General features: G+C 65.4%; 50 protein-coding genes and 3 pseudogenes (1 of these 53 running past the window's edge). 41 read left to right on the plus strand and 12 right to left on the minus strand.

What is annotated here, in order from left to right; translation table 11 throughout:
• Positions 1–403: 403 nt before the first annotated feature.
• Complete coding sequence (brnQ, locus tag ACODS5_RS14390; protein WP_134693147.1) at positions 404–1,717, plus strand: branched-chain amino acid transport system II carrier protein; 1,314 nt, start codon at positions 404–406, stop codon at positions 1,715–1,717.
• Positions 1,718–1,926: 209 nt separating this feature from the next.
• Complete coding sequence (locus ACODS5_RS14395; RefSeq protein WP_134693146.1) at positions 1,927–2,670, plus strand: DUF599 domain-containing protein; 744 nt, start codon at positions 1,927–1,929, stop codon at positions 2,668–2,670.
• 67 nt (positions 2,671–2,737) lie between these two features.
• Here the strand turns inward: ACODS5_RS14395 and ACODS5_RS14400 are convergent, their stop codons facing one another.
• Positions 2,738–3,022, minus strand: a complete 285-nt coding sequence (locus ACODS5_RS14400) for a hypothetical protein (RefSeq protein WP_134693145.1) — start codon at positions 3,020–3,022, stop codon at positions 2,738–2,740.
• Positions 3,023–3,158: 136 nt separating this feature from the next.
• Here ACODS5_RS14400 and ACODS5_RS14405 point away from each other — a divergent pair, with 136 nt between their 5' ends.
• The 4 genes from ACODS5_RS14405 (at position 3,159) to ACODS5_RS14420 (ending at position 6,920) form a co-directional block, all read left to right on the plus strand.
• A complete protein-coding gene (locus tag ACODS5_RS14405) occupies positions 3,159–3,635 on the plus strand; it encodes a PaaI family thioesterase (protein ID WP_134693144.1) in 477 nt (158 codons plus the stop codon).
• The gene (locus tag ACODS5_RS14410; RefSeq protein WP_134693143.1) at positions 3,632–4,090 is read left to right on the plus strand and encodes a PaaI family thioesterase; all 459 of its coding nucleotides are present in this window, start codon (positions 3,632–3,634) and stop codon (positions 4,088–4,090) included. The genes ACODS5_RS14405 and ACODS5_RS14410 overlap by 4 nt, the downstream gene beginning before the upstream one ends.
• A gap of 95 nt (positions 4,091–4,185) precedes the next feature.
• Positions 4,186–6,093 (plus strand): molecular chaperone HtpG, encoded by a 1,908-nt coding sequence (htpG, locus tag ACODS5_RS14415; RefSeq protein ID WP_489108985.1) that lies wholly within the window; start codon positions 4,186–4,188, stop codon positions 6,091–6,093.
• 101 nt (positions 6,094–6,194) lie between these two features.
• Positions 6,195–6,920, plus strand: coding sequence for a dienelactone hydrolase family protein (locus tag ACODS5_RS14420; RefSeq protein WP_489108986.1), 726 nt, complete (start codon positions 6,195–6,197; stop codon positions 6,918–6,920).
• A 31-nt stretch (positions 6,921–6,951) separates the two neighbouring features.
• Here the strand turns inward: ACODS5_RS14420 and ACODS5_RS14425 are convergent, their stop codons facing one another.
• Positions 6,952–7,815: a pirin family protein gene (locus ACODS5_RS14425; protein WP_489108987.1), complete on the minus strand. Its 864-nt coding sequence runs from the start codon at positions 7,813–7,815 to the stop codon at positions 6,952–6,954.
• Between the two features lie 109 nt (positions 7,816–7,924).
• On the opposite strand from ACODS5_RS14425, the gene ACODS5_RS14430 reads away from it, so the two are divergent.
• The 3 genes and pseudogenes from ACODS5_RS14430 (at position 7,925) to ACODS5_RS14440 (ending at position 10,673) form a co-directional block, all read left to right on the plus strand.
• Positions 7,925–8,932 (plus strand): amidohydrolase family protein, encoded by a 1,008-nt coding sequence (locus ACODS5_RS14430; RefSeq protein WP_134693139.1) that lies wholly within the window; start codon positions 7,925–7,927, stop codon positions 8,930–8,932.
• 115 nt (positions 8,933–9,047) lie between these two features.
• Positions 9,048–9,818: pseudogene (locus tag ACODS5_RS14435) on the plus strand (MCP four helix bundle domain-containing protein); the annotation flags it as partial.
• Positions 9,819–9,932: 114 nt separating this feature from the next.
• Positions 9,933–10,673 (plus strand): methyl-accepting chemotaxis protein, encoded by a 741-nt coding sequence (locus ACODS5_RS14440; protein WP_489109021.1) that lies wholly within the window; start codon positions 9,933–9,935, stop codon positions 10,671–10,673.
• A 210-nt stretch (positions 10,674–10,883) separates the two neighbouring features.
• Here the strand turns inward: ACODS5_RS14440 and fabB are convergent, their stop codons facing one another.
• The 5 genes from fabB to ACODS5_RS14465 all read right to left on the minus strand — a co-directional run bounded on the left by fabB (position 10,884) and on the right by ACODS5_RS14465 (position 17,752).
• Positions 10,884–12,101 carry a beta-ketoacyl-ACP synthase I gene (gene fabB / locus ACODS5_RS14445; RefSeq protein ID WP_134693137.1) on the minus strand — a complete coding sequence of 406 codons (1,218 nt, stop codon included), beginning with the start codon at positions 12,099–12,101 and terminating at the stop codon, positions 10,884–10,886.
• 11 nt (positions 12,102–12,112) lie between these two features.
• The gene (gene fabA / locus ACODS5_RS14450) at positions 12,113–12,628 is read right to left on the minus strand and encodes a 3-hydroxyacyl-[acyl-carrier-protein] dehydratase FabA (protein WP_011534736.1); all 516 of its coding nucleotides are present in this window, start codon (positions 12,626–12,628) and stop codon (positions 12,113–12,115) included.
• A gap of 206 nt (positions 12,629–12,834) precedes the next feature.
• Positions 12,835–14,754 (minus strand): ATP-binding protein, encoded by a 1,920-nt coding sequence (locus tag ACODS5_RS14455; RefSeq protein WP_489108988.1) that lies wholly within the window; start codon positions 14,752–14,754, stop codon positions 12,835–12,837.
• Positions 14,751–15,638 carry an ABC transporter substrate-binding protein gene (locus tag ACODS5_RS14460; RefSeq protein ID WP_134693135.1) on the minus strand — a complete coding sequence of 296 codons (888 nt, stop codon included), beginning with the start codon at positions 15,636–15,638 and terminating at the stop codon, positions 14,751–14,753. Before ACODS5_RS14460 ends, ACODS5_RS14455 begins: the two co-directional genes overlap by 4 nt.
• The gene (locus ACODS5_RS14465; protein WP_489108989.1) at positions 15,638–17,752 is read right to left on the minus strand and encodes a TonB-dependent receptor plug domain-containing protein; all 2,115 of its coding nucleotides are present in this window, start codon (positions 17,750–17,752) and stop codon (positions 15,638–15,640) included. Before ACODS5_RS14465 ends, ACODS5_RS14460 begins: the two co-directional genes overlap by 1 nt.
• A gap of 169 nt (positions 17,753–17,921) precedes the next feature.
• Between ACODS5_RS14465 and ACODS5_RS14470 the strand changes: the two genes are divergently transcribed.
• The 13 genes from ACODS5_RS14470 (at position 17,922) to ACODS5_RS14530 (ending at position 31,706) form a co-directional block, all read left to right on the plus strand.
• On the plus strand, positions 17,922–18,947 hold the full coding sequence (locus tag ACODS5_RS14470; protein WP_489108990.1) for an NAD(P)H-dependent glycerol-3-phosphate dehydrogenase: 1,026 nt from the start codon (positions 17,922–17,924) through the stop codon (positions 18,945–18,947).
• Positions 18,948–18,959: 12 nt separating this feature from the next.
• On the plus strand, positions 18,960–19,307 hold the full coding sequence (locus ACODS5_RS14475; RefSeq protein WP_134693132.1) for a DUF4389 domain-containing protein: 348 nt from the start codon (positions 18,960–18,962) through the stop codon (positions 19,305–19,307).
• Positions 19,304–19,762, plus strand: a complete 459-nt coding sequence (sixA, locus tag ACODS5_RS14480) for a phosphohistidine phosphatase SixA (protein WP_134693131.1) — start codon at positions 19,304–19,306, stop codon at positions 19,760–19,762. Before ACODS5_RS14475 ends, sixA begins: the two co-directional genes overlap by 4 nt.
• Before the next feature lie 205 nt (positions 19,763–19,967).
• Entirely contained in the window at positions 19,968–20,756 is a 789-nt protein-coding gene (locus ACODS5_RS14485) for an alpha/beta fold hydrolase (protein WP_489108991.1), read from the plus strand.
• Entirely contained in the window at positions 20,753–21,607 is an 855-nt protein-coding gene (locus tag ACODS5_RS14490) for an alpha/beta hydrolase (RefSeq protein ID WP_134693129.1), read from the plus strand. Before ACODS5_RS14485 ends, ACODS5_RS14490 begins: the two co-directional genes overlap by 4 nt.
• Positions 21,608–21,709: 102 nt before the next feature.
• Positions 21,710–22,504, plus strand: a complete 795-nt coding sequence (locus ACODS5_RS14495) for a DUF4892 domain-containing protein (RefSeq protein WP_134693128.1) — start codon at positions 21,710–21,712, stop codon at positions 22,502–22,504.
• 12 nt (positions 22,505–22,516) lie between these two features.
• Positions 22,517–23,569, plus strand: a complete 1,053-nt coding sequence (locus tag ACODS5_RS14500) for an AI-2E family transporter (RefSeq protein WP_134693127.1) — start codon at positions 22,517–22,519, stop codon at positions 23,567–23,569.
• A 206-nt stretch (positions 23,570–23,775) separates the two neighbouring features.
• Positions 23,776–23,865 carry a K(+)-transporting ATPase subunit F gene (gene kdpF, locus ACODS5_RS14505; RefSeq protein WP_011534724.1) on the plus strand — a complete coding sequence of 30 codons (90 nt, stop codon included), beginning with the start codon at positions 23,776–23,778 and terminating at the stop codon, positions 23,863–23,865.
• A gap of 9 nt (positions 23,866–23,874) precedes the next feature.
• A complete protein-coding gene (gene kdpA / locus ACODS5_RS14510) occupies positions 23,875–25,569 on the plus strand; it encodes a potassium-transporting ATPase subunit KdpA (protein WP_489108992.1) in 1,695 nt (564 codons plus the stop codon).
• 10 nt (positions 25,570–25,579) lie between these two features.
• Positions 25,580–27,634: a potassium-transporting ATPase subunit KdpB gene (gene kdpB, locus ACODS5_RS14515; RefSeq protein WP_489108993.1), complete on the plus strand. Its 2,055-nt coding sequence runs from the start codon at positions 25,580–25,582 to the stop codon at positions 27,632–27,634.
• A 13-nt stretch (positions 27,635–27,647) separates the two neighbouring features.
• Positions 27,648–28,205 (plus strand): potassium-transporting ATPase subunit KdpC, encoded by a 558-nt coding sequence (gene kdpC, locus ACODS5_RS14520; RefSeq protein WP_489108994.1) that lies wholly within the window; start codon positions 27,648–27,650, stop codon positions 28,203–28,205.
• A gap of 157 nt (positions 28,206–28,362) precedes the next feature.
• The gene (locus tag ACODS5_RS14525) at positions 28,363–31,017 is read left to right on the plus strand and encodes a sensor histidine kinase (protein WP_134690100.1); all 2,655 of its coding nucleotides are present in this window, start codon (positions 28,363–28,365) and stop codon (positions 31,015–31,017) included.
• Positions 31,014–31,706, plus strand: coding sequence for a response regulator (locus ACODS5_RS14530; RefSeq protein WP_134690101.1), 693 nt, complete (start codon positions 31,014–31,016; stop codon positions 31,704–31,706). The genes ACODS5_RS14525 and ACODS5_RS14530 overlap by 4 nt, the downstream gene beginning before the upstream one ends.
• A gap of 160 nt (positions 31,707–31,866) precedes the next feature.
• On the opposite strand, the gene lysA is transcribed toward ACODS5_RS14530, so the two are convergent.
• Entirely contained in the window at positions 31,867–33,102 is a 1,236-nt protein-coding gene (lysA, locus tag ACODS5_RS14535; RefSeq protein WP_134690102.1) for a diaminopimelate decarboxylase, read from the minus strand.
• A 170-nt stretch (positions 33,103–33,272) separates the two neighbouring features.
• On the opposite strand from lysA, the gene ACODS5_RS14540 reads away from it, so the two are divergent.
• Complete coding sequence (locus ACODS5_RS14540; protein ID WP_134690103.1) at positions 33,273–34,184, plus strand: LysR family transcriptional regulator; 912 nt, start codon at positions 33,273–33,275, stop codon at positions 34,182–34,184.
• Positions 34,185–34,222: 38 nt separating this feature from the next.
• On the opposite strand, the gene ACODS5_RS14545 is transcribed toward ACODS5_RS14540, so the two are convergent.
• From ACODS5_RS14545 to ACODS5_RS14555, 3 genes are read right to left on the minus strand one after another with little or no spacing between them, the layout of a single operon-like run.
• Complete coding sequence (locus ACODS5_RS14545; protein ID WP_134690104.1) at positions 34,223–34,699, minus strand: OsmC family protein; 477 nt, start codon at positions 34,697–34,699, stop codon at positions 34,223–34,225.
• Positions 34,686–35,024: an antibiotic biosynthesis monooxygenase gene (locus tag ACODS5_RS14550; RefSeq protein ID WP_134690105.1), complete on the minus strand. Its 339-nt coding sequence runs from the start codon at positions 35,022–35,024 to the stop codon at positions 34,686–34,688. The genes ACODS5_RS14545 and ACODS5_RS14550 overlap by 14 nt, the downstream gene beginning before the upstream one ends.
• A 19-nt stretch (positions 35,025–35,043) precedes the next feature.
• A complete protein-coding gene (locus ACODS5_RS14555) occupies positions 35,044–35,430 on the minus strand; it encodes a hypothetical protein (protein WP_489108995.1) in 387 nt (128 codons plus the stop codon).
• 123 nt (positions 35,431–35,553) lie between these two features.
• On the opposite strand from ACODS5_RS14555, the gene ACODS5_RS14560 reads away from it, so the two are divergent.
• The 16 genes and pseudogenes from ACODS5_RS14560 (at position 35,554) to ACODS5_RS14635 (ending at position 52,951) form a co-directional block, all read left to right on the plus strand.
• Positions 35,554–36,390 (plus strand): AraC family transcriptional regulator, encoded by an 837-nt coding sequence (locus tag ACODS5_RS14560; protein WP_372239485.1) that lies wholly within the window; start codon positions 35,554–35,556, stop codon positions 36,388–36,390.
• A 145-nt stretch (positions 36,391–36,535) separates the two neighbouring features.
• Positions 36,536–38,728 (plus strand): TonB-dependent receptor, encoded by a 2,193-nt coding sequence (locus tag ACODS5_RS14565; protein ID WP_489108996.1) that lies wholly within the window; start codon positions 36,536–36,538, stop codon positions 38,726–38,728.
• A gap of 187 nt (positions 38,729–38,915) precedes the next feature.
• Positions 38,916–39,530: a YjfI family protein gene (locus ACODS5_RS14570; protein WP_134690108.1), complete on the plus strand. Its 615-nt coding sequence runs from the start codon at positions 38,916–38,918 to the stop codon at positions 39,528–39,530.
• Positions 39,531–39,547: 17 nt separating this feature from the next.
• A complete protein-coding gene (locus ACODS5_RS14575) occupies positions 39,548–40,249 on the plus strand; it encodes a PspA/IM30 family protein (RefSeq protein ID WP_489108997.1) in 702 nt (233 codons plus the stop codon).
• A gap of 237 nt (positions 40,250–40,486) precedes the next feature.
• Entirely contained in the window at positions 40,487–41,146 is a 660-nt protein-coding gene (locus tag ACODS5_RS14580) for a DUF2491 family protein (RefSeq protein WP_167659441.1), read from the plus strand.
• Positions 41,147–41,158: 12 nt separating this feature from the next.
• Positions 41,159–41,584 carry a DUF350 domain-containing protein gene (locus ACODS5_RS14585; RefSeq protein WP_134690110.1) on the plus strand — a complete coding sequence of 142 codons (426 nt, stop codon included), beginning with the start codon at positions 41,159–41,161 and terminating at the stop codon, positions 41,582–41,584.
• 25 nt (positions 41,585–41,609) lie between these two features.
• Positions 41,610–42,362, plus strand: a complete 753-nt coding sequence (locus tag ACODS5_RS14590) for a DUF1190 domain-containing protein (RefSeq protein WP_489108998.1) — start codon at positions 41,610–41,612, stop codon at positions 42,360–42,362.
• Positions 42,363–42,364: 2 nt separating this feature from the next.
• Entirely contained in the window at positions 42,365–43,522 is a 1,158-nt protein-coding gene (locus ACODS5_RS14595; protein ID WP_489108999.1) for a glutathionylspermidine synthase family protein, read from the plus strand.
• 98 nt (positions 43,523–43,620) lie between these two features.
• A complete protein-coding gene (locus ACODS5_RS14600) occupies positions 43,621–44,316 on the plus strand; it encodes a B3/B4 domain-containing protein (RefSeq protein WP_134690113.1) in 696 nt (231 codons plus the stop codon).
• A gap of 303 nt (positions 44,317–44,619) precedes the next feature.
• Positions 44,620–44,733: pseudogene (locus ACODS5_RS14605) on the plus strand (hypothetical protein); the annotation flags it as partial.
• Positions 44,734–44,758: 25 nt separating this feature from the next.
• Positions 44,759–45,184: a DUF1289 domain-containing protein gene (locus tag ACODS5_RS14610; RefSeq protein WP_489109000.1), complete on the plus strand. Its 426-nt coding sequence runs from the start codon at positions 44,759–44,761 to the stop codon at positions 45,182–45,184.
• Between the two features lie 357 nt (positions 45,185–45,541).
• The gene (locus ACODS5_RS14615) at positions 45,542–46,027 is read left to right on the plus strand and encodes a formate dehydrogenase subunit gamma (RefSeq protein WP_134690115.1); all 486 of its coding nucleotides are present in this window, start codon (positions 45,542–45,544) and stop codon (positions 46,025–46,027) included.
• Entirely contained in the window at positions 46,021–47,565 is a 1,545-nt protein-coding gene (locus ACODS5_RS14620; RefSeq protein ID WP_489109001.1) for a formate dehydrogenase beta subunit, read from the plus strand. The genes ACODS5_RS14615 and ACODS5_RS14620 overlap by 7 nt, the downstream gene beginning before the upstream one ends.
• Positions 47,562–50,438, plus strand: coding sequence for a formate dehydrogenase subunit alpha (fdhF, locus tag ACODS5_RS14625; protein ID WP_489109002.1), 2,877 nt, complete (start codon positions 47,562–47,564; stop codon positions 50,436–50,438). The genes ACODS5_RS14620 and fdhF overlap by 4 nt, the downstream gene beginning before the upstream one ends.
• Positions 50,435–50,635: a formate dehydrogenase subunit delta gene (locus ACODS5_RS14630; RefSeq protein ID WP_134690118.1), complete on the plus strand. Its 201-nt coding sequence runs from the start codon at positions 50,435–50,437 to the stop codon at positions 50,633–50,635. Before fdhF ends, ACODS5_RS14630 begins: the two co-directional genes overlap by 4 nt.
• 501 nt (positions 50,636–51,136) lie before the next feature.
• Positions 51,137–52,951: an ABC transporter ATP-binding protein/permease gene (locus tag ACODS5_RS14635; protein ID WP_489109003.1), complete on the plus strand. Its 1,815-nt coding sequence runs from the start codon at positions 51,137–51,139 to the stop codon at positions 52,949–52,951.
• A 121-nt stretch (positions 52,952–53,072) separates the two neighbouring features.
• Here the strand turns inward: ACODS5_RS14635 and ACODS5_RS14640 are convergent.
• A pseudogene (locus ACODS5_RS14640) lies at positions 53,073–53,642 on the minus strand (MFS transporter); the annotation flags it as partial.
• Between the two features lie 362 nt (positions 53,643–54,004).
• Here ACODS5_RS14640 and ACODS5_RS14645 point away from each other — a divergent pair.
• Together ACODS5_RS14645 and ACODS5_RS14650 are read left to right on the plus strand one after the other, a co-directional pair.
• A complete protein-coding gene (locus ACODS5_RS14645; RefSeq protein ID WP_489109004.1) occupies positions 54,005–55,735 on the plus strand; it encodes a ShlB/FhaC/HecB family hemolysin secretion/activation protein in 1,731 nt (576 codons plus the stop codon).
• A 27-nt stretch (positions 55,736–55,762) separates the two neighbouring features.
• On the plus strand, positions 55,763–56,873 hold the 5' end (the start) of the coding sequence (locus ACODS5_RS14650) for a hemagglutinin repeat-containing protein (RefSeq protein ID WP_489109005.1). The gene runs 12,008 nt beyond the window's last position; 1,111 of the gene's 13,119 nt are visible here — the first part of the coding sequence; its start codon is at positions 55,763–55,765; the stop codon falls past the right edge of the window.

The following is a 56,873-nucleotide window of genomic DNA, read 5'->3' on the forward strand; positions in this document are numbered from 1 at the left end:
GGCCGCAGAGCGGCCCCAGGATTTCAGCTTCGATGCAAGTACCGCTGGGGCCGCTACGCGGCCCTTTCGCGACACAAGGCCGCTCCTACACCTGCTCAGTAAGGATTAGGAAAGCTCGATCACCCCAATCAGGTTTTTCAACCAGACATCTACCCAAATGAGCAATAAATTGTCGCCTAACACGTTCAACCAGACGACAAACACATACGCACATCGGACAAGCAGCACTGTGCCAGTGCGTTTGTCAGGCAAAACAGGTACCCTACGCGTTCACTCTGTGCCCGTACCCCAAAAGGGAACGACACGCTAAACGGGTCTGGCTCACCAAGCCGGGCAGCATTTCCCTTAATCCTGTGGGAAATCCCCTCCGACTCCCGATTTCAGCAGTGTGGTATTTCCTTAAATGAAAGTTTTAAAAGGCCAGGATATCCTGGCGCTTGGCTTTATGACGTTCGCGCTGTTCGTCGGCGCCGGCAACATCATCTTCCCGCCTATCGTCGGCCTGCAATCTGGCCCGAACGTATGGATGGCGGCACTCGGCTTCCTGGTCACCGCCGTGGGCCTGCCGGTCATCACCGTGGTCGCCCTGGCCAAGGTCGGTGGTGGCATGGACGCCCTGAGCAGCCCGATCGGCAAGTTCTTCGGCGGCCTGCTGGCGGCCGTCTGCTACCTTTCGGTCGGCCCGCTGTTCGCCACCCCACGCACCGCGACCGTGTCGTTCGAAGTGGGCGTTGCGCCGTTGACCGGCGAGAGTCCGACGGCGCTGCTCATCTACAGCGTGGTGTATTTCGCCGTGGTACTGGCCGTGTCCATGTACCCAGGCAAGCTGCTCGACACCGTGGGGCGGTTCCTGGCGCCCTTGAAGATCATCGCCCTGGCGGTGCTGGGTATCGCAGCCTTCGCCTTGCCCGCCGGCACGATCGGCGAGGCCCAGCCGGCCTATGCCGCAGCGGCGTTCTCCAAAGGGTTCTCCGATGGTTACCTGACCATGGACACCCTGGGCGCCCTGGTCTTCGGTATCGTCATCGTCAACGCCATCCGTTCGCGCGGGGTCGAGTCGCCGAAGCTGATCACCCGCTATGCCATCATCGCCGGGCTGATTGCCGGTGTCGGCCTGGTGCTGGTGTATGTCAGCCTGTTCCGCCTCGGCGCCGGCAGCCATGACATCGCCGCTGACGCCACCAACGGGGCGATGGTCCTGCACGCGTATGTGCAGCACACCTTCGGCTCGCTGGGCAGTGGCTTCCTCGCTGTGCTGATCGCACTGGCCTGCCTGGTGACCGCCGTCGGTCTTACCTGCGCCTGCGCCGAGTACTTCAGCCAGATACTGCCGTTGTCGTACCGTACCCTGGTGGTGATCCTGGCGGGCTTCTCGCTGGTGATTTCCAACCTGGGTCTGACCAAGCTGATCATGTTCTCGATTCCCGTGCTCACGGCGATCTACCCACCATGCATCGTGGTGGTGGGCCTGAGCTTCGTGAAGGACCTGTGGAATTCGCCAACCCGTATCCTGGCGCCGGTCATGCTGGTATCGCTGGTGTTCGGTATTGTCGACGCGGTCAAGGGCAGCAGCTTGGCCCACGTGCTGCCAGACTTCATGGCTCACCTGCCGTTCAGCGACGAAGGCATGGCCTGGCTGGTGCCTTCGGTAGTCACCCTGGCCGCCGCCGTGGCCTGCGATCGCCTGCTGGGCAAGCCGCGCGAGGCGCTGGCCTGATGGATTGAAGCCTGAAGGGCAGGGCGCCGGCCACAAGCCGAAGGGCGCCTGCCAAAGGTGGATATCAAACCCCGCGTCCGAAAGGCGCGGGGTTTTTTGTTGCCTGTGCTGGCCTCTTCGCGGGTGCAGGAAAATCAATACGGCGCATGTGTCTTATGGCGAGTCCGGGCGTCGAAAACCGGTCTGTTTCTCTTTGACGGGATTCCTGCATGAGCTTCATTCAAAACAACCTTGGCAACCTCGTGGCAGCCTGCTGGTTCGCCATCTGTTGGGGCGGCTACACCCGTTATGCGCTCTGGAAGGGTCGTGACACCGCCTGCCTGGCCAGCGTGCTGCACCTGTACCGCGAAGACTGGATGCGCCGCATGCTGCTGCGTGACAACCGCATCGCCGACGCTAGCGTGATCGGCAATCTGGAGCGCAATGCTTCGTTCTTCGCCTCCAGCACCCTGATCATCCTCGCCGGCATCCTCACCGTGCTGGGCGCCTCGGACCGTGCCTTGTCGTTGCTGGCCGACCTGCCGCTGGTGCAACAGGCGTCCCAGGGCATGTCGGAAATCAAGCTGCTGTGCCTGGCGACAGTGTTCGTCTATGCCTTCTTCACCTTCAGTTGGTGCATGCGCCAATACAACTTCGCGGCTGTCCTGGTGGGTTCGGCGCCGATGATCGGTGAACGCGAGGTCAACGAACTGGAGCGCAAGGCCTTCGCCTCCCGGGCGGCGAGGGTGCTGTCGCTGGCCGCCAACCAGTTCAACCTGGGTTTGCGTTCTTATTATTTCGGCATGGCCATGTTGAGTTGGTTCATCAGCCCGTGGCTGTTCATGGTCATGAGTGTTGGCGTGGTATTCATTCTGTATCGACGGGAGTTTCATTCCCATGTATTGGAGGTGATGGTATTTACTCCCACTGCAACGTCTGCCGTAGACAGAGACAGTTCCAATAGTGTCGGCTGAAGCCTTTCAGCTATAAGTACCAGGCATAAAAAAACCCGACAGCGTCGGGTTTTTTTATGCTGCGCGATTACTGCTTGGCAGGTTCGGCAGGGGTCGCTGGCGCGGTTTCTGGCGCTGGGGTAGCAGGTGCGGCTTCCTCGGCGGCCTTCTGCTGCGCTTCGGCCTGATCTTTGGCGGCTTCGGCGTTTTCCTTGGCGGCGTCGTTCAATTTATCCTGAGCTTCGCCCATCTTTTCCTGGGCCTGCTCGGCGTGTTGCTGTGCGTCCTGGGCCTTGTCTTCGCTCGCTTTATCGCAAGCAGCCAGGCCCATGGCAGCGGCCAGCATCAGAGCAAAAGCAAAAGGTTTACGCATGGGGGTGTCTCTCCTTGGTGGAATAACTTTACTTGTTCCTTCGAGTTCGCCGGGGGCGAATAAGTTCCACCCAGGTTACAGATATATAACTGCCCGAGCTATATGGACTTTTCAGTGATTTCATGCGGGGTTGATAATGAACGACACTGCCTTGCAGGGCATGGCCGAACGTTTCCTGTCGGCGCTTAAACATTGCCAGGTGTTGAACATGCGTGTGCATCACGTCGATGCCCAGGGCATGACCCTGGTGTTGCCCTGGTCGCCGGCCATCGTCGGCAATCCGCAGAGCGGTGCGGTGCATGGCGGGGTCCTGACCACCCTGATGGACACCACCTGCGGCATGGCCACTTTGTGTGCCTTGCCACGCTTCGAGGTGTGCCCGACCCTGGATTTGCGTATCGACTACATGCACCCGGCCGAGGCGGGCAAGGACATCTACGGCCACGCCCTGTGCTACCGGGTGACCCGCGATGTGATCTTCACCCGTGGCTCGGCCTATCAGGACGATCCGGCGCAGCCGATCTGCCAGGTGGTCGGCACTTTCATGCGCCTGGGCCAGGACATCAAGGGTGGCATCCGCTTCGGCAACAGCCTCAAGGAGCAGCGCGCATGATCCCGGCCGATATTCGCCAGCAACTGAACCAGGCCCATGCCCGTGGCGATTACCAGCCGTTGCTGGCGTTGATTCCCTACGCCGGCTTGATTGGCATCCGCTGCGAGCGCCAGGGCGACGATCTGCTGTTCCACCTGCCGGCCAACCCCGACAACATCGGCAACCCGCTGTTGCCGGCGATCCATGGCGGGGTGATCGCCGGTTTCATGGAGCTGTCGGCGGCGCTGTACCTGCTGATCTACAGCGAAAGCGCGAGCATCCCGAAAATCATCGACTTTTCCATCGACTACCTGCGCGCCGGGCACTACCGCGACACCTTCGCCCAGTGCCAGCTGTGGCGCCAGGGCCGGCGGGTGACCAATGTCGCCATTACCGCCTGGCAGGGTGATCGCGACGCGCCGATCGCCACGGCGCGGGCGCATTTCAAGATCGAACCGGAAAAGCCCTTGAAATAGTCAGGGCTGCCCCCATCTGCTGGACATCCGCCATAAAACGCAGGCCATGACGGCCGTCGGGCGCCACCAACCAACAGATTGGAGTTTTGAAGACCATGAGTGTGGAGACTCAAAAAGAAACCCTGGGCTTCCAGACCGAGGTGAAGCAACTGCTGCACCTCATGATCCATTCCCTGTACTCGAACAAGGAGATCTTCCTGCGCGAACTGATCTCCAACGCCTCCGACGCCGCCGACAAGCTGCGCTTCGAGGCCCTGGCCAAGCCTGAGCTGCTCGAAGGCGACGCCGACCTGAAGATCCGCGTCAGCTTCGACAAGGCCGCCAACACCGTGACCCTCGAGGACAACGGTATCGGCATGAGCCGCGAGGATGTCATCGCGCATTTGGGCACCATCGCCAAGTCCGGCACCGCCGACTTCATGAAGAACCTCACCGGTGACCAGAAGAAGGATTCGCACCTGATCGGTCAGTTCGGCGTGGGTTTCTACTCGGCCTTCATCGTTGCCGACCAGGTCGACGTGTTCAGCCGCCGTGCCGGTCTGCCGGCCGCCGAGGGCGTGCACTGGTCATCCAAGGGCGAGGGTGAGTTCGAGGTCGCCACCGTCGACAAGCCGCAGCGCGGCACCCGCATCGTCCTGCACCTGAAGGCCGGTGAAGACGAGTTCGCCGATGGCTGGCGCCTGCGCAACATCGTCAAGAAGTACTCCGACCACATCGCCTTGCCGATCGAGTTGCCCAAGGAGCAGGCCGCTGCCGCCGAAGGCGAAGAGCAGCCGGCGCAGGAGTGGGAAACCGTCAACCGTGCCAGCGCCCTGTGGACCCGTCCGCGTACCGAGGTCAAGGACGAGGAGTACCAGGAGTTCTACAAGCACATCAGCCACGACTTCGAGAACCCGCTGGCCTGGAGCCACAACAAGGTCGAAGGCAAGCTCGAATACAGCTCGCTGCTGTACGTGCCGGCCCGCGCGCCGTTCGACCTGTACCAGCGCGAAGCGCCACGCGGCCTCAAGCTGTACGTGCAGCGTGTGTTCATCATGGATCAGGCCGAGTCGTTCCTGCCGCTGTACCTGCGCTTCATCAAGGGCGTGGTCGATTCCAACGACCTGTCGCTGAACGTCTCCCGCGAGATCCTGCAGAAGGATCCGATTATCGAGTCGATGAAGACCGCACTGACCAAGCGTGTGCTGGACATGCTGGAGAAGCTGGCGAAGAACGAGCCTGAACAGTACAAGGGCTTCTGGAAGAACTTCGGCCAGGTGATGAAGGAAGGCCCGGCGGAAGACTTCGCCAACAAGGAGAAGATCGCAGGCCTGCTGCGCTTTGCCTCCACCCATGACGACAGCGGCGAGCAGAGCGTTGCCCTGGCCGATTACCTGGCACGCGCCAAGGAAGGCCAGGACAAGATCTACTTCCTGACCGGCGAGTCCCACGCCCAGGTCAAGAACAGCCCGCACCTGGAGGTCTTCCGCAAGAAAGGCATCGAGGTGCTGCTGCTGACCGACCGCATCGACGAGTGGCTGATGAGCTACCTCAACGAGTTCGATGGCAAGGCGTTCGTCGATGTCGCCCGTGGCGACCTGGACCTGGGCAAGCTGGACTCCGAAGAGGACAAGAAGGCCCAGGAAGAAGTCGCCAAGGACAAGGAAGGCCTGGTCGAGCGCCTTAAGGGCGCGCTGGGTGACAGCGTGGCCGAGGTACGTGTCTCGCACCGCCTGACCGACTCGCCGGCGATCCTCGCCATCGGCGAACAGGACCTGGGCCTGCAGATGCGCCAGATTCTCGAAGCCAGCGGGCAGAAGGTGCCAGAGTCCAAGCCGATCTTCGAGTTCAACCCAAGCCACCCGCTGATCGAGAAGCTCGATGGCGAGCAGAGCGAAGACCGCTTCGCCGAGCTGTCGCACATCCTGTTCGACCAGGCGGCGCTGGCGGCGGGCGACAGCTTGAAGGACCCGGCGGCCTACGTGCGTCGCCTCAACAAGCTGTTGGTCGAGCTGTCGGCTTGACCTGAGGCAAGAAAAGCCCGCTTCGGCGGGCTTTTTCATGTCTGCCGCTTTTACGATTACATCTATCCTGTCTTGACCCGTGAACGCCCAAGGAGAGCTGAATGAGCAAGGTCATCGTCGAGTCGCTGGTCTATCACCTGTCAGGCAAGGCTTACGAAAGCCGCCTGGTCTATGCCCCGGGCGCGCTGCCGCAGCCGGGCCTGGTGATGGCGCCGAACTGGATGGGTATCGGCGAGGGCGCCGAACGTATCGCCAAGGAAGTGGCCGAGCAAGGCTATGTGGTGCTGATTGCCGACTTGTATGGCCAGTCGGTGCGGCCGTCCAATGCTGATGAAGCCGGTACGGCAATGATGCCGCTGAAGAACGATCGCGCCGAGCTGCGCAAGCGCATGCAGGAAGCACTGGCGCAACTGGTGGGGCAGTCGAAGGCGCTGCTCGAGCCAGGCAAGGTCGCGACGTTCGGTTTCTGCTTCGGCGGCTGCTGCGCCCTGGAGCTTGCCCGCACCGGTGCCGATCTGAGGGCGGCGGTGTCGTTCCACGGCACGCTGGATACCCCGAACCCCGAGGATGCCAAGCGCATCAAGGGTTCGGTGCTGGTGCTGCATGGCGCGTCCGACCCATTGGTGCCAAGGGAGCAGTTGCCAGCCTTCGAAGAAGAGATGAATGCTGCCAAGGTTGACTGGCAGTTGCTTAGCTATGGCGGGGCAGTGCACTCGTTCACCGATCCGAACGCGAATGTGCCGGGCAAGATGCAGTATGACCGGCGTACCTCCGAGCGGGCATTCCGCTCGATGCACAACCTGCTGAGCGAAGTGTTCCAGCGCTGAGTTTGCATGGGGCTGCAAAGCAGCCCCAAAATCAGCGCGGCAATTCGATTCTTGAGGTTTCCCCCGGCACCACCGGCCAATCCCCCGCAGCCCACCTGGCCCGGGCCTGTTCGATCAGCTCCGCATCACTGGCCACAAAATTCCAGTTCATCCGCCGCGGCCCATCCAGCGGCGCGCCGCCGATCAGCACCAGCTGGCACGTTTGCTCGGCATACAACACCACCTCTTCGCCCTCGGGCAGCACGATCAGGCTGCATGGCTCGACTTCCTCGTCATCCAGCATCAACTCGCCTTCGAGCAGATACAGCGCGCGCTGTGCGTGTTCCGTCGGCACGATCAGGGTGGTGGCCGCCTGCATGTGCACATGAGCGTAGAGGGTGGGGGAGAGCACCGGTACCGGTGAGGCCAGGCAAAAACCGGTGCCGGCGATCATGCGGATCTGCACGCCGAGGCTGTCACTGGCCGGCAGGCTGGCCGCCGGGTGATGGCTGTAGCTTGCCGGGCCCTGCTCGTCGGACGTCGGCGAGGCCAGCCAGACCTGCAGCCCATGCAGCCGCGAGCCGCGCTCGAGCACCTCGGCCGGCGTGCGCTCGACATGCGCCACGCCCGCTCCGGCGGTCATCCAGCTGACGTCTCCCGGGCGCACGCGTTGGTCCGAGCCAAGGCTGTCCTTGTGCTGGATTTCCCCCTCGAACAGGTAGGTGAGGGTGGACAGGCCAATATGCGGGTGCTGGCGAATGTCCATGCCATGACCCGGCGCGTAGTCGGTTTCCAGCATATGGTCGAAGAACACGAAAGGGCCTACGCTGCGACACTGCGCCGAGGGCAGCGGGCGCAGGATCGGCTGGCCCTCGACCGATTCGGCGCGTGGGCGGATGACCAGGGGGCTGCTCATGGCGACACTCCTTGAGGGATGCCTGCAAGCATAGCGTTTTGCTGGCCGTGGCTGAACCGTCGCGGGCGCTGCCCGGTCTACTCTTGCGGTACCGGCAAAGGAGCCTGAGATGATTGCCCGCACATTGGCCTGCCTGCTGTTGAGCGCAAGCCTGTTCGACACTGCGCAAGCCCGCGGCTACCGCTACAGCGACGCCCATCTGCACTACGTGGATTTCTTCCAGGAAACCGAAGGCATGCCGGCCTTGCTCAAGGCCATGGACGAGGCCGGGGTCGAGCAGTCGATGATCTCCGGCATCCCGGTGGCCAAGAAATGGCACGAGGACGAACCCAAGCGCCCGCGCTACTACGCCGGCGACGATGCCGATGCCTACTGGTACAGCGCCACCGATCTGTACGTCGCCGCCGCGCTGGAAAAGCTGCCTGTCGAGCAGCGCAGGCGCTTCCACCCGTTTCTCACCGGCTTCAACCCGGTGGACAAGAATGCCGTCAGCCATATCGAGCGCATGCTCGAACTTTATCCGGGGTTGTGGCAAGGCATCGGCGAGGTGTTCACTCGCCATGACGACCTCACCGCACTGACCAGCGGCGATACCCCGCGGGCCAACAACGAAGCCATGACTCGCATTTACCACCTGGCCGCCGAGCGCGACCTGCCGGTGTTGCTGCATTCGAACATCACCTCCAAGCGCGAGCGCAACCCGCTGTACCTGGCGGAAATCGAAGAGCCGTTGCGTAACCACCCGCATACCCGCTTCATCTGGGCCCATGCCGGCAGCAGCATGGAAATTCACCGGCACCAGGAACGCATGGACTTTCTCCTGCCGGTGCTCAGCCGATTGCTCGAAGACTATCCAAACCTGTACGTGGACTTGTCCTGGAGCGTGCTCGAGCCCTACCTGCTGGATGAGCAGGGCGTGCCACGCAAGGCCTGGGTCGACCTGGTCGTGCGCTTCCCCGAACGCTTCATGCTAGGGTCCGATGTGGTGGGGCGCTTCGCCAGCATCGGCGAGCAGATGCACGCTTTCAATCCATTCCTCGATGCTTTGCCCGCAGCGGTGGCAGAGCAGGTGAGTCGGCGGAATTTTCTCGATCTGCTGCCAAAAAACGTGAAGTAGCGCCTTTCAATCGAGGATAGCGTTTTGATATTGCCTTTTCGTCTTACGCAAATTCCAAACGGCCCGATACCTTCTTTAAGCAATGGAAACAACGCTGATGGGAGGGATCCTGGAAATGAGCCTGAGACGCTTGAATATCGCCCCGCGCGCTGGCCTTGGCTTCGGCATCATGGCGCTGCTGGTGGTGGCCCTGGGCGGTTTTGCCCTGCAACAGATGACCAACATGCGCCAGCAGTCCGAACAAGTGGACAACAACTGGCTGCCCAGCGTGATCTCGGTGGGCAGCATGACCCAGGACATGTTGCGCATCCGGGCCCTGACCCTGCGCCTGCTGGTCAACACCGACCCGGCCGCGCAGCAGCAGAACCGCGCGCGCATCGAGGAGATCAAGGGCGGTCTGAGCAAGGCGCAGAATCACTATGACGGGCTGATCGTGCTGCCCGAGGAGCGCACCCTGTTCGACCGCTACCAGGGCCTGGAGCGCCAGTACATGACCTTGCAGGGCCAAGTGGTGCAACTGGCCAGCGAAAGGCGCATCGACGCGGCGGCGGCACTGGTCAATGGCGAGATGAACCAGCTGGCCGACCAGATGACCAGTACGCTCAACGAACTGATCGCGCTGAACAACCACCAGGCCAACACGGCCACCGACCTGGCCGAGGCGGTGTACAGCGGGGCCAAGGTGTGGGTTGGCGTGCTGCTGGTGGTCGCCCTGAGCTTGACCGTGGTGCTGGCCCTGGCCCTGACCCGCAGCATCGTGCGCCCGCTTGGGCAGTCGCTGCAGGTGGCCGAGACGGTGGCCACGGGAGACCTGACGCCGCAGATCACCGTGCAGGGCGATGACGAGCCGGCGCGCCTGCTGGCGGCGCTCAAGAGCATGCAGCAGAGCCTGCGTGAGACCATTGGGCGAATTTCCGATTCGGCCAGCCAGTTGGCTTCTGCCTCCGAGGAACTGAGCGCGGTCACCGAGGATGCCACTCGCGGCCTGCAACAACAGAGCATGGAGATCGAACAGGCCGCCACTGCGGTCAACCAGATGACCGCGGCGGTGGAGGAGGTGGCGAGCAATGCGGTGGCTACCTCCGAGGCGTCCCGCACCTGCGATCAGATCGCCCGCGAAGGGCGTGAGCAGGTGCGCGGCACGGTCGCCGCCATCGAGGCGTTGGCCAGCGGTGTGGCGGGCAATGCCGAGGAGGTTGGCCAGCTTGCGCAGCAGGTGCACGACATCAGCAAGGTGCTGGATGTGATCGGTTCGATTGCCGAGCAGACCAACCTGCTGGCGCTCAATGCCGCCATCGAGGCAGCGCGGGCCGGGGAGGCCGGGCGTGGTTTCGCCGTGGTCGCCGACGAGGTGCGCGCCCTGGCACATCGCACGCAAAGTTCGACCCAGGAGATCGAGCAGATGATCGTCGCCATCCGCAGCGGTGCCGAGCGAGCCGTGCAGGGCATGCAGCACAGCGATGCCCAGGCGCGCTCGACCCTGGACGGCGCCCATGGCGCAGGTGATGCCCTGGAGGCGATTGCCGCGGCCATCGGCCAGATCAACGAGCGCAACCTGGTGATTGCCAGTGCTTCGGAGCAGCAGGCCCAGGTGGCGCGTGAAGTGGACCGTAACCTGACCACCATCCGCGACCTGGCGCATCAGTCATCGGCCGGGGCCGAGGAGACGTCCGCCGCCAGCCAGGCGCTGTCGAGATTGGCGGTGGACCTTAATACCCTGGTGCAGCGCTTCTCTGTTTGACGTTCATCGCCCCCTGTAGGAGCGGCCTTGTGTCGCGAAAGGGCCGCAAAGCGGCCCCAGCAATCTCGGCGGTGGCGCTGAGCCCTTGGGGCCGCTACGCAGCCCTTTCGCGACACAAGGCCGCTCCTACAGGAGGAGAAGTTGGGCCGAAGCACAAACAAAAACGCCCGGACTTGAGGTCCGGGCGTTCTCGTTCAGCGTGTCAGCCGATCACTTGCCTTCCCAGCGCTTGAGCACCAGGGTGGCGTTGGTGCCGCCGAAGCCGAAGCTGTTGCTCATCACGGTGGTGAGCTTGGCGTCTTCGGTCTTGCGTACGATCGGCAGGTCCGCGACTTCCGGATCCAGCTCGTCGATGTTGGCGGAGCCGGCGATGAAGTTGTTTTCCATCATCAGCAGGCAGTAGATCGCCTCGTGCACGCCTGCGGCGCCCAGCGAGTGACCGGACAGGCTCTTGGTCGAGCTGATCTTCGGCGCGTTGGCACCGAACACTTCACGCACGCCCTTCATCTCGGCGACGTCGCCGACCGGGGTGGAGGTGCCGTGGGTGTTCAGGTAGTCGATCGGGGTGTCGACGGTGGACAGCGCCTGCTGCATGCAGCGGATCGCGCCTTCGCCGCTTGGAGCGACCATGTCGTAGCCGTCGGAGGTGGCGCCGTAGCCGACGATCTCGGCGTAGATCTTGGCGCCACGGGCCAGGGCGTGCTCGAGCTCCTCGACCACCACCATGCCGCCGCCGCCAGCGATGACGAAGCCGTCACGGTCGGCATCGTAGGCGCGCGAGGCCAGTTCCGGGGTTTCGTTGCGCTTGGTCGACAGGGCGCCCATGGCATCGAACAGGAACGACTGGCTCCAGTGTTCTTCTTCACCGCCACCGGCGAAGACGATGTCCTGCTTGCCCCACTGGATCTGCTCCAGGGCGGTGCCGATGCAGTGCGCGGAGGTAGCGCAGGCCGACGAGATCGAGTAGTTGATACCCTTGATCTTGAACGGGGTGGCCAGGCACGCCGACACGGTGCTGCCCATGGTGCGGGTGACGCGGTACGGGCCGACACGCTTGACGCCTTTTTCGCGCAGGGTATCCAGCGCTTCCATCTGGTTCAGGGTCGAGGCGCCGCCGGAGCCGGCAACCAGGCCGGTACGCGGGTTGGAAACCTGCTCTTCGGTCAGGCCGGCGTCCTTGATCGCGTCCTGCATCGCCAGGTAGGCGTAGGCGGCAGCGTGGCCGACGAAGCGGTAGACCTTGCGGTCGATCAGTTCTTCGAGGTTGAGGTCGATGGAGCCGGAAACCTGGCTACGCAGCCCCTGTTCCTTGTATTCCGGGTTGTAACGGATACCCGGACGGCTGTTGCGCAGGTTTTCGGTGACGGTAGCTTTGTCATTGCCCAGGCACGATACGATGCCCAGACCAGTGATAACGACGCGGCGCATGCGAATAACCCTTAGAAATTGTCAGTGGAGGTGAACACGCCGACCCGCAGGCCTTCGGCGGTGTAGATCTCGCGACCGTCGACGCTGACCGAGCCGTCGGCGATGGCCATGTTCAGCTTGCCCTTGAGGACACGCTTGATGTGAATGTTGTAGGTGACTTTCTTGGCGCTAGGCAGGACCTGGCCGAAGAATTTCACTTCGCCCGAACCCAGGGCGCGACCGCGGCCCGGCAGGCCTTGCCAGCCGAGGAAGAAACCGACCAACTGCCACATGGCGTCCAGGCCCAGGCAGCCCGGCATCACCGGATCGCCTTCGAAGTGGCAGGCGAAGAACCACAGGTCCGGATTGATATCCAGCTCGGCGACCAATTCACCTTTGCCGAACTTGCCGCCTTCCTCGCTGATGTGGGTGATGCGATCGACCATCAGCATGTTCGGGGCGGGCAGTTGCGCATTACCGGGGCCGAACAGCTCACCGCGACTGCAGCGCAGCAGGTCTTCCCGGGTAAAGGCGTTTTGTTTGGTCATGCGAGCTCCTCAATAACCCCCTGTGGCAGGGGATGAATCTTCCCGGCCGATCCGAATCGCTCTGCGTTCGGGGCGGCAGCCTACAGGTAGACTATTGCGTTGTAGTGAAAGTCACAGCGCACCTGGCAAAAGAAGTACAGGTGTGCACTGAAATGTTATTTTCAGGTCCTGCGGCGGTCCTGTCCAGTCTTTAAGACTGCCGCACTTTAGCATTTATCGCCAGTCGCGGCTGTCCGGCCGGGTAGCCAGCGGCCGAGAATGCGCTGCAGATCGGTGCGTTTGAAGGGTTTGCTCAGGTAGTCGTTCATGCCGGCGGCCAGGCAACGTTCACGATCGCCCTCCAGGGCGCTGGCGGTCAGGGCAATGATCGGCAGCTCGGCGGCCTGGGGCAGCAGGCGGATGCGCCGGGTCGCCTCGAAGCCATCGACCTGCGGCAGGCGGCAGTCCATCAAGACGGCGGCAAACTGTTGCTGGCCGACCAGATCGATGGCCTGGGCGCCATCCATGGCCAGTTTCACCTCGAACCCCAGGCTGCGCAGCATGGCCTCGATGACGCTCTGGTTGACCGGGTTATCTTCCACCAGCAGGATGCGCCCGCCGTTGTCGTGGATCAGCGGTTGCGCAGGTGCCGGCGCGACAGGCGCGCTGGCCAGGGCTAGCGGCATCTCCAGGGTGAAGGTCGAGCCCAGGCCCTCGCGGCTTTCGCCACGCAGTTGGCCACCCATGCGTTCGGCCAGGGTACGGGCGATCGACAGGCCCAGGCCGGTGCCGCCATAACGCCGGGAGATCGAGCTGTCGGCCTGCTGGAAGGCGACGAACATCATTTCCAGGCGATTGCTGTCGATGCCGATGCCGGTGTCGCGCACCGTGCAGGTGAGCCACAACAATTGCCGGTCGATGGGCTGGCAATGGGCCTGGACCGCGACTTCGCCGTGCTCGGTGAATTTCAGCGCATTGCCGACCAGGTTCAGCAGGATCTGGCGGATTCGCGTCGGGTCGCCTGCCACCTGCACCTGCTCCAGGCCTGGAGCCAGGTCCAGGCGCAGGGCCAGGCCGCGCTGCTGGGCGCTGTGTTGGAACGACAGCACGCTGCTGCTGAGCAGTTCGCCGAGGTTGAAGTCGATGTGCTCCAGCTCCAGGGTGGTGCGCTCGATCCGCGAGAAGTCTAGGATATCGTTGATCACCTTGAGCAGATGGCCGGTGGACTCGCTGGCCAGCGCGGTGTACTCGGCCTGTTCGTTGGTCAGCTCGGTGGTTTCCAGCAACTGCAGCATGCCCAGCACGCCGTTCATGGGCGTGCGCAGCTCGTGGCTCATCATCGCCAGGAAGTCCGACTTGGCGCGGTTGGCCTGCTCGGCCTCCTCGCGGGCCTGGATCAACTGGCCCATGGCCTGCTGCTGTTCGTGGGCCGCCTGGTCCAGGGCGCTGGCCAGGTTGTTGATGTGCCGCGCCAGGTGGCCTAGCTCGCTGTCGTCGACCACGGGCAGCGGCGCGTTGAAGTCGCCTTGCTGGATCGCCCGCACCGCGTGGCCCATGTCGCTGATCGGCTTGGACAGGCTCATGGCCAGGCGCCGGGCCAGCAGGAAGGTGAACAGCAGGGCGAACAGCGCCAGGATCGCCGCCTTGATCACGATCTCTTGCTGGCGCTGGCTGAAGGCGTCGTCGGACATGCCGACGATCACCCGGCCCAGGTAGTCGTCGCCGATGGCCGGGCGCGGCGCCTTGCCTTGCAGGAAGTCGCTGTCCAGGCGGATCTGCTGCAGGCGGATCGGCGCCTGGAACACTTCCACGCGCTGCGCGCGGTTGAGGCTCTCGTCCGGCTGCTCGACATACACCAGGATATGGTTGCGGCTGTCCTGCACCTCGAGGAAGCGCACATGGGGAATGCTCAAGGTCGCGCGCATCAGGCTGTCGAGCACTTCGTTGTTGCCCGAGATCACCCCGTATTCAGAGGCCGGTGCCAGCTGGTTGGCGATCAGTTGCCCGGTGTGATTAAGCTCCTGACGCAAGTCCTGGATGCGCACGAAGGTGAAGAAACTGATCAACAGCAGGGTCAGCAGCAGGGCCGGGCCCAGGCTGAGGATCTGAGTGCGGGTATGAATGTCCCAGCTCAGGCGTTTGCTCATGGGGTGGCTCCTTCGCCAAGGGCCAGGGCGGCGGCGTCCGCATCGATGCTGTCCAGGCCCAGGGCGCGGGCCACCTGCTGGTTGCCGCTGACACCAAAATGCGCGGGGTAGAGGCTGCGCGGCCAGCGCGCCGGGGCTTGTTCGAGCAATTGATCGAGCACCGCGAGCCAGTCGTCCTGGTCGCTGTAGGTGCTGGCCAGGGCGCCGGCGCGGACGAAGCCGGCGTTCGGCCCGATCAGCGCCATTTGCCGGCCATAGCTGCTGAGCAGCACGTTCTTGGCCGACTTGGAGTTGTACAGGTCGGGATCGTCCAGGCCCAGCAGCACGTCGCTGTTGTTGAGCAGGTGCTGCAGCGGGCGGCTGTCGCGCAGGTCCGGCCAGTCCTGGGCGACGATCTCCAGGCCCAGCGGCTGGGCGGCCTGGCGCAGTTCATCGAGCAGAAAGCGGCTGCGCGTGCCATATAGCACGCCAATGCGCCGCGCTTCCGGCAACAGGTAGCGGGTCAGGCGCAGCTGGCGCTGCAGCGGTGGGTCGCTCCACAGCAGGCTGAGGAACCCGGGGCGCGACTTTCCCAGGCGCTGCTCGGCCTGCACCCGACTGACCCGCAGGGCCAGTGCCACGGGCCCGGCGGCCTCGCTCAGGCGCCATTCCAGGGCCGGGGGGTCGAGCAGGATCAGCCGGGTGTCGGCCTTGAGCTGGGCTGGGTTGGGCAACTGCTGCACGGTCTGGAAGCGCACCTGGTCGTGGGGCCGGCGCTTTTCCAGGGCGGCGACGAAGCTGCGGATGCCCGGCTGATCTTCGGCTCCGACCAGCAGGATCTCGCTGGCCGCCAGCGAACCCAGGGGCCAGAAGCACAGTAAAAGCAGGCGCAGCAGGCGCAGCATCAGAACTCCAGCTCCGCGCTGACGCTCAGGCGATGGCGACTGTCATAGCGGTTCTGCGGGATGGTCACCGGCTCGTCGTCGAGGCGTTGCTGCCACAGCGCGGCCAGCTCCAGCTGGCTGCCCTGGATCTTGAAGCGCTTGGCCAGGCGCAGGTCGATGCGCTCGTAGCGGTATTGGTTGAGCGCGTCGTCGCCGTAATAGAAGAGGGCGCTCGACCAGCCCTGACCCCAGTCGCGCAGCCAGCCGGCCGAGCCGCTGTTGCGCGCGCTCAGGCGGCGGTCGGCGGAGTTGCTGGCCCAGGCATCGACGTAGGCGTAGGTCAGGCGCAGGCGGTCGCGGGCGCTCAGCCGCCAGTCGAACTGGGCCTCGCTGCCGCTGAAACGCGCCTTGTTGGCGTTGCTGGCGATGAACTGGTTGTTCTTCAGCGGCTCGCTGATCATCCCGGTGATCTCGTCGTAGAACAGCTTCACGTCGAGGTTCAGGTCCAGGTCGCTGAAATAGCCGTTGTAGCCCAGTTCGCGCGAGCGCATGCGCTCCTGGTCGAGGTTGCCGGGGCCGCGGGTCTTGACGAAGTATTCGCCGTTTTGCAGGCCATAGCGGTTGGGGCTGAGGTTCTTGACCGTGTAGCTCCAGTTGACATTGTTCTCGAACATGTCGGGCGAACGGATGGCCTCGGAATACACCGCGCGCAGGCCATGGCGCGGGGTGATCAGGTAGTTCAGCGCCACCCGCGGCGTCAGTGAACTGCCGGACAGCTGGGTGTCTTCGAACATCGCGCCGCCCTGCAGGATCCAGTGCTCGTCGGCGCGCCATTCGAGCTGGCCGAACAGGCGCCAGGTGCGGTCGTCGATGCTGCCGTTGAAGTAGGTCTGCGAATCGGCCCGGTCATAGCGCAAGTTCGCCCCGCTGACCAGGCGCAGGCTGTCGGTCAGGCTCAAGGTGTCCTGGATTTCCAGGTCGTAGCGTGTCTCGCGGGTGCTTTGGTCGACGTTGCCACAGATGGTGTTGCGGCCACCGTTGGTCCATTGGTCCTGCACCTGGCCCAGCAAAGCGCCGAGCTGGGGGTCGCTGGTGGCGGGCAGGTGGCCGGTGTACAGGTTGCGCGCGACCTTCTCGGTGAAGTTCGGATCAAGCTGCCACATGCGGGTCAGCTCCGGGCTGAAGGCAATGGCCGCATCACAGGCTTGCCACACCTGCTGGCGGTCGAAGTGCTGGGCCGAGCCCTGGATGTACAGGCTGTGCTCGGGGTTGATGTCGATGTTCCAGCGCACGGAGCCTGCATAGTCCTTGGCGTTGACGTCGGCATCGTTACCGGCTCGGTAGTTGCCGAACACCGGCTGGTAGGTATAGGGCCTTTGGTTGCTGCCTTCCTTGGCCGCCAGTTGCCATTCCAGGGTCTGGTTGGGCGCCAGGCTGTGCACGGCATTGATGTTGATGCGGTTGGCCCGGCGGCTGTCGCGGTAGTCGTGGCCGAACTGGTCCTGGTCGAAGCCGTCGTCCTGCTGGCCCGACAGCGACAGGCGCAGGTCGCCGCCGTCCCAGCCGAAACCCTGGCTGGCGTAGTAGTCGTTGATGCCATCCTGGCCGCGGGTCAGCTTCAATCGCGTGCCATGGCTGTCGGCTGGGTTGCGGGTGAGGATGTTGACTACCGCCATCAGCGCATTGGCGCCGTAGCTGACGGTATTGGGGCCGCGGAACACCTCGATGCGCTCGATATCCTCGAGGGCCACAGGGATGTCGCTCCAGTCCACCGTGGCCAGGCCGGCTCGGTATACCGAACGGCCATCGATCAGCACCTGCATGCGCCGGGCGTCGTTGACGTTGCTGCCGTGGTAGTTGACCGTGGGCTGGTTGCCGGCGCCGTAGCCGATCATCATGCCGGGGACCAGGCGCAGCAGCTCGGGGATATCGCGGGCGCCGCTGGCGCGGATCAGTTCGCTGTCGAGCACGGTCATGCTGCCGGGCACGGCCGCCGGGGATTGTTTCAGGCGCGTGGCGGTCAGAACCTGGGGCAGGTCCTGGTTGTCGATGAACAGATCGTCGGCCACGGCCGGGCCGCCCAACAGGGCAGTCAGCAACAGCAGGCGCGGGTAGGGGGGCGTGCCGGGGAACACGTGAGGCCTTGTTTCATGGATGAATCAGGCATGTTAACCGACCACACGGCATTTGCCAGTGATCCGCGCTTGGCAGATTGCCGCATCGCCGGGTAGGCACTGGTTCTGTCGCATGTGCCCCGTATAATGCGCCGGTCGCCACTTACTTTTATTGGTTAACGGATTGGATATGACTGAACAGCAACCTGTTGCAGTTCTTGGAGGCGGCAGCTTCGGCACCGCCGTGGCGAACCTGCTGGCGGCGAACGGCCACCCCGTGCGCCAGTGGATGCGCGACCCGGCGCAAGCCGAGGCGATGCGCGTCAACCGCGAGAATCCGCGGTATCTCAAGGGCATTCGCTTGCATGACGGCGTCGAGCCGGTCAACGACCTGCTCGCCACCCTGCAGGGCAGCGCCCTGATCTTCGTCGCCCTGCCGTCCAGCGCCTTGCGCAGCGTGCTGGCGCCCCACGCCGAGCTGCTGCGCGGCAAGGGCCTGGTCAGCCTGACCAAGGGCATCGAGCCGCACACCTTCAAGCTGATGAGCCAGATCCTCGAAGAGATCGCTCCGCAGGCGCGCATCGGCGTGCTGTCCGGCCCCAACCTGGCCCGTGAGATCGCCGAGCACGCGCTGACCGCCACCGTGGTCGCCAGCGAGGACGAAGCGTTGTGCCAGCAGGTGCAGGCCGTGCTGCATGGCCGTACCTTCCGCGTGTATGCCAGCAGCGACCGCTTCGGCGTCGAGCTGGGCGGCGCCTTGAAGAACGTCTACGCGATCATCGCCGGCATGGCGGTGGCCTTGGGGATGGGCGAGAACACCAAGAGCATGCTGATCACCCGCGCCCTGGCCGAGATGACCCGCTTCGCCGTGAGCCAGGGCGCCAACCCCATGACCTTCCTGGGTCTGGCCGGGGTCGGCGACCTGATCGTCACCTGCTCCTCGCCCAAGAGCCGCAACTACCAGGTTGGCCACGCCCTGGGCCAGGGCCTGAGCCTGGACGAGGCGGTCAGCCGCCTGGGCGAAGTGGCCGAGGGCGTCAACACGCTCAAGGTACTCAAGGCCAAGGCTCAGGAAGTGGGGGTGTACATGCCGTTGGTGGCCGGGCTGCATGCGATCCTGTTCGAGGGCCGCACGCTGAATCAGGTGATCGAGCACTTGATGCGCGCCGAGCCCAAGACCGACGTCGATTTCATTTCCACCAGCGGTTTCAACTGAAGGAGCGTCCCCATGAACGATACCCCCGAGCGCGCCCAGCGCGAGTCGATCATCCTGCGCGTACTGTGGATGCTGGTGTTCCTGTTGGTCTGGCACGTGGCCCAGCTGTTGCTGGGCGGCCTGGTGCTGGTCCAGCTGATCTATCGCCTGGTGTATGGCGCGCCGAGCGCCAGCCTGATGAACTTCGGCGACAGCCTCAGCCAGTACCTGGCGCAAATCGGTCGTTTCGGCACCTTCCACACTGACCAGAAGCCCTGGCCATTCGCCGACTGGCCGGCACCCCGCGCGCCTGAGGGCGAAACGCCCCACGCCGTGGCCCCGGCGCCGCACCCGGCGCGCGACCAGGAGCCCAAGCTGTGAAGCTGTGGGTGCTGCGCCACGGCGAGGCCGAGCCGCGGGCCACTACCGATGCCGAGCGGCGCCTGACCGCCCATGGTCGCGAGCAGGTGCTGCACAGTGCCGCGCGGCTGCTGGGCCAGCCGTTGCAGGCGATCCTGGCCAGCCCCTACGTGCGCGCCCAGCAGACCGCGGCCCTGGTGCACGGCGCCCTGGGCTTCGCCGAGCCGGTGCGCACGGTGCCTTGGCTGACTCCGCAAAGCGATGCGCAGCAGGTGATCGGCGAAATTGAACGGCTGGGCCTGGAGCAGGTGTTGCTGGTCAGCCACCAGCCGCTGGTGGGCACCCTGGTGGGGATGCTCGAGCATGGCCACGGCCAGCAGCCGGCGCCGCTGAGCACGGCCAGCCTGGCCGAACTGGAAGGCGACTGGCCACTGGCCGGGTTGATGACCCTGCGCGGCCTGCACCACGCAGGCTGAGGCCTGCCCGATTCCTGCAGGAGCCAACCTTGCTGGCGCAGCAGGCCCGGCACTGGCGCGCCGGTGTTCGTCGGCAAGGCTCCTACGGGTTCAGATCCGCCAACGCTTGACCTGATCGCCCTTGGCGATGACCTTTCCGAACGTTGCCACCCCCACGACCCTTGTCGACAATGGGCCATCCATCCCCCGTGCAGAGCAGGCGGCCATGTCGCAGCAGATCTTCTTCGCCCACGCCAATGGCTTTCCGTCGGCCACCTACGGCAAGCTGTTCGCCGCGCTGGCGCCGGATTACCAGGTACAGCACCTGGCACAGCACGCCCATGATCCGCGCTTCCCGGTGAACGACAACTGGCAAAGCCTGGTGGACGAGCTGCTGCATCACCTTGAACAGCAGGATGCGCCGGTGTGGGGTGTCGGCCATTCCCTGGGTGGCGTGCTGCACCTGCACGCGGCCTTGCGCCGCCCGGAGTTCTACCGCGGCGTGGTGATGCTCGATTCGCCGGTGCTGACCCGCGTCGACGAATGGCTGATCCAGGCCGCCAAGCGCCTGGGCTTGATCGACCGCATCACCCCGGCCGGGCGCACCCTGGGCCGTCGCGAGGCCTTCCCTGACCGCGGCAGCGCGCGCAGCTACTTCGCCGGCAAGACCCTGTTCCGTCACTTCGATCCGGACTGCCTGGAGGCCTACCTCGAGCATGGCCTGGAAGCGGATGACGACGGCCTGCGCCTGCGTTTCGACCCGGCCACCGAGATCAGCATCTTTCGCAGCATCCCCCATGTCAGCCCCGCGCGGCCGCGTCAGTTGCAGGTGCCGCTGGCCATGGTCCGTGGCGCCCAGAGCCGGGTGATCCGCAAGCACCATGCCCTGGCCGTGCGCGGCATGCCCAGGGGTGAGTACCACAGCTTGCCGGGCGGGCACATGTTCCCGCTGGAGCGGCCAGGCGAGACCGCTAGCTTGATCCGCGAGCTGTTCGCGCGCTGGAGCCAGGCATGAGCGCCCAGGTCGAGGAGGTTCGCCTGACCCTGGGCCATATCGAGCTGGCCGCGCACCTGTTCGGCCCGGCCGATGGCCTGCCGCTGATCGCCCTGCACGGCTGGCTCGACAACGCCAACAGTTTCGCCCGCCTGGCGCCGCAGTTGAAGGGGCTGCGCATCGTCGCCCTGGACCTGGCCGGGCATGGCTACTCGGCGCACCGCCCGGTGGGGGCCGGCTACGCCCTGGCCGACTATGCCCACGACGTGCTGCGGGTGGCCGAGCAACTGGGCTGGCAGCGTTTCGGCCTGCTCGGTCATTCGTTGGGGGCGATCATCGCCGTGCAACTGGCCGGTGCCTTGCCCGAGCGCGTCAGTCACCTGGCACTGATCGACGGGGTGATCCCGCCGACGCTGAGCGAGCAGGACGCCGCCGAGCGCCTGGGGCTGGCGTTGCAGGCGCAGTTGCGCCTGGAGGGCAAGCGCAAGTCGGTATATCCGACCCTGGAGGAGGGCGTCGAGGCGCGCATGAAAGGCATGGTCGCGGTCAGCCGCGAAGCTGCCGAATTGCTGGCCCAGCGCGGCCTGATGCCGGTGCCTGGCGGCTACAGCTGGCGCAGCGACAGCCGCCTGACCTTGCCCTCGGCAAGCCGTCTGCACCCGGACCAGGCCATGGCCTTCATCAAGCGCATCGCCTGCCCGACCTGCCTGGTGGTGGCCGCCGATGGCATGCTCGCGCGCCACACAGCGTTGCTGGAGCAGCTACCCTTCGAGCAGGTGACCCTGCCGGGGGGGCATCACCTGCACCTGAACGACGCCGAGGGCGCGGCCCTTGTCGCAGACTGTTTCAATCGCTTTTTTGGCATTCCTTGACTTGCACCGGACAAGTGTCGAGGCTTGGCGGGTTGAAAGGGAGACAACCATGTACATGCCAGACATCCATGCGCCACGCCACGCCCTATGCGAGGGCGGCCGATGAGCGCACCTGTGTTCGTTCGCGGCGCCGTCGCCGCTTGCCTGGCGATCGCCAGCCCGTGGCTGTGGGCCGGCAGCCTGCCGGTGCCAGTCGATGCCAAGGTCGTCGACCAGCGCCCCGCCGTGGCGCAGGAGCGCGTCTATCCCATGGGTCCGCTGCGCAAGATCAGCGGCCGCCTGCGGGTCGAGGACAAAGTCGAGAGCCGTGGCCAGGTCAGCTCGATCACCTATGAACTGCCGGTCGAGCGCAGTGCCCGCGAAGCCTTTACCAGCGCCCGCGAGGCCTTGCAGCGCGATGGCGGCTATCCGTTGTTCTGGTGCCAGGGCCGCGACTGCGGCGAGGCCAGCCTGTGGGCCAACGACGTGTTCGCCAACGCCCGCCTCAACGGCGGCGATGAACAGCAGGCATTCATCCTGTTGCGCCGCTCCGCCGAAGAAGCCGACACCCTGGTGGCGCTGTACAGCGTGACCCGCGGCAACCGCCGCGCCTACCTGCATGTCGAGGAGTTCGTCGCCGGCAGTCCGTTGGGCGAGCTGCTGCCCACCGCCGCCACGGTGCTGCGCGAGCTGCGCGACACCGGCAAGCTCGACTACCCTGACCTGGCCGAGCCCCAGGCCGCCTGGGCGACGCTGTTGGCCCGCAGCCTGAACCTCGACAGCACCCTGCGTGCCAGCCTCAGTGGCAAGGGCGCCGAGGCCTGGCGCGAGCAACTGGTCAAGGCCGGCGTGCGCAGTGCTCGGCTCGAGGTGGGCGAGGCCCCGACCGAAGGCCTGCACCTGGAACTGATCCGTTGAGTGAGCACCACCATGGCCAACAATGACCGCCTGTTGATCCAGATCCTGCTGCTGACCCTGCTGGGCGCCGCGCTGTGGGTAATGGCGCCGTTCATCTCGGCGCTGCTGTGGGGCGCTATCCTGGCCTTTGCCAGCTGGCCGCTGATGCGCTTGCTGACCCGCCTGCTCGGTGGCCGCGAGACCCTGGCCGCGAGCCTGCTGACCACGGTGTGGATCCTGCTGGTGGCGTTGCCGCTGGTGTGGCTGGGCTTCAATCTGGCCGACCATATCCGCGATGCCACCGCCTTTGTGCGTGACGTGCAGGTCGACGGCTTGCCCGATGCGCCGGCCTGGGTGGGCAGCATTCCTTTCGTCGGTGAGCGCCTGGTCAGTTGGTGGCAATCCCTCGACCAGCAAGGCGCGGCCTTGCTGGCTTCGGCCAAGCCCTATCTCGGCCAGGTGGGCAACTGGCTGCTGGCGCGCAGTGCGCAGATCGGCAGTGGCGTGCTGGAGCTCACGCTCAGTCTGGTGTTCGTGTTCTTCTTCTACCGCGATGGCCCACGCCTGGCGGCATTCGTGCACCGGCTGCTGCACCGGCTGGTGGGCGAACGCGCCGAGTACTACGTCGAGCTGGTCGCTGGCACCGTGCAGCGGGTGGTCAACGGCGTGATCGGTACTGCGGCGGCCCAGGCCCTGTTGGCGCTGATCGGCTTCCTGATCGCCGGGGTGCCAGGGGCCATAGTGCTGGGCCTGGTGACTTTCATGCTCAGCCTGATCCCCATGGGCCCGCCGCTGGCCTGGATCCCCGCCACCGCTTGGCTGGTGTGGAAGGGCGACTATGGCATGGCGGTGTTCCTCGGGGTGTGGGGTACCTTCATCATCAGCGGCGTGGACAACGTGCTCAAGCCCTACCTTATCAGCCGAGGCGGTAACCTGCCGCTGGTGATCGTGCTGCTCGGGGTGTTCGGCGGGCTGATCGCGTTCGGCTTCATCGGCCTGTTCATCGGGCCGACCTTGCTGGCTGTCGGCTATAGCCTGTTGCTGGACTGGAGCCGCAATTCCGCGCAGCACACGCCGCAGCATTGAAGTCCGGTTCGCCGGCAAGCCGGCTCCTACAGTGATCACCCCGTAGGAGCCGGCTTGCCGGCGAACAGGCCGGTACAGGCACCGCAATACCTGATCTTTACGCTTTCTTTATGCCCCGGCCCCACCCTCGATCTCGCCCCTTTACGCCCCTCCCTTGGACAATTTCCCCAAAGCGGCCCTCATGCCGCAACTAGGGGAGATTGCACATGTACATGCTCGACGGGCTGTCACTGCTTCTGGCGGTGGCGTTGGCGGTTTACCTGCTGGTGGCGCTGCTGCGCGCCGATCGCGGCTAAGGGGCGACCATGCACAGTTACGATTACCTGCTGCTGCTGGCGTTCTTCGCCATCGTGCTGTTGCCGGCGCCCTGGCTCGGACGCTTCTACTACAAGGTGATGGAAGGCCAGCGTACTTGGCTGTCTCCCGTCCTCGGCCCGGTGGAGCGGGGCTGCTACCGCCTGGCCGGGGTGAACGCCGAACAGGAGCAGGGCTGGAAGCAGTACACCCTGGCGCTGCTGGCCTTCAACCTCGCGGGCTTCCTGCTGTTGTTCGCCGTGCTGCTGCTGCAAGGCTCGCTGCCACTGAACCCGCAGCACCTGCCGGGCCAGGAATGGTCGCTGGCGTTCAACACCGCGGTCAGCTTCATGACCAACACCAACTGGCAGGCTTACAGCGGTGAAGCCTCGGTCAGCTACCTGACGCAAATGATCGGCCTGACCGTGCAGAACTTCGTCAGTGCCGCCACCGGCCTGGCCGTGCTGGTCGCCCTGTGCCGGGGTATCGCCCGACGGTCTGCCAATACCCTGGGCAACTTCTGGGTCGACCTGACCCGCGCCACCCTCTACGGCCTGCTGCCGCTGTGCCTGCTGCTGGCATTGTTGCTGGTGTGGCAGGGCGTGCCGCAGACCTTCGCCGACTATGCCCACGCCATCACTCTGCAGGGCGCCGAGCAGACCATCCCGCTGGGCCCGGCCGCCAGCCAGATCGCCATCAAGCAGTTGGGCACCAACGGCGGTGGCTTCTTCGGCGTCAACTCGGCGCACCCGTTCGAGAACCCCACGGCTTGGAGCAACCTGTTCGAAGTGGCCTCGATCATCCTGATCCCGGTGGCCCTGGTATTCACCTTTGGCCACTATGTGAAGGACCTGCGCCAGAGCCGCGCGATCATCGCCTGCATGCTGGCGCTGTTCCTGATCGGCGCCAGCACCGCGCTGTGGTCGGAGCACCAGCCCAACCCGGCCCTGGAAAGCGCCCAGGTGCAACAAGGCGCGCCGCTGGAAGGCAAGGAAAGCCGTTTTGGCAGCACCGGTTCGGTGCTGTGGACGGTGACCACCACCTCGGCCTCCAACGGTTCGGTCAACGCCATGCACGACAGCCTCAACCCGCTGACCGGCATGGTGGCGATGGTCAACATGATGCTTGGCGAGGTGATCTTCGGCGGCGTCGGCGCCGGCCTCTACGGCATGCTGCTGTTCGTGTTGATCGCCGTGTTCCTGGCCGGCCTGATGATCGGCCGCACCCCGGAATACCTGGGCAAGAAGCTGCAAGCCCGTGAAGTGCAACTGCTGGTGGCGACCCTGCTGGTGATGCCGGTGGGCGTGCTGGTGCTCGGCGCCATCGCCGCCAGCCTGCCAGGGCCTGCCGGCGCGGTGACCAACCCCGGCGCCCACGGTTTCAGCCAACTGCTGTACGCCTACACCTCCGGTACCGCCAACAATGGCTCGGCGTTCGCAGGCTTCGGTGCCAACACCCCGTTCCACAACGTGATGATCGGCCTGGCCATGCTGATCGGCCGCTTCGGCTACATCCTGCCAGTGCTGGCCCTGGCCGGCAGCCTGGCGGCCAAGAAGAGCGCGCCCCAAGGCCTGAACAGCTTCCCCACCCACGGCCCGCTGTTCACCACGCTGCTGCTGGTGACCATCCTGCTGGTCGGTGGCCTGACCTTCCTGCCGACCCTGGCCCTGGGGCCGATCGCCGAACACCTGAGCCTGGGTTTCTGAGGAACACACCATGAACATGCCCATTCCCGAAGTGAAGGCGCGTCATAGCGCCAAGGACCAGACCCGATTCGCCGCCCTCTGGCGCCCGGCGCTGGTGCAGGCCTTCGTCAAGCTCGACCCGCGCCAGCTCAGGCGCGCCCCGGTGATGCTGGTGGTGGCCCTCACTGCCATGCTGACCACGGTGCTTTGCTTTGCCCCTGAAAGTGGCGTGAGCACTTCAGTGGCCGTGCAGATCACCGTGTGGCTATGGTTCACCGTGCTGTTCGCCAACTTCGCCGAAGCCCTCGCCGAAGGCCGCGGCAAGGCCCGCGCCGACAGCCTCAAGGCCGGCAGCCAGGGCCTGGCCGCCAAGCGCCGCAAGAGCGACGGTACGTTCGAGACCGTAGCCGCCACGCAGTTGCGCAAGGACGATGTGGTGCGGGTGGTGGCCGGTGAGATGATCCCCGGCGACGGCGAGGTGCTCGAAGGCATCGCCGCGGTCAACGAGGCGGCCATCACCGGTGAGTCCGCCCCGGTGATCCGCGAGTCCGGCGGTGACCGCTCGGCCGTCACCGGCAACACCCGGCTGGCCTCCGACTGGCTGCTGATCCGCATCACCAGCAACCCTGGTGAATCGACCCTGGACCGCATGATTGCCCTGGTCGAAGGCGCCAAGCGGCAGAAGACCCCCAACGAGATCGCCCTGGACATGCTGCTGATCGGCCTGACCCTGATCTTCCTGATTGTGGTGGTGACCTTGCAACCGTTCGCACGTTTCGCTGGCGGCGAGTTGCCGCTTATCTTCCTCGCCGCGCTGCTGGTGACGTTGATCCCCACCACCATCGGTGGCCTGTTGTCGGCCATCGGCATCGCCGGCATGGACCGCCTGGTGCGCCTGAACGTGATCGCCCGCTCTGGGCGCGCCGTGGAAGCGGCAGGCGACGTGCATACGCTGATGCTCGACAAGACCGGCACCATCACCTTCGGCAACCGTCGCTGCAGCGCCCTGCACGCAGCCTCCGGCGTGACTGCCAAGGAGCTGGGGGCCGGCGCCTTGCTCGCTTCGCTGGCCGATGACACTGCCGAGGGCAAGTCGATCGTCGAGTACCTGCGCCAGTTGCACGACTTCGCCGAACCTGCAAGCAATCAGTACCAAGCCATCGCCTTCAGCGCCGAGACGCGCCTGTCGGGCATCGATTTCCAGCAGCGCCGCTACCGCAAGGGCGCCGTCGACGCGGTACTGGCCTTCTGTGGCCTGCAACGCCTGGAGCTGCCCACCGCCCTGGCCCGTGAAGTGGAACGCATCGCCCAGAGCGGCGGCACCCCGCTGCTGGTGTGCGTCGACAAGCACCTGCTCGGCGTGATCCACCTCAAGGACGTGGTCAAGCCCGGTATCCGCGAGCGCTTCGCCGAACTGCGCAAGCTCGGCATCCGCACCGTGATGGTTACCGGCGACAACCCACTGACCGCCGCCGCCATCGCCGCCGAGGCTGGCGTCGATGACGTGCTCGCCGAGGCCACCCCGGAGAAGAAGCTGGCGCGGATCCGCCAGGAGCAGAACGACGGGCGCCTGGTGGCCATGTGCGGTGACGGCGCCAACGACGCGCCAGCCCTGGCCCAGGCCGATGTCGGCATGGCAATGAACGACGGCACCCAGGCCGCCCGCGAGGCCGCCAACATGGTCGATCTGGACAGCGACCCGACCAAGCTGCTGGACGTGGTGCAGGTGGGCAAGGAGCTGCTGGTTACCCGGGGCGCGCTGACCACCTTCTCCATCGCCAACGACGTGGCCAAGTACTTCGCCATCCTGCCGGCGCTGTTCGCTGCCATCTACCCGCAACTGGGCGTGCTCAACCTGATGCACCTGGCTAGCCCGCAGAGTGCGATTGTTTCGGCCATCGTGTTCAACGCGCTGATCATCATCGTGCTGATTCCCCTGGCACTGCGCGGGGTGCGGGTACAGGCCGCCAGCGCTGCCCGCTTGCTGCGGCGCAACCTGCTGATCTACGGCCTGGGCGGGATCCTCGTGCCGTTCGCCGGGATCAAGCTGATCGACATGCTGCTCACTGCGCTGCACCTGGTCTGAAGGAGAGACGAACATGACTGCATACGTACGCCCGGCCCTGAGCCTGGTCTTGCTGATGACCCTGGTCACCGGCGCCTTGTACCCGCTGGCGGTGACCGGCATTGCCCAGGTGGCCTTCCCCGAACAGGCCAATGGCAGCCTGGTGCGCGATGACCGTGGCCAGGTACGCGGCTCGGCGCTGATCGCCCAGCAATTCAAGGGCGATGGCTGGTTCCAGTCGCGGCCTTCGGCCGGTGACTACGCCACCGTATCCAGCAGCGCGAGCAACCTGGCGCCGAGCAACCCGGCCCTGGCCGCGCGCGTCGAAGACGCGGCCAGCGCGCTGTACCAGGCGCAGCAGGGGCCGGTGCCGCTGGCGCTGCTGACCACCTCGGGCAGCGGGCTGGACCCGCACCTGCCGCCGGACGCCATCGCCTATCAGCTGCCACGGGTGGCGGCGGCGCGGCAGGTGCCGGTCGAGCGCTTGCAAGTGCTGGTGAATGACGCCACCCTGCGGCCATTGGTCGGGCCGCCGGTGGTCAATGTACTGGCGCTGAACCAGGCGTTGGAGCGCCTGGCGCCGATTAGGTAGGAGCGGCCTTGCGTCGCGAAAGGGTCGCGCAGCGGCCCCAGGGTTCAAGTGTTGATACAAGGATCGCCGGGGCCGCTTTGCGGCCCTATCGCGACACAAGACCGCTCCTACAGAAACTGCAAGGTTGCTGATAATTGCACCTGATTAAGGACCAAACATGAGTGACTCCACCCGCGCCGACGCGCTGTTGGCCGGCCTGCCCCGCGAAGGCCGCGGCCGGCTCAAGGTGTTCCTCGGCGCCGCGCCCGGGGTCGGCAAGACCTTTTCCATGCTCCAGGCCGCCCACGCCCAGCAACGCCAGGGCGTGCAGGTGGTGGCGGGGGTGGTCGAGACCCACGGCCGCGCCGAGACCGAGGCCCTGCTCGGCGGGCTGACCCAACAACCCCTGCTGCGCAGCGAATACCGCGGCGTGATGCTCGAGGAAATGGACCTGGACGGCCTGCTCAAGGCCGCGCCACCGTTGGTGCTGGTGGACGAGCTGGCCCACAGCAATGCCCCCGGCAGCCGCCACGCCAAGCGCTGGCAGGATGTGCAGGAGCTGCTCGCCGCCGGTATCGACGTGTACACCACGGTCAACGTCCAGCACCTGGAAAGCCTCAACGACAAGGTGCGCGACATCACCGGCGTGCAAGTGCGCGAAACCCTGCCGGACTGGGTACTGCAGGAGGCCTTCGAGCTGGTGCTGATCGACCTGCCGCCACGCGAGCTGCTCGAACGTCTGCGCGAAGGCAAGGTCTACGTGCCCGAGCAGGCCCGTGCCGCCATCGATGCGTTTTTCTCCCAGACCAATCTCACCGCCCTGCGTGAACTGGCCATGCACACCGCTGCCGCCCAGGTCGATGCCGACCTTGCCAGCGGCTACCGCCAACGCGGCCAGGAAGCCCCGGCCCTGCGTGGCCGGTTACTGGTGGGCATCGATGGCGATGAGCAGGCCGAGCGGCTGGTGCGCCATGCCTGCCGCGTAGCCCAGCGCCGTCACCTGCCATGGAGCGCGGTGCATGTCGACAATGGTCGCCTACGTGACGAAGCCGCCCGTCATCGTCTGCAAGCTGCCCAGCAACTGGCTGAGCGCCTGGGTGGCGAGGTGGTGTTGCTGCGTGCTGGCGAGGTGGCGCGTACCTTGATCCAGCATGCCAGCGAGCGCCGCGCCAGCCTGGTGCTGGTGGGCCAGTCCCGCGACCTGCTGCGCCGACGCTTCTTCGGTGCCGGCGTGGCGACCCGTCTGCTGCGCGAAAGCCATGGCCTGGAAATCAACGTGCTTGACCGCGACGCCCAGCCGCAACCGCCGCGGGCGGCGGTCAAGCGCGTGTGGGTGTGGCGCCATTACCTGCTGGCGCTGCTGGCCACGCTGCTGGCCGCTGGCTTGTCGTGGGCGGTGTCCAGCGTGCTGGCGCTGCCCAATATCTCGCTGGTGTTCCTCGCCGCCGTGTTGCTGGTGGCGGTGCGCAGTAGCCTGGGCCCGGCGCTGGCCTGCGCGGCGCTGTCATTCCTGACCTACGATTTCCTGTTCATCCCACCGAATTTCTCGTTCAGCATCCAGCGCGAAGAAGACGTGCTGACCCTGGTGTTCTTCCTGCTGATGGCCGCGCTCACCGGCAACCTCGCCGCGCGTCAGCGCCGCCAGTTGCAAGCGCTGCGTGAAACCCAGGCGCAGACCAACCAGTTGCTCGACCTGTCGCGTCGGTTGACCGTGGCCACTGACCGCCAGGCAGTATTCAGCGCCGCCGGCCAGCACCTGGATGGCTGGCAGGACGTGCAGGTATGCCTGCTCGAGCGTAGCGCCGATGGCCTGCTGCAAGTGGCCAGCGGCGCTGCCCCGGCTTTCACCGACAACGAGCGCGCCGCCGCCGAATGGGCCTGGCAGCACGGCCAGGGCGCCGGTTTTGGCAGCGATACCTTGCCTCATGGCCGCTGGTGGTGGTGGCCGTTGGCGGTGGACGACCAGGCCCTGGCGCTGCTCGGCGTGCGCCCGCGCAGCGGCGAGCCGCTGACGGCCCAGCGCCGGCGCTTGCTGATGGCCCTGGCACAACCCCTGGCCCAGGCCTTGGCCCGCGCCCGCCTTGGCGAGCAGTTGGAAGCCGCGCGCCTGCACGGTGAAACCGAGCAACTGCGCAGCGCCTTGCTCGCCTCGGTGTCCCACGACCTGCGCACGCCGCTGACGGCGATGCGCGGCAGCATCGACAGCCTGCTGGCGCTGGGCGACGCCATCTCCCCGGATGACCGGCGCGAGTTGCTGGAAGGCACTCGCAACGAAGCCGAGCGCCTGGACCGCTACATCCAGAATCTGCTGGACATGACCCGCCTGGGCCACGGCAGCCTCAAGCTCGCGCGCGACTGGGTGGCCCCCGGCGATATCGTCGGCAGCGCGCTAAACCGCCTGCGCGTGGTGCTGGCGCCGCTGCGGGTGCATAGCGAAGTCCCCGGCGAACTGCCGCTGCTGTTCGTGCATGCAGCGTTGATCGAGCAGGCGCTGGTCAATGTGCTGGAAAACGCCGCGCGTTTCTCGCCCGCGCAAGGACGCCTGGTATTGCAGGTGCAGGTGCGCGACGAGCAGCTGTGCTTCGCCGTCAGTGACCAGGGGCCTGGCATTGCGCTGGAGGAGCGCGAGAAGATCTTCGACATGTTCTACACCGCCGCTCGGGGCGACCGTGGCGGGCAGGGCACCGGCCTGGGCCTGGCCATCTGCCAGGGCATGATCGGCGCCCATGGCGGGCACATCCTGGTGGGCGACGGCATCGATGGCCAGGGCACCTGCATCACTCTATGCTTGCCGCTGCCGACCCAACCCGCTAGCGAAAGTGAAACACCATGAGCCAAGCCGCCACCCTGCTGGTCATCGACGACGAGCCGCAGATCCGCAAGTTCCTGCGCATCAGCCTGGCGTCCCAGGGCTACAAGGTGATAGAGGCCGGCACCGGTAGCGAGGGCCTGGCCCAGGCTGCGCTGGGCAAGCCCGACCTGGTGGTGCTCGACCTCGGCCTGCCGGACATGGACGGCCAGCAGGTGCTGCGCGAGCTGCGTGAATGGAGCACGGTACCGGTGATGGTGCTGTCGGTGCGGGCCAGCGAGGTGCAGAAGGTCGATGCGCTGGATGGCGGGGCCAACGACTACGTGACCAAGCCGTTCGGCATCCAGGAGTTTCTGGCGCGGGTGCGGGCCTTGTTGCGCCAGGCGCCACAGGCGGGTGGGGTGGTCGCGACCGCGAGCTTCGGGCCGCTGGTGGTGGATTTTGCTTTTCGCAAGGTGACCCTGGACGGCGTCGAGGTGGCGCTGACGCGCAAGGAGTACGCACTGCTGGCGCAACTGGCCGGGCACCCGGGGCGGGTGATTACCCAGCAGCAGTTGCTCAAGGATATCTGGGGGCCGACCCATGTCGACGACACCCATTACCTGCGGATCGTGGTGGGGCACCTACGGCAGAAGCTGGGCGATGACCCCACGGCGCCACGGTTCATCATTACCGAGGCAGGGGTAGGGTATCGCCTGGTGACACCGGCCTGAGGTCACAAGGGCGCCGCGCATCCTGTAGGAGCGGCCTTGCGTCGCGAAAGGGCTGCGCAGCGGCCCCGGCGATCTACGCGGCGCAGCTGAAACCTGGGGCCGCTACGCGCCCCATCGCGGCGCAAGGCCGCTCCTACAGGGGACGCGGTGTGTTTGTGGATCAGATGTCCAGCTCCAGGGCCAGCAGCTCCTGCACGCTCTGGCGGCGGCGGATCATCCGCAGGTTGTCCTGCTCGATCAGAAACTCCGGCAGCAGCGGTCGGCTGTTGTAGTTCGACGACATCGAGGCGCCATAGGCCCCAGCGTCGTGAATCACCAGCAGATCGCCCACCTTGGCCTGGGGCAGGTCCTGGGGCGTCAGCTCCTCGTCGTTCTGGGTGAACACATCACCGGACTCGCACAGCGGCCCGGCCACCACGGTCGGTTGCAGGGGGCGATTGACTGGGCGCCCCACGGCATCGAACAGGCTCATGCGGTGATAAGCACCATACATCGCCGGGCGCATCAGGTCGTTGAAGCCGGCATCGACCAGGATGTAGTGCTTGTCGCCCATCTGCTTGACGGCGCGCACCTCGGTCACCAGGTAGCCGCACTCGGCCACCAGGAAACGTCCCGGCTCGATCTCCATGCGCACGGGGTGGCCGAGCATCGCCTCGATCTCCGAGCGCGCCACCGCCCAGGTGCGGGCATAGCGCTGCAGGTCAACCGGCTGGTCGCCGTCGCGGTAGGGCGTGGACAGGCCGCCGCCGATGGAGAAGGCCTCGATGTCCATGCCCAGGCGGCCGATCAGTCCGACCATGGCGCTGGCCACCTGCTCCAGGTGCTGGTAGTCCACCCCCGAGCCGATATGCATGTGCACGCCCACCAGGTGCAGACCGTACTGCTGCACGCAGGCCAGCGCCTCAGGCAGTTGCGCGTGCCAGATGCCGTGCTTGCTGTTTTCGCCGCCGGTGTTGGTCTTGCGGCTGTGGCCGTGGCCGAACCCAGGGTTGATGCGCAGCCACACGCGGTGGCCTGGGGAGTGCTCGCCCAACTGGCGGAGCATGTCGATGGAGCCGGCGTTGACCTCGATGCCGGTCTCGACCACCCGCGCCAGGGTCGGCTGGTCCAGTACATCGCAGGTCAGCACCACGCCTGCCGGTTCACCCCCCACCGAAGCCCCGGCGGCGAAGGCACGCTCCATTTCCCCAAGGGAAACCGCGTCGAGCACCAGGCCGCGTTCGCGGATCAGGCGCAGCACGTGCAGGTTGGGGTTGGCCTTTTGCGCGAAGCGCACGGTGTCGAAGTGCTGCTTGAGCTGGTCGATGCGTTGGCCGATGGTCCGTGCATCGTAGGCCCAAAGCGGCGAGCCGTGCTGGCGGACGGCGTTGGCCAGGAGCGGGGCAGGGGTGGTCATGGTGGTGTTCCTTGTTTGGGATGCACCGATGGTGAGGCAATCATGCAATCCAGAAAAATATCTATTATTGGCCTTGCTATTCATATTTGATATGTAGATCAATCGCTGTAGGCGCAGGCCTTGCCAGCGAACACCAGCGTAACCGCTGCCACCACAACCCGGAGCCAGCCGTGAAACTGTCCATCCGCCATATCGAAGTCTTCCGCGCGATACTGACCGCTGGCAGCGTCACCGGCGCCGCGCGCCTGCTGTTCACCTCCCAACCCACCGTCAGCCGCGAGCTGGCGCGCATGGAGCAGGTCACCGGGCTGACTCTGTTCGCGCGCGAAGGCGGGCGCCTGGCCCCCACCGCCCAGGCCTTGCTGCTGATCGAGGAAGTCGAGCGTGCCTTCGTCGGCCTCGAGCGCATCGACCGTTTCGCCCAGGCCATCCGCAACTTCGAGCAGGGCCGGCTGGCCATCACCTGCCTGCCGCTGTTCTCGCAAACCCTGCTGCCCAAGGCCTGCCAGCGTTTCCACCAGCAGCACCGTGGTGTCAGTGTCAGCATCACCGCGCAGGAATCGCCGCTGCTGGAGGAATCGCTGGTCGCCCAGCAGCACGACCTGGGCTTGACCGAGGTCGAGCAGGTGCCACGGGGGGCGGTAGGCGAACTGCTGTTCAGTGCCGACATGGTCTGCGTGCTGCCCCAGGGGCATCCACTGCAAGCCAAGCCGGTACTGGCTCTAGGCGATTTCCACGAGGTCGACTTCATCAACCTGGCCAGCCTGGACACCTATCGACAACAGCTCGACCAGTACTTTCGCGCGGCCGGGGTGAACCGCCGCACGGTGATCGAAACCACCAGCGCGGCGTCGGTCTGCGCCATGGTCCGACAGGGCTTGGGGGTGGCGATCATCAACCCATTGAGTGGCCTGGACGCGGCGCACAGCGGGTTGGCGATGCGCCGTCTGGCACTGTCGGTACCGTATCGGGTGATGTTGATCCAGCCCGAGCACCGCCCGGCCTCGGTGGTGGTCGAGCCGTTTTGCCAGGCGTTGCGCGAGCAGGCGCGGGTTATAGCCACGGCGCTGGGCGCCTTGTAGGGATGGCCCGGGATCATCCGTGGGGGCGGGCAAGCCACTCAGGGGGTGGCGCAGGTGATGACCGCTTCGCAGGTCACTGGGAAGTTCACCGAGTTGGCAATGAAACATTCATGGTGGGCCTGTTCATGCAGGTGCATGGCCAGGTCGATGTCCGACGCCTGGCTGACCACGATCCGGGGGCGTAGCACGACCTGGGTGAAATGGCCTTTGCGCGTGCTGCTACCTTCGACCATCCGCCCGTGCGGCTGGTCGAGGTATTCGAGCACGTTCACCTGGTTGACCGCACACAGGTGCAGGTACCACAACTTATGACAGGCCGAGAGCGAGGCGAGCAGCATGTCCTCGGGGTTCCAGCGGTGCTGGTCGCCACGGAACGCCGGGTCGGCGGAGCCGAGCAATGTGCGCTTGCCCGGCATGTCGACGGTGAAGTCACGTGTGTAGGCATCATAGCTGGCGGTGCCCTTGCCAGTATTGCCTACCCAGTTCACGGTGACGCTGTACTCATGTTCCTTCATGGTGGATCTCCCAGGCTTGGTAGGGCGAGGCGGGTGCGAGCAGAAATGTACTACAGCCGATCCTCGATATCAGCCGCTGGGTCGCCCACTCGAACAGTGCCATCAGGCAGGGCAGTTGAAAATGCGCGGTCATCCGTTCGACCGAGTCCCAATAGCCGGTGATGATCCAGGGGCCTTTCAAAGCGTCCGTGTAGGCGAGGGTATAGCGCTGGCAGCCCGAGGTGCGATTGAGCGTCTCCAGCAGGGCGCCCAGGCGTATCCGCAAAGCGGCCGTGGCGCCGGGGGTGGGCACGATTTCCACGGTATTGATTGCAACCAGGCCCATGCGCCCATCACTCCCTTGGTTACTTGGCCAATAGCCGGTCTGCCACCTTGAACGCTTCCTCCTGGCTGGCCACCACGAACAGCGGATACCCCCAGAACGCTTCGAACGTTGGCCTGAAGGCACGCACGCAGGCCTGCCTGGCGGGATCTGGCTCGACATTGATCTGCCCCCTGACAAACGTACGCAGCGCGGTCTTGTGGCGTTTCATCCACAACGACAGTTGCTTGCGCTCTTCGTGGGCGTGCTCGCGCTCCTCGCGTTGTGCGCTGTCGGCATCGAGCAACACGAACGGCTCCTCGCGCAGCAGCAGTGCCTCGAAGGTGGCGAAGCCCTCGTCGGTGGTATCGATGCCGGCATTGCCGAGCTGCATCCAGACCAACGGGAAATAGGTGGTGTTCAACAACATGACGAGTCCTCCTGAAAACAAAGCGTCGACGACGCAGTGCCACGATAGCCAGGCCAGTGGTGGACGTCATTGCGCAATTTAGTCATTCTATTTTTCATTCCGGCCATCGTTCAGGACCCCGCCGTGCAATCCAGCAGCGCCGCAGATCATCCACCTACGTGGGACATCGATGGCATGGCCCGCCAGGTCATCGCCCTCAATGCCTCCTCGGTCGGTAGCGACTGGGAACATGCGCCGCACCGGCACCGCAAGGCGCAGCTGATCTATTCGGTACGCGGGGTGCTCAACTGCGAAGTGGATGCCGGCGTGTGGATCGTGCCGCCGCAGTGCGCGCTGTGGATCCCCGGCGACCTGCTGCATGCGGTAAGGGGGTCGGGGCAGACTGAGTGCTATTGCCTGTTCGTCGAGCCGGACACCGTGGTTGGCCTGCCTGCGGTGTGCTGCACGCTGGCGGTGTCGCCGCTGTTGCGTGAGCTGCTGTTCAAGGCCAGCGGTTTCGAGGCGCTATACGCCGAGCACGGGCCACAGGCACGCTTGATTGCGACGCTGCTCGACGAGTTGTGCGCGGCTCCGGTCGAAGACCTGCACCTGCCACTGCCCAGCGACCGCCGCTTGCGCCAGTTGACCCAAGGGCTGTTGGCGCACCCGGCGAGCAAGCTCTCGGGCGCGCAGTGGGCGCGGCGCATCGGCATGAGCGAGCGCAGCATGAGTCGCTTGTTGTTGCAGGAGGTCGGCATGAGCTTTGGCCGTTGGCGTCGGCAATTGCACGTGATCCTGTCGCTGCAACGCTTGGCCAGGGGCGAAAGCGTGCAGACGGTGGCGTTGGAGCTGGGCTATGAAAGCGCCAGTGGCTTCGTCACCATGTTCCGCAAGGCCATGGGCAAGCCGCCGGCGCGCTATCTGCTGGAGCGCGGCGGCCCAGGGGAAGGCGAGACGGGGCGTATCATGCTGGCACCCTGAGCGACGCAGACGCCTGCGACACACTTTCCCCTACCGTTCATCCCTGCAGTGGCACAAGGCCGCTCTGTTGATTGATGTTGGTATTTGAGAAGCATTAACATTAACCCCCTTGTTCTCAAATATAACATCCGTCAGGACTCCCGCCATGCCGTGCCGTTTCCCTTCTCGCCCAGCCCTGCTGGCGCTTTGCTGTACCGCCACCTTGATGGCGCAGGCTGCTGAGCCCATCCAGCTCGAGGCCACCGACGTCAATGCCGACGCGATCAAGCCAGGACCTTCCGCGTTGCCCGAGGCTTTTGCCGGGGGCCAGGTTGCCCGGGGCGGCCAGATGGGCGTGCTGGGCAACCAGGATTACATGGACGTGCCGTTCACCATGACCAGCTATACCTCCAAACTGATCGAGGACCAGCAGGCCGAGGACATCGGCGATGTGCTGGCCAACGACCCGTCGGTGCGCGAGTCGTTCGGCTTCGGCAACCAGTCCAAGGTCTTCGTGATCCGTGGCCTGCCGCTCAGTGGCGATGACATTGCCTTCAACGGGCTGTACGGCATCCTGCCGCGGCAGATCATGTCCACCGACGGGGTGGAGCGGGTCGAAGTGTTCAAGGGGCCCAATGCCTTCCTTAACGGCGTGAGCCCCACCGGCAGCGGCCTGGGCGGCAACGTCAACCTGCAATCCAAGCGCGCCGGCGATACCCCGACCCGTCGCTACACCCAGGACATCAGCAGCGATGGGCGCATCGGCGAGCACCTGGACATTGGCCAGCGCTTCGGCGAGGACAACCGCTTCGGCGCGCGGCTGAACCTCAGCCAACGCGAAGGCGAAACCGCTGTCGATGATCAGGACCAACGCACCAAGCTGTTTATTGCCGGGCTGGATTACCAGGGCGATGGCTTTCGTGTGTCTTCCGACTTCGGCTACCAGAAACAGCGCATCAATCACTTGCGCAATTCCGTGCGCCCAGGCAGCGCCACCCGGGTGCCCACCGCCCCGGACGCCAGCCACAACTATGGCCAGGCCTGGACCTACAGCGAATCGGAAGACACTTTCGGCATGATCCGTGGCGAATGGGACCTGAGCGATAGCTGGACCGCCTACCTGGCTGGCGGCGCGCGCCACACCCGCGAGCACGGCACCTACGGCACGCCGGTGCTGGTGGGCAACAGTGGCCAGGCCACCCTCGGCGGCTCGGATATCGTCCACGGCGAGGACAACAGCAGCTTCAGCGCCGGACTCAATGGCCGCCTGCAGACCGGCCCGGTCAGCCACCAGATCGCGCTGGGCGCCAACACCCTGTGGACCCAGGCGGAAAACGCCTACACCTTCTATCGCTCGACGCCTGGCAACAGCAATATCTACAACACCGGCAAGCTGCCCCGGCCCAGCGACGTCAGCATGACCGGTGGCGACACGGGTGATCCCGGCGTGACCGGCAAGACCCGCAATCGCAGCATCGCGATTTCCGACACGCTGGGCCTGTTCGACGACCGACTGCTGCTGACCTATGGTGTGCGCCGTCAGCAGTTGCGTGTGGAGAACTATTTCTACGACGGCACCACGCCAAACAGTGTTACCAACCCCTCGAAGGATGGCAGCCGCAATGGTCCTGCCTACGACAAGGGCGTGACCACGCCGGTCTACGGCATCGTGTTCAAGGCCAGCGACAGCGTTTCGTTGTACGCCAACCGCATCGAAGGCCTGGCCCAGGGGCCGAGCGCCCCGGCCAATACCCTGAACGCCGGCACCCTGTTCCCGCCAGGGCGCACCAAGCAGCTCGAGGCTGGCATCAAGTTCGACAAGCAGAGCTACGGCGCCAACCTGGCCGTGTTCCGCATCGAGAAACCGTCCGATGGCTACACCTTGGGCAACCTGTTCGTCCGCGACGGCGAGCAGGTCAACAAGGGCATTGAGCTGAGCGTGTTCGGCGAGCCTATCGACGGCCTGCGCCTGATGGCCGGCGGCACCCGCATGAGCTCGGAGCAGAAGAAAACCTTGAATGGCACCAACGACGGCAACCACGCCATCGGCGTGCCGACCTTCCTGCTCAACGCCAGCGTGGACTGGGATGTCCCCGGCGTGCCGGGCCTGGCGCTCAATGCGCGCATGCTGCGCACCGGTGGACAGTTCGTCGACGCCGCCAACAACCTTAGCCTGCCGACCTGGAACCGCTTCGATGCCGGGGCGCGCTACAAACTGAAGGTGGCCGAGAAGGACCTGACCTTGCGGGTGAACGTTGAGAACCTCACCGACAAGAACTACTGGGCCTCGGCCAATGGCGGCTACATGACCCAAGGTGATCCACGGCTGGTGAAGTTCTCGGGCACTATCGATTTCTGAGGTCCTGCCGACGCGCACCGGTGTGGCCGGTGCCTTGCGCTGCGTTGTCTGCCTCGCTTGCAAGCTGCCCCCTTCGGGCATTGCACGGCGCAGCGAAAGAGTTCTGATCCATGCTCACATGTGAGACTTGCGCAGGTCACAAACCAGGCGTAACGTGCCTCACATGTGAGACAAGGACTCTTCCTCGATGGCCGGCAAGAAAAGCTCCACCGACTACATGCGCGACATGCGCGCCCGGCTCAAGGCCGCGGGCCTGGTCAAGCGTGAGCTGTGGATCCTGCCGGAGCACGCGGCCGCCCTGCGCGGCATCGAGAAAGCATTACGCCAGCCCCACGCGGGCAACCAGGTCAGAACGGAGGATTTCATGACCGAGCACAACCACTGGACGATCGAATCGCTGCACGGCGCCCTGCAGGGTCTGGACGAGGTGCGTGACGGGTCGATCGGCCTGTCCCTGCAACAGGGCGCCGAGCCCAGCCTCAAGCTGGTGATGAACGAACTGGACGGCCTGCCGCTGTACATCGCCGTGGCTGGTGAGCAGATCTTGGTCGACACGCTGCTGGTGGAAGCCAGCCAGGTAAAAGACCGTGCTGCATTCAACGATGCGGTGCTGCGCACCCGCGACGTGTTCCCGCTGTCGTCCATCGGCCTGCACACACTGCCGTCGGGCGAGTCGGTGTACACCATGTTCGGCGCCCTGAGCGCGGCCTCGTCGCTGGACAACATCGCCCAGGAGATCCACACCCTGGCCGACAACGTCATCACCGCCGCCGAAGACTTCGAAGACTACTTCACCCGCTGATTGCCCGGAGATTCACCATGAGCCTGTTGAAAAAGATCGTTACCGCCCTGCGTGGTGGTGCTTCGGAAGTCGGTGAAGCCATCGTCGATTCCCAAGCCCTGCGCATCCTCGACCAGGAGATCCGCGACGCCGACAACAACCTGATCGACGCGCGCAACCAACTGGTCAAGATCATGGCCAAGCAAAAGACCGCGCAGCAGCGCATCGGCGAGTTCGACAAGACCATCGGCGATTGGGAACAGAAAGCCATTGCCGCCCTGGACAAGGGTGAAGACGGCCTGGCCCATGAGTGTGCGGCACGTATCGCCGAGCTGACCAACCAGCGTGACAGCGAGCAGGCGCTGGCCGACCAGTTCGGCGCGTCGGTCGCCACGCTGACCGCCACCGTGAGCAAGACCGAAGCGCAGATCAAGAGCCTCAAGCAGCAGGTCGACCTGATCAAGGCCCGCGAGAGCGTGCAACGCGCCCAGGTGAGCGCGGCGTCGGCCACCGGCGGCGCCAATGGCAGCCTGGAGACCGCGGTCGGTTCGCTGGACCGTATCAAGAAGCGCCAGAGCGAGCGCGCGGCTGAGCTGGAAGCGGCGGCGGAACTGGCCAGCAAGGCCGATGGCAGCGACCTCGAGGCGCGCTTGAAGGCGGCCGGTATCGGTGCCAGCAACAGCGGCGCCGACGATGTGCTGGCGCGCTTGAAGGCCAAGGCGGCCAAGCCGGCGCAGTGATCCGTTGATCGGACCGGCCTATCGTGGGCCCCGCGATGGAGCCGGCCCGGCTGGCGCAAAACCCTGCTGCAGGCCCGTTGGCGGGGCACACGAAAAGCAGTATCGTGTCGCCCCCGCCAAAGGACTGCCGCGACCCAAGGGACTTTCAATGTCGCTTTCCCCCCACAGGCCCTGCCTGTTTGCTAGCGGCCAAACCTTGGCAGCTGTCCCGTCATCCCCTCAGCCAGGAGATACCCCGTGGGTTGGTTGAAACGCTTCATGGGCTTCGAAGCCCCCAAGCCGGCCGCCAGCGGCCAGCGAGCCGCCGGCAACCTGCCGTTCGGCCTGGGCAGCGGGCGCATGCTCAAGCTCGACCCTTCGCTCAAGTTGCTGCTCGATGGCCATAGCGAACTGGAAGTACCCGAACAGGAAGTGGTCTGGGCCGTCGGTGAAGTCGACCTCGGCCAGTCGGTGCGCCTGGCGCGCTTCTACATGGAAGACGAGGACTACTGGCTGCAGGTGGTGATGAACGGCGCGAGCGCCGACGATGTACGCGATATCATCCTGTTCGGCTACTACAGCGTGGTGCCGGTCACCAGCGACGCCGAGCTCAAGCGCCTGGTCGGCCCCGAGTCGAACATCGGCCTGCCGTACTACGAGCACGAAGGCTACGAGTTCGTCCGCCAATGGGGCAGCGAAGAAGGGCAGACCGAGCTGACCCCGATCAGCGAATGGGTTAGCAGCCCGGAAACCAGCTACCGCATCCAGCACCTGTCGATGCTGTATGCCCGCGAGACCGGCTTGACCGAGCGCCGCGAATTCCTCCTGCTGTCGGTGGAGGAAGACGAGGAGGGCAATGTCAGCCTGACCACTTCGGTGGGTGTCACCCTGCAATCAACGGACTTCAACGTCATCTGACAAGGATTCACCATGCTCGACGCGCTTCGCATGTCGCTCAACGCCCAGGCCGTGATCGGCTTCATCCTCTACATCAGCGTGGCGCTGGTGCTGTTCTGGTTGTTCCAGTTCATCTACACGCACCTCACCCCGCACCGCGAGTTCGCCCTGATCCGTGACAACAACAGTGCCGCGGCCATCGCCCTGGGCGGCGCGCTGATCGGCTTCTCGCTGCCAGCCAGCAACATCATCGCCTACAGCGTCAGCCTGCTCGACTTCGTGGTCTGGGTGGTGATCGCCGCGGTGGTGCAGTTGCTCGCCTTCGCCCTCACCAGCCTGGTGCTCAAGGGCCTGGCCAGCCGCATCGCCAAGGGCGAGATGGCTGCCGCGATCTACGCCGCCGCCGTGGCGATCAGCGTGGGCTTCCTCAACTCGGCCTGCATGACCCCGTCGGTCTGAGCCGTCCGCGCGCAAGGAGCCATTCATGAGACGCAGTTCCGTCAAGCTGGTGCTGGCCAGTTCCCTGCCGCTGGCGCTCACCGCGTGCAGCGCGCCGGAGGAAACCTACACGGTCAGCAAGCGCAGCAACTACACCACCGTCCAGGCCTGTGTCGATGACAAGGTGCCGGTGGACGTGTGTTCCGACGCCTACATGCAGGCGCTGGCCGACCACCGCCGCGTCGCCCCGACCTATGCCGACAAAACCGCCTGCGAGGCCGACTTCGTGCCGGACTACTGCCAGGTCACCAGCGATGGCCGCTACATGCCACGCCTGGGCGGTTTCGAACTGGCGGTGTCGGGCGAGGTGAGCCAAGCCCAGGTCGATGCCGCTCGCGCCCAGGTCGAAAGCAGCGGCCAAGCCAGCAGTGGCGGCAGCAACTTCAACGGCCTGCTCACCGGCCTGCTGCTTGGCCAGGTGCTCAGCGGCGGCAACCGCCAGTACTACTCGCAGCCGGTCTACCAGTACCGTGACAGCAGCGGCGGCTACCGCAGCACCACCCTTGGCCAGCAGATCGACCAGGGCAAGCGCTTCGAACGCTCCGACCAGGCCCAACAAAGTGGCGGCAGCTACGGCAGCTACTACTCCGGCAGCACCAGCGGGCGCACCTACAAGTCCAGCACTTCGACCCGCTCCAGCGTGTCCTCGTCGATCTCCCGCGGCGGCTTCGGCAGCCAGGCCACCGCGCGCAGTGGCTGGGGCGGCAAGAGCAGCGGCGGCTTCAGCTTCGGTGGTTGAGCATGCGCAAGATCCTCTGCGACGAACGTCCGGACTGGCGTGCCACCGCCGAGCGTGAAGGCTTCGCCTTCCACACCATCGACGGCGAGCGCTACTGGGACGAGCGTGGTTACTACCAATTCAGCGAAGCCCAGGTCAGCCGCGACCTCGAGGCGCCCACCCAGGAACTGCACGCCATGTGCCTGGACGCGGTGGCGCGCATCGTCGACAGCGAGGCGCTGCTGACCCGCCTGGCGATCCCGCCAGCGTTCTTCGACCTGGTGCGCCGCTCGTGGCAGGAGCGCCAGCCGCATTTGTATGGGCGCTTCGACTTCAGCTACGACGGCAACGGCCCGGCCAAGCTGATCGAGGCCAACTATGACACGCCGACCTCGCTGTATGAGGCGGCGGCGTTCCAGTTGATCTGGCTGGAGCAGCAGATCGAGCGCGGCGTGCTGCCGGCCCATGCCAGCCAGTTCAACAGCCTGGCCGAGGACCTGGTGCGGGCCTTCGCCGCCTTCGAGCGGGAGAGCCCCTTCTACTTCTCGGCCATCGCCGGCTCCGTCGAAGACCGCGGCACTACCGATTTTCTGCGCAAGATGGCCGGGCACGTGGGTATCAGCACCCGGCACATCGACCTGGAGGATATCGGCTTGAACCACGAGGGGCGTTTCGTCGACCTCGACGGGCGGCCGATCCCGCGCCTGTTCAAGCTGCACGCCTGGGAGCACATCTTCCACGAGGATTTCGGCCAGGCCATCGCCGGGTGCGACACCCAGTTCGTGGAACCGGCGTGGAAGGCGCTGATCTCCAACAAAGGCATCCTGCCGCTGTTGTGGGAGTGGCACCAAGGGCACCCGAACCTGCTGCCGGCGTTCCTCGACGCAGACCCGCGCCGCCCGGTGCCCAAGGGCTGGGTGCGCAAGCCGTACTTCTCCCGCGAGGGGGCCAACGTGGATATCCGTACCGTCGACGACCAGCGGGTGTTCGAGGATGGGCCCTACGACGATGCGCCCTACATCCTGCAGGGCTTTGCCCCCTTGCCGAAGTTCGGCGACAGCTACACGCTGATTGGTGCCTGGGTCATTGGCGACCTGGCTTCGGGGATCGGTATTCGCGAGGACGACACGCTGATCACCAAGGACAGCTCGCGCTTCCTGCCCCACGTGGTGGTGGACTGAGCGCGATCAGCTGGGCTTATACAGGGTAAGGAGATATCACTTTTCCTCACCCTCATGGGGCATCAGCATGGCGCTTTTCAGCCCGTGCGAGATGCCCGATGCAACCTGTCATGCCATCCATCGACCCTGCCATCTTCAACTTGGCCCCCGGCTTCCGGGCGCTGAGCATCACTGTGCAGGCGGCACCGATCCGTCATCCGGAGGTCGCCGGCCAGGCATTGGCCAGTGCCTGCGCCGCCGTCGTGGCAGGCCAGCCGGCCTGGGCCGACGCCCACCTGCAGGCCTGGGCCGAGGTGTTCCGCGGTTTCGGCGCCAAACCCCAGCGTACTCCCTGTTCGGCCGAAGCCTTGCGCAAGCGCGTGCTGCGCGATGGCGCGCTGCCGGCCCTCGACCCGCTGGTCGATCTGTACAACGCCATCAGCCTGGCCTATGCGGTGCCGGTCGGCGGCGAGAACCTGCAGGCCTATGTCGGCGTGCCGCGCTTGGTGCTGGCCGACGGCAGCGAGTGCTTCGACACCTTCAAGGAGGGCGCGCTGGTGCAAGAAGCGCCCGCGGCCGGGGAGGTGGTCTGGCGTGATGACGCCGGAGTTACCTGCCGGCGCTGGAACTGGCGCCAAGGTGTGCGGACCCGGCTGGACGCCCAGGCGCGGCAGATGTGGTTCGTCCTCGAAAGCCTGCCGGCGATGCCGTTGGCGGCACTGGAAGAGGCGGGCAACCGGCTGTCGGAGGGGCTGCACCGGATGATGCCAGGGGCTGGGGTTATCCAGCGCCTTGTCGATGGCCCTGAGGGGTGAACCACTACATGTTGTGTTGACCTTGCCGTTCTTGATCTATATCTTGTGTCCCGCTTTCGTTGGGGACACAGTATGTTGTGTTTTTTGTTTTTCTTAACACTAGATATGGTGTTTTCCCCTGGTAAAGCCCTCATCCGAAACGCGGCACGTTTCGGTATAAAAGCTGACCCTGAAGTCGGTTTTTCAGGTCCAGGAAGGAAGATCGCATGAACAACACGAACCCATCCCCCGCAAACCCACCGGCCGGCACCCCGCGCCGAGGGCTCGATATGGCGGAGCAGGTTGCCGCGCCAACCCCCGTGGCTGGAGAACCCGTTGCCGTGGATGAGCGAGATCTTGGCTTTGAAGAGAGAGAAGAACCTCTTCGCGACCCGGGTGATCGAGTACCAGGCCGGCGCTGCGCTGTCGTGGGATTGATGGCGAGCACGCAGGGGAGAGGCCGATGAACCGGATAAAGACGCCCTGCATCGGCTTGTGTTCGACGGTGTATGGCGATGCGGTGTGCCGTGGCTGCAAGCGCTACGATGACGAGATCATCGCCTGGAACGGCTACGATGAAGCGCGCAAGGGTGCGGTGATGCAGCGGCTCGATGGCTGGTTGGCGCAGGCCATGCGGGACCGGTGCGAGGTAGTCGATGTCGAGCGCCTGCTGGCCGGCGCCAAGGTGTTGGGGGTGCATGGCGGCTCGCGTGCCTTCGTGCATCATTGCGCCTATGAGGTGATCCGGCGCGGTGCCAGGGTCATCACGGCGCTTGAGGATTATGGTATCCGCTTGCTGCCTGCGGTGGCGTCGTTGCCATTGGACGAATTCAGGGACCTGCTGGACCAGGCTGTCTTCCAATTGGCGGTGCAGGCATCAACGGCATAGGGGCGCTCCAGCGTGTCGCCGGGTTCGCCAGCAAGCTGGCTCCTACAGGTATTGCAGGTCGCGATCGGCGTAGGAGCCGGCTTGCCGGCGAACACCGGCGCAGCCGGTGCCAGCCACCGCGTCGCCGGGTTCTCTCGGGGTCGGTTTCAGGACGCGCCTGGTCGCCCGCGTGCAACCCAGCCGCGCCAGACCTGCCATGCTCTGGGGATGCCCATGGACCGAGCGCGCCCAGACGCCCGGCCAGCGGCAAGGAGGGTGCCCGCACCGCGCCACCGTGACGTGCGCGGGCACCACAGCTGAACACCGCCGGACACTGGCCCGCCACAAGGGCCGGGCCGGGTTGCCGAGGTCTGCTGTATGCCTGATGAGTTGAAGCACCTGCCATTGATCCAGCGCGTCCTGGCCCGCGAGAAGGACACTCCCGGCGCGCTGCTGCCGATCCTCCACGCCATCCAGGCCGGTGCCGGCTACATTCCCGACCTTGCCGTCGGCGAAATCGCCCATGCCCTGAACCTCAGCCTGGCCGAAGTGCGCGGGGTGATCAGTTTCTATCACGATTTTCGTACCACGCCGCCTGCGCGTCACACCTTGCGCCTGTGCCGCGCCGAATCCTGCCAGAGTCGTGGCGCCGAAGCGTTGGCCGCGCAGTTGCGCGAGCAATTGGGGCTGGATGACCACGGCGTTAGCGCAGACGGCGCGCTCGACCTGCGCCCGGTCTACTGCCTGGGCGCCTGTGCCTGTTCGCCAGCGCTCGAGCTCGATGGCCAGTTGCACGCCCGGGTCACCCCTGAACGCCTGCGGGCCCTGGTGGCTGGCTGCCGCGAGGAGGTGAAGGCATGTTGAACCTGTGTATTCCCTGCGACTCCCTGGCCCGTGCCGTCGGCGCCGACCAGGTGGCCGAGGCATTGCTTGCCGAAGCCGCCCGCCGCCAGCTGGCGCTGCATATCAAGCGCACCAGCGCCCGCGGCCTGTACTGGCTGGAACCTTTGATCGAGCTGGAGAGCGACCAGGGTCGCCAGGGCTTCGGTCCGGTGACCGTCGAGGACGTGCCCGGCCTGCTCGATGCCTTGGCCGGCAACGCCACAGGCCATCCGCTGGCGCTGGGGCCGGTCGAGGAAATAGCTTATTTGAAGACCCAACAACGCTTGCTGTTCGCCCGTGCCGGCATCACCCGCCCGTTGTCCTTGGATGACTACCATGCCAACGGTGGCTTCGAGGGGCTGCGCCGGGCCAGCGTGCTGGACGCCGAGGAGGTGGTCGCCGCGGTACTCGAGTCTGGCCTGCGTGGCCGTGGCGGCGCGGCTTTCCCGGCGGGCATCAAGTGGCGCACCGTGCGCCAGGCCCAGGGTAGGCAGAAGTACGTGGTGTGCAATGCCGACGAAGGTGACTCCGGCACCTTCGCCGACCGCATGCTGATGGAGGGCGATCCGTTCCTGCTGATCGAAGGCATTATCATCGCCGGCCTCGCGGTGGGGGCGAACACCGGTTACATCTATGTGCGCTCGGAGTACCCGGACGCGGTGCGTGCCTTGAACGAAGCCATCCTGCTGGCTCGCGAGGCGGGCTACCTGGACGTCGCCGGCAAGGGCGTGGCCTTCGATCTGCAAGTGCGGGTCGGCGCTGGGGCTTATATCTGCGGCGAGGAAACCGCGTTGCTCGAGTCCCTGGAGGGCAAGCGCGGCATTGTTCGCGCCAAGCCGCCGCTGCCCGCGCTGGAGGGCCTGTTCGGCCAGCCGACGCTGGTGCACAACGTGCTCACCTTGGCCTCGGTACCGATCATCCTGGCCAAGGGCGCGGCGTTCTACCGCGATTTCGGCATGGGCCGTTCGCTGGGCACCTTGCCGTTCCAGCTGGCTGGCAATATCCGCCACGGCGGCTTGGTGGAACGCGCCTTCGGCCTGACCTTGCGTGAGCTGGTGGAGGTCTACGGCGGCGGCACCGCCAGCGGCCGACCGATCAAGGCGGCGCAGGTCGGTGGCCCGCTGGGTGCCTGGGTGCCGCCTGAGCAGTTCGACACGCCGCTGGACTACGAGGCCTTCGCCGCCATCGGCGCCATGCTCGGCCACGGCGGCGTGGTGCTGGCCGACGACAGCCTGAACCTGGCCAGCATGGCCCGTTTCGCCTTGCAGTTCTGCGCCGAGGAGTCCTGCGGCAAGTGCACGCCCTGCCGGATTGGCTCGACCCGTGGCGTGGAGGTGGTCGACCGGCTCATCGCCAGCACCGACCCGGCCTACCGGCAAAGCCAGGCGGCGTTGCTGCGCGACCTGTGCGACACGCTGCAATACGGCTCGCTGTGCGCCATGGGCGGCATGACCGCCTACCCGGTAGCCAGCGCCCTCAAGCACTTCCCCGCCGATTTCGGCCTGGAGGCCGCGCAATGATCAACTACTTCGACCCCCGCAGCGACATCGACCTGGGCACCCCCGAGCGGATCAGCGAGGTGCAGGTCAGCCTGGTCATCGACGGTCGCGCGATCAGCGTGCCGGCCGGCACCTCGGTGATGCGCGCCGCGGCCATGCTCGGCACCAGCATCCCCAAACTGTGCGCCACCGACAGCCTCGAGGCCTTCGGCTCGTGCCGCATGTGCATGGTCGAGATCGACGGCATGCGCGGCTACCCGGCCTCCTGCACCACGCCGGTGGGCGAGGGCATGGTGGTGCGCACGCAGACGCCGCGCCTGGCCGACCTGCGGCGCAACGTGATGGAGCTGTACATCTCCGACCACCCGCTGGACTGCCTGACCTGCTCGGCCAACGGCAACTGCGAGCTGCAGACCGTCGCCGGTCAGGTCGGCCTGCGCGAGGTGCGTTATGGCTACGATGGCGCCAACCACCTGGCCGAACAGAAGGACGTGTCCAACCCGTACTTCGATTACGAGCCGAGCAAGTGCATTGTCTGCAACCGCTGCGTGCGCGCCTGTGAGGAGATCCAGGGCACCTTCGCCCTGACCATCAGCGGGCGCGGCTTCGCCTCGCGGGTGGCGGCGGCGGGGGGCGACAACTTCCTCGAGTCCGAATGCGTGTCGTGCGGCGCCTGCGTGCAGGCCTGCCCGACGGCGACCCTGAGCGAGAAAAGCCTGATCCAGCTAGGCCAGCCCGAGCGCGCGGTGACCACCACCTGCGCCTATTGTGGCGTGGGTTGCTCGCTGCGCGCCGAGATGAAGGGCGACCAGCTGGTGCGCATGGTCCCGGACAAGCACGGCGGCGCCAACCACGGCCATGCCTGCGTCAAGGGGCGCTTCGCCTGGGGCTATGCCACCCATCCGGACCGCATCACCAAGCCGATGATCCGCAAGCGCCTCGAAGATCCCTGGCAGGAAGTCAGCTGGGACGAGGCGGTGGCTTATGCCGCCAGCGAGTTGCGGCGCATCCAGCTCAAGTACGGGCGCGATTCCATTGGCGGCATCACTTCCAGCCGTTGCACCAACGAGGAAGCCTACCTGGTGCAGAAACTGGTGCGCACGGCGTTCGGCAACAACAACGTCGACACCTGCGCGCGGGTCTGCCATTCGCCCACCGGCTACGGCCTCAAGCAGACCCTCGGCGAATCCGCCGGCACCCAAAGCTTCGACTCGGTGATGCAAGCCGATGTGATCCTGGTGATCGGCGCCAACCCCACCGACGCCCACCCGGTGTTCGGTTCGCAGCTCAAGCGCCGCCTGCGCCAGGGCGCGCGGCTGATCGTCATCGACCCGCGGCGCATCGATCTGGTCGACTCGCCTCATGCCCGCGCCGAGCTGCACCTGCAACTGCGTCCCGGCACCAACGTGGCCATGCTCAATGCCCTGGCCCATGTGATCGTCAGTGAAGGCCTGCTCGACCAGCGCTTCATCGATGCCCGCTGCGAGACCGAGGACTTCGCCCGCTGGCGTGATTTCGTCGCGCTGGCGGACAACGCGCCCGAGGTGCTTGGCCCGGTGTGCGGCGTGCCCGCCGAGCAGATCCGCGCCGCCGCCCGGCTGTACGCCAGCGGCGGCAATGCGGCGATCTACTACGGCCTGGGCGTCACCGAGCACAGCCAGGGCAGCACCGCGGTGATGGGCATCGCCAACCTGGCCATGGCCACCGGCAACATCGGCCGCGAAGGGGTGGGGGTGAACCCGCTGCGTGGGCAGAACAACGTGCAGGGCTCCTGCGACATGGGCTCCTTCCCCCATGAGCTGCCCGGCTATCGGCACATCTCCAATGCCAGCGTGCGTGCCGAATTCGAGCAGGCCTGGGGCGTGACCTTGCAGCCTGACCCCGGGCTGCGCATTCCGAACATGTTCGAGGCCGCGCTCGATGGCAGTTTCAAGGCGCTGTACTGCCAGGGCGAAGACATCGCCCAGAGCGACCCCAACACCCAGCACGTCACCGCCGCGTTGCTGGCGATGGAGTGCGTGGTGGTACAGGACATCTTCCTCAACGAGACGGCCAAGTTCGCCCATGTGTTCCTGCCGGGCAGCTCGTTCCTCGAGAAGGACGGCACCTTCACCAACGCCGAGCGGCGCATCTCGCGGGTGCGCAAGGTGATGGAGCCACTGGCCGGCAAGGCCGACTGGGAAGCCACCATGGCCCTGGCCGGCGCGCTGGGATACCCCATGCACTATCCTGACCCGTCGGCGATCATGGACGAGATCGCCCGCCTGACGCCTAGCTTCCACCGCGTCAGCTATGCCGAACTGGAGCGCCATGGCAGCCTGCAGTGGCCGTGCAACGATGTCGCGCCCGATGGCACGCCGACCATGCACATCGAGCAGTTCGTGCGCGGCAAGGGGCGCTTCATGCTCACCGGCTACGTGCCCACCGACGAGAAGGTCAACAGCCGCTATCCATTGCTGCTGACCACCGGGCGCATTCTTAGCCAGTACAACGTCGGCGCCCAGACCCGACGCACCGGCAACGTTGCCTGGCACGACGAGGATCGCCTGGAAATCCACCCCAGCGACGCCGAGAGCCGCGGCATCGCCGATGGCGACTGGGTCGGCGTGGGTAGTCGCGCCGGGCAGAGCGTGCTACGCGCCAAGGTCAGCGGCCGGGTGGCGCCGGGCGTGGTGTATACCACCTTCCACTTCCCCGAGTCCGGGGCCAACGTGATCACCACCGACAATTCCGATTGGGCCACCAACTGCCCGGAATACAAGGTTACCGCGGTGGAGGTGGTGAAGGTGTTCCAGCCCTCGGAGTGGCAGAAGCGCTACCAGCATTTCAGTGAAGAACAGCGGCGCTTGCTCAAGGAGCGGCGCCAGGCGGACAAGGTGGAGGTGCGTCGATGAGCAATGACAACCTGGTCAAGATGGCCAACCAGATTGCCCACTACTTCGACAGCGAGCCGGATCATGCCAAGGCGGTGCAGGGCGTGCGCCAGCACCTGCAGAGCTTCTGGACGCCGGCGATGCGCCGGCAACTGGCCGCGTGGGTCGAGGCGCATGCCGGGGAGGGGCTCGATGCGAAGGTGCGGGAGGCGTTGTAGCCATTCACCGGCTGCTACCGCGTTGGCAGGTTCGCCAGCAAGGCTGGCTCCTACAGGGCAGGGGCGGGATAACGTGTAGGAGCCGGCGTTGCCGGCGAACACTGGCAGGCACCGGGTTGGCGGGTTCGCCAGCAAGCTGGCTCCTGCAGGGCAAGGGCGGGATAACGTGTAGGAGCCGGCGTTGCCGGCGAACACTGGCAGGCACCGGGTTGGCGGGTTCGCCAGCAAGCTGGCTCCTACAGGGCAAGGGCGGGATAACGTGTAGGAGCCGGCTTGCCGGCGAACACTGGCAGGCGCGCGAGGCTGTCCAGCGCGACCAGGGCGGCATGGTCCTGGCCGTGGCGCAACGGCTGTGCATGGCGTTATCCCGGATAACGGTGATCCGGCGATTATCGACGCCCAGGCCCTGCCTGGCGAGGCAAGATGAAAAGTCCGTCATCTTTGCCGGCTTGCCCCAGGGCCGGTGCTACGCTCGCAAAAACACCGTCACGGAAGCCCACCATGGACATGAACTGGCACCAGGCCTTGCAAGAGAGCCTGCGCTGGCTGGCAATCGCCTCATCGATCACCCTCGTCTGCTTCACTGTCTGCGCGCTGCTGGCAGTGCGCCATACCCGCTGGGGCGCCCAGTTCTGGCAGTTGGCCGGGCCCTATTTCAGCTGGCGGCGCAGTTGGCGGCCACTGCTGGCCTTCGCCTTGCTGCTGGTGCTGACACTGTTCGCGGTACGCCTGAACGTGCTGTTCTCGTTCTGGTACAACGGCTTCTACAGTGCCCTGCAGGCTCTGGACCAGACCGCGTTCTGGTACCTGCTCGGCGTGTTCGCGGTGCTGGCGAGCATCCATGTGCTGCGTTCGCTGTTCACCTTCTACGTCACCCAGGCATTCACCATTCGCTGGCGGGTGTGGCTCACCGAGCGTCTGACCGCCGACTGGATGCAGGGTGATGCCTACTACCGTGGGCAGTTTCTCGCAGAGCCGGTGGACAACCCCGACCAGCGTATCGAGCTGGATGTGAACGCCTTCGTCACCGGCTCCGTGTCGTTGGCGCTGGGGGCTGTCAGCGCGCTGGTGTCGCTGGTGGCCTTCACCGGCATTCTCTGGGGGCTGTCGGCGCCGCTGACGGTGGCCGCCATCGAGGTGCCGCGGGCGATGGTGTTCGCGGTGTACGTCTATGTGCTGATCGCCACCTGGATCGCCTTCCGCCTCGGCCAGCCGTTGATTCGCCTGAATTTCCTCAACGAGCAGTTCACCGCCAACTTCCGCTACGCGCTGATGCGCCTGCGCGAAAATGCCGAGAACATCGCCTTCTACCAGGGCGCGCAGGTGGAGCGGGGCACCTTGCTGGGCCGTTTCTTCACCTTGATCGGCAATGCCTGGGCGCTGGTGTTCAGAAACCTCAAGTTCAGCGGTTTCAACCTGGGGGTCAGCCAGGTCGCCGTGGTGTTCCCGTTCATTCTCCAGGCGCCACGCTTCTTCAGCGGCGCGATCAAGCTGGGCGATGTGATGCAGACCGCCCAGGCCTTCGGCCAGGTGCAGGACTCGCTGTCGTTCTTCCGTGAGTCGTACGACACCTTCGCCAAGTACCGCGCTACCCTCGACCGTCTGACCGGCTTTCTCGATGCCAACCAGCAGGCCAGCGCCTTGCCTCGCGTGACCACCGTCGAGCAGGCCCACGCCCTGGATATCCTGGGGTTGCAGGTGCTGCGTCCAGATGGACACGCGCTGATCGCAGACCTGCGCCTGAACCTGCAGGCCGGCCAGGCGCTGCTGATCAAGGGCCCCTCGGGCAGCGGCAAGACCACCTTGCTGCGCGCCCTGGCCGGGCTCTGGCCTTATGCCCAGGGTGAAGTGCGCCGACCCTTGGGCCAGCAATCGTTGTTCCTCGCCCAGCGCCCGTACCTGCCCCTGGGCGACCTGCGCACTGCCATCGCCTATCCGGCCGCTGGCCTGCCGACGGACGATGCGCGCATGCAGCAAGCTTTGCAGCAGGTCAACCTGGCGCACCTGGTCGAGCGCCTCGGCGAGCAGCGCGACTGGTCGCGCATCCTGTCGATCGGCGAGCAACAGCGCTTGGCTTTTGCCCGGGTGCTGTTCAACCGGCCGCAGGTGGTGTTTCTCGACGAATCCACCTCGGCCATGGACGAAGGGCTGGAGCATGCGTTGTATGGGCTGTTGCGCCGCGAGATGGCGGACAGCCTGCTGGTCAGCGTCGGGCACCGCAGTACGCTGGCGGGGTTTCATTCCCATCGGCTGGAGGTGGACGGGCAGGGGGGCTGGGCGTTGTTGCAAACACAAGGGGTTCAAGCACCAGCTTGATTCCCCGCGATGCCTGGTTCCCAGCAAGACCGGAACAGGCCTTAAATGCTATAGGAGCCAGCCTTGCTGGCGAACATCGGCGTCGCCGGTGCCAGGCATCGCGCGCTCTTATGATTCACAGGGGTGTCCGAACGGGAGTCAGCCATAGCCCTGCCAGCGTGACCAAGGCGAACACGCTGCCCATCATGAAGGTCGCCTGGTAGCCCAGCCAGTCCCACAGCCCGCCGGCCAGCACGCTGGCCAGCAGCAGCGCCACCCCGGTCAGCAAGTTGAACACCCCGAACGCCGTGCCGCGCAGGTGCGTCGGGGCATGGTCGGCGATCAGCGCATCCCGCGGTGCGCCGCGGATGCCCTTGCCGATACGGTCGACGAAGCGCGCGGCGCTCAGCCATTCCAGCCCAGAGGCCAGCGGGAATACCGGTTTGCTCACGGCGGCCAGGCCATAGCCGATCACCGTGAGCAGCTTGCGTTTGCCCAGACGGTCGCTGAGGGTGCCGGAAAACACCTTGGTGAGCGACGCCGTGGCTTCGGCGATGCCTTCGATCAGGCCTACCGCGAGCACCGAGGTGCCGAGCACGGTGACCATGTACAGGGGCAGCAGGGCGTGGATCATCTCCGAGGAGATATCCATGAGCATCGAGACCCAGCCCAGGGCCCAGACGCTGCGGGGGATGGGGTGATGGTCGGGCATGCTGCTCTCGAGGATGGCGTCGCCTTCACTGTAGCCGATGTCGCCCGCGAGCCAGGCGGCTCCTACAGGATTGCGTAAGGCGCAAGCCAATCGTCAGGACTTGAAACGCCCCACCAGCCCCTTCAATTCATCAGACGTCCATATACCGCCACATATTTTTTTGCGTACAAAAAATACAGATATTGTTCTGTTTTTCGGAACTCACTGATTAACAAAGAATAATTAATCAGATGGAACAGGCAGGGTGAACGGCCCCTGAAAACTTTCATTTTTACTGGCCGTTCGTTCATTGACGCAGGCGTTAATGGCTAAATAGTATCGCGCCTTTCGCACCGGCAGTTCATTGCTTCGAAGGAACGAACATGGAGCTTTTTGCCCACGGCGCACGGTGGTGCGCTGCCTTGGCTGGCCTTTGCCTGGCCGTCACCCTGAACCCGGCCATGGCCGCCTCGCCAATCCTGCCGGGGGACCAGGAGCTGATCCGCGATCGCCAGAACCGCTTGCTTGAAGAACAGCAACGGCGTCTCGAGGAGCTCAAGGATCTGCCCGGCGAGCGGACCGCGCCGGCGACGCCCACGGCGCCGAGCCAGAACCGTTGCTTTGCGATCAAGACCATCGAGCTCAAGGGCGCCGACGCCCTGTCGGCCAGCGAGCGCGACAGCCTGTTGGCACCCTATGTCGGCCAATGCCTGGGCGTCGCCCAGCTCAACGAGCTGCTCAAGGCCATCACCGACCGCTATATCGCCAAGGGCCTGGTCACCAGCCGCGCCTACCTGCCACAGCAGGACCTGTCGTCCGGTCACCTGCAGGTGCTGGTGGTCGAGGGTCGTCTCGAAGGGCTCAAGGCCGTCGAGGGCAGCAAGCTCAGCGCCCGCGAGTTGGACATGGCGTTTCCCGGCCAAGCCGGCGACCTGCTCAACCTGCGTGAAATCGAACAGATGGTCGACCAGCTCAATCGCCTGGCGTCCAACCAGGCCCGCATGCAATTGACCCCCGGCCAGGCCGTCGGCGGCAGCGAGGTACAGGTCGCCAACACCCCGCAAAAACCCTGGCGGGTCGGCCTGTCGCGCAGCAACGATGGGCAGAAGAGCACCGGCGAGCAGCAGTGGGGCAGCAGCTTCGAGTGGGACAGCCCGCTGGGCCTGGCCGACCAGTTGGTGCTGCGCGGTGGCCATGATGCCATCAGCGACCACCAGAAGACCTCGCGCAACGCCGCGTTCTACTACAACCTGCCGTTCGGCTGGTGGAACCTCAGCTACAGCTACAGCCAGAGCGAGTACCGCGCCCTGGGTGAGGCGGCCAACTACAACTTCAAGCAGTCCGGCGACAGCCAGAACCACCAGTTGCGCCTCGAGCGGGTGATCCACCGCGACTCGCTGAGCAAGACCTCGCTCAACAGCGGCCTGAGCTACCTGCGCACCAACAACTACATCGAAGACAGCCGCCTGGCCAACAGCAGCCATCGCCTCAGCGAAGCGCAGTTCGGCATCAATCATGGTCGGCGCATTGGCGGCGCCTTTCTCAACATCGACCTGGGCCTGCAAGAAGGCATCGGCGCCTTCGACGCCCAGCGTGAGCGCGAGCGTGATAACAACGGCAACCGCCTGCCCAGCGCTCGATATCGCAAGTACAGCGCCACCGCCAGCTACCTGCAGCCGTTCAAGGTGCTGGGCGAGTCGCTGGTGTTCAGCAGTCTGGTCACTGGTCAGCGCAGCGAGGATCGCTTGTTCAGCCCCCAGCGCATGAGCCTGGGCAGCCAGTCCTCGGTGCGTGGCTACAAGGACCAGAGCCTGAACGGCGACAGCGGCTACTACTGGCGCAACGACCTGCGCTGGAGCCGCCAGGTGGGCTGGGACTGGCTGCGCCCGGTGCTGGCCGAGTACGGCCTGGGCCTGGGCTACGACGTCGGCGCGATCAGCCATGACCGCTACAGCGGCGCCCAGCATGGCCGGGTGTCCAGCGATTCGCTCGAGCTGTTCGCCCGTGGTCGCAACCTGTCAGCCAGCGTGACCTTCGCCCATTCCCTCGAACGCCCGGACGGGCTGCTCGAGCGCGAGGCGCCCGTCTACTTGCGCCTGGACCTTTTCCTTTAACCCCGCTTGTTACCCGAGATGCCCAACATGGATGTTCGTCAGTTCGCGTTCCTGCTCCGCCAGCCTTCGGCTGCCCTGCAAACCCGTGACACTTTCTGGGGGCTGTCCAAGCGTGGCCTGGCATTCATGCTGGCCAACATGATGTTCTGGCAGCCGCTGGTGGCCATGGCCGACGGCATCGCGGTCAACGGTAGCGCCACCAGCCTCGGCCAGGCTGGCAACGGCGTGCCCATCGTCAACATCGCCGCGCCCAGCGGCGCGGGCCTCTCGCACAACACCTTCAGCGACTACAACGTCGGCCAGCAGGGGGTAATCCTCAACAACGCCACCAACCGTACCCAGTCCACCCAGCTGGGCGGGATCATCCTGGGCAACAGCAATCTGGGCGGGCGTTCGGCCAGCGTGATCCTCAACGAGGTCAACGGCGCCAACCCCAGCCAGCTCAAGGGCTACACCGAAGTGGCGGGGCAAGCGGCGCATGTCATCGTCGCCAACCCCTATGGTGTTACCTGCAACGGCTGCGGCTTCATCAACACCCCCCGGGCCACCCTGACCACCGGCAAGCCGGTGGTGGAGAACGGCCAACTGCAGCGTTACCAGGTGGAGCAGGGCAGTGTCGCCATCGAGGGCGTGGGGCTCAACGCCAGCAATGTCGACCAGTTCGAGATCATTACCCGCAGCGCCAAGATCAATGCGCAGATCCAGGCCCGGCAACTGGCGGTGGTCGCTGGCGCCAACGACGTCGATGCGCGCACCCTCAAGGCCAGCGCGCGCGCCGCCAACCCGGCGGATGCGCCGCAACTGGCCATCGACTCGTCGGCCCTGGGCGGCATGTACGCCGGCGCCATCACCCTGGTCGGCACCGAGGCCGGGGTCGGGGTGAAGCTCGACGGCAAGCTGATCGCCAGCGGTGGCGACATCCAGCTCGACGCCAACGGCCAACTGCGCATGGCCCAAGTGACGGCCGACCAGGGCTCGGTGGTGATCAACGCCGGCCAGCTCGAGACCCAGGGCGCGGTGTATGCCGGCCGCGAGCTGAAGGTCAAGACCCAGGGCGACCTGGACAACCGCAACAACCTGGTTGCCGGCCAGCGCATCGACCTCGACAGCGGTGGCCGCCTGACCAACCACGCCATCA

Source organism: Pseudomonas sp. FG47, from assembly GCF_057809115.1.

Excerpts from the sequence above, each read along its gene's own strand:
- brnQ (WP_134693147.1), top strand. The coding sequence starts at position 404 with ATGAAAGTTTTAAAAGGCCAGGATATCCTGGCGCTTGGCTTTATGACG.
- ACODS5_RS14395 (WP_134693146.1), top strand. The coding sequence starts at position 1,927 with ATGAGCTTCATTCAAAACAACCTTGGCAACCTCGTGGCAGCCTGCTGG.
- ACODS5_RS14400 (WP_134693145.1), bottom strand. The coding sequence starts at position 3,022 with ATGCGTAAACCTTTTGCTTTTGCTCTGATGCTGGCCGCTGCCATGGGC.
- ACODS5_RS14405 (WP_134693144.1), top strand. The coding sequence starts at position 3,159 with ATGAACGACACTGCCTTGCAGGGCATGGCCGAACGTTTCCTGTCGGCG.
- ACODS5_RS14410 (WP_134693143.1), top strand. The coding sequence starts at position 3,632 with ATGATCCCGGCCGATATTCGCCAGCAACTGAACCAGGCCCATGCCCGT.
- htpG (WP_489108985.1), top strand. The coding sequence starts at position 4,186 with ATGAGTGTGGAGACTCAAAAAGAAACCCTGGGCTTCCAGACCGAGGTG.
- ACODS5_RS14420 (WP_489108986.1), top strand. The coding sequence starts at position 6,195 with ATGAGCAAGGTCATCGTCGAGTCGCTGGTCTATCACCTGTCAGGCAAG.
- ACODS5_RS14425 (WP_489108987.1), bottom strand. The coding sequence starts at position 7,815 with ATGAGCAGCCCCCTGGTCATCCGCCCACGCGCCGAATCGGTCGAGGGC.
- ACODS5_RS14430 (WP_134693139.1), top strand. The coding sequence starts at position 7,925 with ATGATTGCCCGCACATTGGCCTGCCTGCTGTTGAGCGCAAGCCTGTTC.
- ACODS5_RS14440 (WP_489109021.1), top strand. The coding sequence starts at position 9,933 with ATGGAGATCGAACAGGCCGCCACTGCGGTCAACCAGATGACCGCGGCG.
- fabB (WP_134693137.1), bottom strand. The coding sequence starts at position 12,101 with ATGCGCCGCGTCGTTATCACTGGTCTGGGCATCGTATCGTGCCTGGGC.
- fabA (WP_011534736.1), bottom strand. The coding sequence starts at position 12,628 with ATGACCAAACAAAACGCCTTTACCCGGGAAGACCTGCTGCGCTGCAGT.
- ACODS5_RS14455 (WP_489108988.1), bottom strand. The coding sequence starts at position 14,754 with ATGAGCAAACGCCTGAGCTGGGACATTCATACCCGCACTCAGATCCTC.
- ACODS5_RS14460 (WP_134693135.1), bottom strand. The coding sequence starts at position 15,638 with ATGCTGCGCCTGCTGCGCCTGCTTTTACTGTGCTTCTGGCCCCTGGGT.
- ACODS5_RS14470 (WP_489108990.1), top strand. The coding sequence starts at position 17,922 with ATGACTGAACAGCAACCTGTTGCAGTTCTTGGAGGCGGCAGCTTCGGC.
- ACODS5_RS14475 (WP_134693132.1), top strand. The coding sequence starts at position 18,960 with ATGAACGATACCCCCGAGCGCGCCCAGCGCGAGTCGATCATCCTGCGC.
- ACODS5_RS14485 (WP_489108991.1), top strand. The coding sequence starts at position 19,968 with ATGTCGCAGCAGATCTTCTTCGCCCACGCCAATGGCTTTCCGTCGGCC.
- ACODS5_RS14490 (WP_134693129.1), top strand. The coding sequence starts at position 20,753 with ATGAGCGCCCAGGTCGAGGAGGTTCGCCTGACCCTGGGCCATATCGAG.
- ACODS5_RS14495 (WP_134693128.1), top strand. The coding sequence starts at position 21,710 with ATGAGCGCACCTGTGTTCGTTCGCGGCGCCGTCGCCGCTTGCCTGGCG.
- ACODS5_RS14500 (WP_134693127.1), top strand. The coding sequence starts at position 22,517 with ATGGCCAACAATGACCGCCTGTTGATCCAGATCCTGCTGCTGACCCTG.
- kdpF (WP_011534724.1), top strand. The coding sequence starts at position 23,776 with ATGTACATGCTCGACGGGCTGTCACTGCTTCTGGCGGTGGCGTTGGCG.
- kdpA (WP_489108992.1), top strand. The coding sequence starts at position 23,875 with ATGCACAGTTACGATTACCTGCTGCTGCTGGCGTTCTTCGCCATCGTG.
- kdpB (WP_489108993.1), top strand. The coding sequence starts at position 25,580 with ATGAACATGCCCATTCCCGAAGTGAAGGCGCGTCATAGCGCCAAGGAC.
- kdpC (WP_489108994.1), top strand. The coding sequence starts at position 27,648 with ATGACTGCATACGTACGCCCGGCCCTGAGCCTGGTCTTGCTGATGACC.
- ACODS5_RS14525 (WP_134690100.1), top strand. The coding sequence starts at position 28,363 with ATGAGTGACTCCACCCGCGCCGACGCGCTGTTGGCCGGCCTGCCCCGC.
- ACODS5_RS14530 (WP_134690101.1), top strand. The coding sequence starts at position 31,014 with ATGAGCCAAGCCGCCACCCTGCTGGTCATCGACGACGAGCCGCAGATC.
- lysA (WP_134690102.1), bottom strand. The coding sequence starts at position 33,102 with ATGACCACCCCTGCCCCGCTCCTGGCCAACGCCGTCCGCCAGCACGGC.
- ACODS5_RS14545 (WP_134690104.1), bottom strand. The coding sequence starts at position 34,699 with ATGAAGGAACATGAGTACAGCGTCACCGTGAACTGGGTAGGCAATACT.
- ACODS5_RS14550 (WP_134690105.1), bottom strand. The coding sequence starts at position 35,024 with ATGGGCCTGGTTGCAATCAATACCGTGGAAATCGTGCCCACCCCCGGC.
- ACODS5_RS14555 (WP_489108995.1), bottom strand. The coding sequence starts at position 35,430 with ATGTTGTTGAACACCACCTATTTCCCGTTGGTCTGGATGCAGCTCGGC.
- ACODS5_RS14565 (WP_489108996.1), top strand. The coding sequence starts at position 36,536 with ATGCCGTGCCGTTTCCCTTCTCGCCCAGCCCTGCTGGCGCTTTGCTGT.
- ACODS5_RS14570 (WP_134690108.1), top strand. The coding sequence starts at position 38,916 with ATGGCCGGCAAGAAAAGCTCCACCGACTACATGCGCGACATGCGCGCC.
- ACODS5_RS14575 (WP_489108997.1), top strand. The coding sequence starts at position 39,548 with ATGAGCCTGTTGAAAAAGATCGTTACCGCCCTGCGTGGTGGTGCTTCG.
- ACODS5_RS14585 (WP_134690110.1), top strand. The coding sequence starts at position 41,159 with ATGCTCGACGCGCTTCGCATGTCGCTCAACGCCCAGGCCGTGATCGGC.
- ACODS5_RS14590 (WP_489108998.1), top strand. The coding sequence starts at position 41,610 with ATGAGACGCAGTTCCGTCAAGCTGGTGCTGGCCAGTTCCCTGCCGCTG.
- ACODS5_RS14595 (WP_489108999.1), top strand. The coding sequence starts at position 42,365 with ATGCGCAAGATCCTCTGCGACGAACGTCCGGACTGGCGTGCCACCGCC.
- ACODS5_RS14600 (WP_134690113.1), top strand. The coding sequence starts at position 43,621 with ATGCAACCTGTCATGCCATCCATCGACCCTGCCATCTTCAACTTGGCC.
- ACODS5_RS14610 (WP_489109000.1), top strand. The coding sequence starts at position 44,759 with ATGAACCGGATAAAGACGCCCTGCATCGGCTTGTGTTCGACGGTGTAT.
- ACODS5_RS14615 (WP_134690115.1), top strand. The coding sequence starts at position 45,542 with ATGCCTGATGAGTTGAAGCACCTGCCATTGATCCAGCGCGTCCTGGCC.
- ACODS5_RS14620 (WP_489109001.1), top strand. The coding sequence starts at position 46,021 with ATGTTGAACCTGTGTATTCCCTGCGACTCCCTGGCCCGTGCCGTCGGC.
- fdhF (WP_489109002.1), top strand. The coding sequence starts at position 47,562 with ATGATCAACTACTTCGACCCCCGCAGCGACATCGACCTGGGCACCCCC.
- ACODS5_RS14630 (WP_134690118.1), top strand. The coding sequence starts at position 50,435 with ATGAGCAATGACAACCTGGTCAAGATGGCCAACCAGATTGCCCACTAC.
- ACODS5_RS14635 (WP_489109003.1), top strand. The coding sequence starts at position 51,137 with ATGGACATGAACTGGCACCAGGCCTTGCAAGAGAGCCTGCGCTGGCTG.
- ACODS5_RS14645 (WP_489109004.1), top strand. The coding sequence starts at position 54,005 with ATGGAGCTTTTTGCCCACGGCGCACGGTGGTGCGCTGCCTTGGCTGGC.